Source organism: Achromobacter sp. HZ01, from assembly GCF_003267925.1.
Lineage (GTDB): Bacteria > Pseudomonadota > Gammaproteobacteria > Burkholderiales > Burkholderiaceae_B > Achromobacter > Achromobacter pulmonis_A.
In genome coordinates, this window is sequence record NZ_LWKV01000003.1 from 226,204 (window position 1) to 279,215 (window position 53,012).

Consider the following 53,012-nt stretch of genomic DNA (forward strand, 5'->3'; position numbering starts at 1 on the left):
CGCACGCCGCGCGGACGCACGGCCACGCTGACGACCTGGCGCCACCTGGGGCTGACCCCGCCGGCCGGCAGCGCCAGCGGATCGGGCGACCTGTTCGGCAAATAGGCCCGCCCGCGCCCGAGGGGCGGCGGCGGGTTTATCATCCTGGGGTTCCGTTTCCCTTCAAGGACCGATTCCCCATGCAGCCCGAATTGCCCTCTTACGACGACGTCGCGCGCGCCAGCGAGCGCCTGGCCGGCAACGCGCACCGCACGCCGGTGCTGACCTCGGCCACCGCCGACGCGATCAGCGGCGCCTCGCTGTTCTTCAAGTGCGAGAACTTCCAGCGCATGGGCGCCTTCAAGTTCCGCGGCGGCTACAACGCGATCGCGCGCCTGACGCCCGAACAGCGGGCCGCGGGCGTGGTCACGTTCTCGTCGGGCAACCATGCCCAGGCCATCGCGCTGGCCTCCAGGCTGCAGGGCGTGCAGGCCACCATCATCATGCCGCTGGACGCGCCGGCGGCCAAGCGCGCCGCCACCGAGGGCTACGGCGGCAAGATCGTCACCTATGACCGCTACACCGAGGACCGCGAGGCCATCGCGCGCCGCATCCAGGCCGAGACCGGCGCCACGCTGATCCCGCCCTACGACCACGCCGACGTCATCGCCGGCCAGGGCACCGCGGCCAAGGAGCTGTTCGAGGACGTGGGCGAGCTGGACTATCTGTTCGTCTGCCTGGGCGGCGGCGGGCTGCTGGCCGGCTCGGCCTTGTCCGCCTACGCGCTGAGCCCGCGCTGCCTGGTCTACGGGGTCGAGCCCGAGGCCGGCAACGACGGCCAGCAGTCCCTGCGCAAGGGTGAAGTCGTCCGCATTCCGGCGCCCAAGACCCTGGCCGACGGCGCCGCCACCACGCACCTGGGCAATCTGACCTTCCCGCTGATCCAGAAGCACGTGCGCGACATCGTCACGGTGACCGACGAGCAGCTGGTCGCCACCATGAAATTCTTCGCGGAACGCATGAAGATGGTGGTCGAGCCCACCGGCTGCCTGGGCGCGTCCGCGGTGATGCAGAACGTGGTGCCGGTGCGCGGCGCCCGGGTCGGGGTGATCATCAGCGGCGGCAACGTCGATCTCCCGGCCTACGCCAGACTGCTGGCGGGCTGACGCACGCCGGCGGCGGCCGGCGCGGCCGGCCGCCGATGCGCGCTTGCGGTTGTCGCCCGTGCAGGGCAGAATCGGGGCTGAATCCTGACGAACAGGGGCTGCGCATGCGTATTCTTGTCATTGGCGGCACCGGTTTCATCGGTCGCCACCTGATCGCGCGGCTCAGCGCGCAGCCGCAACAAATCATCGTGCCCACCCGCCGTTTCAGCCGTGGGCGCGATCTGCAGATCTTCCCCACCGTCACCCTGCTCGAACGCGACGTCCACGACGACGCCACGCTGGACGCGCTGGCGCGCGGCTGCGACGCGGTCGTCAACCTGGTGGGCATCCTGCACGGCAATTCAGGCCGGCCCTACGGTTCGGACTTCGCGCGGGCGCACGTGCTGCTGCCGCAGCGCATCGCGCAGGCCTGCCGCCGCCAGGGCGTGCCGCGCCTGCTGCACGTCAGCGCGCTGGGCGCCGACCCGCAGGGCGACAGCATGTACCAGCGCTCCAAGGGCGATGGCGAGGCCGCCATCAAGCAGGAATTCGCCGGCTGGCGCGAAGGCGGCTGGACCATCTTCCGTCCCTCCGTCGTGTTCGGTCCCGACGACCAGTTCACCAATATGTTCGCCCGGCTGGCGCGCTGGCTGCCGGTGCTGCCGCTGGCCGGCGCCCACGTGCGCATGCAGCCGGTGTACGTGGGCGACGTGGTGGCCGCGCTGATGGCGGCGCTGCGCGACCCCGGCGCCCGCGGCAAGACCTATGAACTGGGCGGCCCGCAGGTCTATACGCTGGGCGAGATCGCGCGCCTGTGCGCCGCCTGGAGCGGCCATCCGCGGCCGGTGCTCAACATGCCGATGGGCGTGGGCCGCATGCAGGCCATGCTGTTCGAATGCCTGCCCGGCACGCCGCTGATGTCGCGCGACAACCTGGACTCCCTGCGCCGCGACAACGTTTGCGGCGGGCCGATAGCGCCCGAGCTGCACGTGGTGCCGACCGGCCTGGAAGCCGTCGCGCCGCGGTATCTGTGACGGGCGGCGCAAACCGCGGTCTTTCGCGGCGGGCCCCGCTCAGCGCACCAATGCCTTGAGCGCCTGCTTGATCCCGTCGGACACGCCCACGCCTTCTGGCAGGGTCTTCAGCGCCGACAGCGATTCCTTCTCGGAGTAGCCCAGCGCCAGCAGCGCGTTCAGGATGTCCGACTGGCTGTCGGGCGCGGCGTGCGGGGTCGCGCCGATGTCGGCGCCGAGCTTGCCGCGCATTTCCAGCAGCAGGCGTTCGGCGGTTTTCTTGCCGATGCCGGGCACGCGGGTCAGGCGTCCGGATTCCTGCAGGGTGATGGCCTGGGCCAGGTCGGCCACCGACAGCCCCGACAGGACCGCCAGCGCGGTGCGCGCGCCGATGCCGCTGACCTTGATGAGTTCGCGGAACGCGCTGCGTTCGCCGGCGGTGGCGAAGCCGTACAGGATGTGGGCGTCCTCGCGCACGGTCAGGTGGGTGTAGAGCGTGACGCGCGCGCCGTCGTCCGGCAGGGCGTACAGCGTGCTCATGGGCACGTCGATGTCATAGCCCAGACCGCCCACGTCCACGCAGATGGTGGGCGGAAGTTTTTCGATCAGGGTTCCGGTGATGCGTCCGATCATGGTGATGGCAGGCCTGGCAAGAGTGGAACCGCGCGCGATGCGCGGCGAATGCGGGGATTCTATACGCTGGGCGCTAGGGCCTGTTCACACTAAAAGGAGCCACGCACAGGCCCTAGCCCAGCAGGCGGCCGTTGCGGATGCGGGTCTTGCCGCCCATGTGCAGGGCGCCGCCCAGGCGGTCGAGCTTGTCCTGGAGGGGGCCGACGTGGGCGTGGCAGATCGCGCAGGCCAGCGCGTCGGCCGAGTCGGGCGAGGGCGCGCCGTCCAGCGCCAGCAGGTGCTGCACCATCATCTGCACCTGCTCCTTGGCGGCGCGGCCGGTGCCGACCACGGCTTTCTTGATCTGCAGCGCGGTGTATTCGTGCACCGCCAGCGAGCTGTCGGCCAGCGCGCACAGGGCCGCGCCGCGCGCCTGGCCCAGCAGCAGGGTGGAGGCCGGGTTGGTGTTGAGGAAGATGATTTCCAGCGCGGCCACGTCGGGCCGCGTGTCGCGCGCGACCTCGCGCAGATTGTCCAGGATGACCTTGAGACGTTCGGGCAGGGACAGCGCCGGCGGGACCACGATGGTCCCGCTGGCGACGTAGCGCAGCCGCGGGCCGTCGGCATCGATCACACCGAAGCCGGTGCGGCGCAGGCCGGGATCGATGCCGAGGACGCGCATCAGTGGCGGAAGTGGCGGGTGCCGGTCAGCACCATGGCGATGCCGTGCTCGTCGGCCGCCGCGATCACTTCGTCGTCGCGCACGCTGCCGCCGGGCTGGATCACGCAGGTCGCGCCCGCCGCCACCACCACGTCCAGGCCGTCGCGGAACGGGAAGAAGGCGTCCGAGGCCACGGCCGAGCCCTTCAGGGTCAGGCCGGCGTTTTCCGCCTTGATCGAGGCGATGCGGGCCGAGTCGATGCGGCTCATCTGGCCGGCGCCCACGCCCAGCGTCATGCCGCCGCCCACGAACACGATGGCGTTGGACTTGACGTACTTGGCGACCTTCCAGGCGAAGGCCAGGTCGTTCATTTCCTGCTCGGTGGGCTGGCGCTTGGTGACCACCTTGAGCGCGTCGCGCGGCACGTTGTAGGCGTCCGGGCTCTGCACCAGCCAGCCGCCGCCCACGCGCTTGACGTCGAAGGCGTTCTGGCCCGTGCCCATCGGCACTTCCAGCACGCGCACGTTCTTCTTGGCCGCCAGGATGGCCAGCGCGGCGCCGTCATAGGCCGGCGCCAGCAGCACTTCCAGGAACTGCGAGCTGACGGCTTCGGCGGTGGCCGCGTCGACCGGGCGGTTGAAGGCGATGATGCCGCCGAAGGCCGAGGTCGGGTCGGTCTTGAAGGCCTGCTGGTACGCGCCCAGCGTGTCGGCCGCGACCGCCACGCCGCAGGGGTTGGCGTGCTTGACGATGACGCAGGCCGGGGCCTCGAAGCTGCGCGAGCATTCCCAGGCGGCGTCGGCGTCGGCGATGTTGTTGTACGAGAGTTCCTTGCCCTGGAGCTGGCGGTAGTTGCCCAGCAGGCCGGCCGGACGCTGCGCGTCGACGTAGAAGGCGGCGGTCTGGTGGGGGTTCTCGCCGTAGCGCAGCGCCTGCTCCTGCTTGACCTGCAGCGTCAGCGTGCCCGGCCATTCATTGCGCGCCGGCACGGCGTCCTGCTTGGGTTCGGCGTCGGCCAGGCTGCTGAGGTAGGCGGCGATGGCGCCGTCGTAGGCGGCGGTGTGGGCGTAGACCTTGGCGGCCAGCGCCAGGCGCAGGCCGTAGGAGGTGGCGCCGCCCTGGTCCATTTCGGCCAGCACGCGCGAGTAGTCGACCGGGTCGATCACCACCGTCACGCCGCCGGCTTCGGTGCCGTGGTTCTTGGCCGCCGCGCGCAGCATGGCCGGGCCGCCGATGTCGATGTTCTCGACCGCGTCGGCGAAGGTGCAGTCCGGCTTGGCCACGGTTTCGCGGAACGGATACAGGTTGACCACCAGCATGTCGATGCGATCGATGCCCGCCGCCTTGATGGTGTCCATGTGCTCGGCGCTGTCGCGGCGCGCCAGCAGGCCGCCGTGGATCTTGGGATGCAGCGTCTTGACGCGGCCGTCCAGGATCTCGGGCGAGCCGGTGTGGGCGGCCACTTCGGTGACGGTCAGGCCGGAGTCGGCCAGCAGCTTGGCGGTGCCGCCGGTCGACAGCAGGCGCACGCCGCGCGCGGCCAGCGCGCGGGCAAATTCAACGATGCCGGTCTTGTCGGACACCGAAAGCAGGGCGGTTTCGATTTTCATGGTGAGGGACGGGAGTGGGGCGGGACGCCTTTCTCGTTCTGGTCAGATGGGAAATCTTGAAGGAGCGGGCGGCGCGCCGCGGCGCCTCTCCCGCGCGGGAAAGCTATACCTGGATATTGTGCGCCAGCAGCTTCTTGCGCAGCGTGTTGCGGGTGATGCCCAGCATTTCGGATGCGCGCGACTGGTTGCCGCCCGAGCGCTCCAGCGCCACTTCGAGCACCGGGCGTTCGACGCAACGCATCACCATGTCCCACATGTCGTGGGGCTCGGATTCGCCCAAGTCTTCGAAATAGCGCTCCAGGCTGGCGCGCACGCATTCTTCCAGGACATCTTTCTTGCTCATTTGAGTACAGATATTTTTATGTTGGTGGTGTTGAGGCGGTTATGCCGCCAGCAGGGCTTCTGCGATCGGCGCCGGATGAGGCCCGCCGTCGCGCGAGATGAGGTCGAACCAGTCCGACACCGCCCGCCACTGGTCTCGGGTATTGTCGATCAGATTCATGCGGGCGCAGAACGAATCCGCTCCCGGCAGGCCGTCCAGATACCAGCCGATGTGCTTGCGCGCCGTGCGTACGCCGGTGTGCTCGCCATAGAACCGGTAGTGGTCGTCGAGATGTTCGAGCAACAGCTCGCGCATTTCCCCGTATGAGGGAGGGGCCAGTGTTTCGCCCGTGCGCAGGTAGTGGTCGATTTCGCGGAAAATCCACGGACGGCCCTGGGCCGCCCGGCCGATCATGACCGCATCGGCGCCAGTGTAATCCAGGACGCGCCTGGCTTTTTCAGGAGTATCGATATCCCCGTTGGCGACCACGGGGATGTCCAGTTCCGCCTTGACGGCCCGGATGGTGTCATATTCCGCCTCGCCCGTATAGAGGTCGGCGCGCGTGCGGCCGTGCAGGGTGAGGGCGGCGATGCCGGCCTCCTGCGCCATTTTCGCGATGCGCAAGGCGTTGCGGTTCTCCCGGTCCCAGCCGGTGCGGGTCTTGAGCGTGACCGGCACGCCCAGCGGCGCGCAGGCTGACACCACGGCATCGAGAATGCGGGCCACCAGGTCTTCGTGGCGCAGCAGCGCCGACCCGGAGGCGACGTTGCAGACCTTCTTGACCGGGCAGCCCATGTTGATGTCGATGATCCGGGCCCCTTTATTCGCGTTGAACACCGCCGCCTCCGCCATCATGGCGGGATCGGCGCCGGCGATCTGCACCGAGACCGGGGCGATTTCGCCGTCGTGGTTCAGGCGGCGCGAGGTCTTGACGCTATCCCACAGCTTCGGGTTGCTGGCGGCCATTTCCGAGACGGCGTAGCCGGCCCCCAGCTTCTTGCAGAGCTGGCGGAAAGGACGGTCCGTCACGCCCGCCATGGGCGCGACCAGAACGTTGTTGGGAAGGGACCATTGGCCTATGCGCATGCTCACATTTTAACCGGCTCGATCGCGCCCTCATTTTTCCGGCCGGCAAACGGCTGGTAACGATGGACGACCAAAGCAAACCGAGCCGCCCCGACGGGGGACGGGTTGAGAGGACTCAGGCGCGGAACCCCTGCAGCAGATGCTGGGCCAGCGGCGCGCGCAGCGGCGAGGCCAGGTCCAGCGCCAGCAGGGCCAGGCCGCAGGCGTGCTCGACCGGCGCCAGGCCGGTGGCGAAGACCCGCGGCATCAGGTCGGTCAGGCCGGCGGTGAGGGCGCGGTCCACGTGGCGGGCGCGGGCGAACTCGGTCAGGGCCGCGGCCGGGCTGCCCTGGGGATGGGCCAGCCAGCCGCCCAGCGTCTGGGCCAGGCGGGCGGCGTCGCGCAGCCCCAGGTTCAGGCCCTGGCCGGCGACCGGGTGCAGGGTCTGGGCGGCGTTGCCGATGGCCGCCACGCGGCCGTGGACCTGCGCGCGGCGCGCGCTCAGCGCCAGCGGGAAGACGTGGCGCGGCGCCTGGCTCGACAGGCGGCCGAGGCGGTCGCCGAAGGCCGCGGACAGGGCTTGCGAAAACGCGGCGTTGTCCAGCGCAGCGAGTTCGGCGGCGCGTTCCGGCGCGCAGCACCAGACCACCGAATAGGCGTCCGGCGTCTGCGGATGGGGCAGCAGGGCCAGCGGACCCTCCGCGGTGAAGCGTTCCCAGGCCCAGCCGCGGCGCGGCAGCGTGGCCTGCGCGCTGGTCAGCACGGCGTGCTGGCCGTAGTCGCGGCGCAGGTCGGAAGCGCCCGCGCCGTCGGATTGCACGGCGACCTGGCACAGCAGTTCGGTCTCGCCCTGCCGGATGCGCACGCCGTCGCCGTCCTGGCGGTCGATCCGGGCGGGCGGCCCGGACAGCACGGTCACGCCGCTGTCGGCCACGCGCTCGTCCAGTTTCGCGTACAGCCCGGCGTAAGCGACCACGCTGCCCAGCTGGGGCACGCCGAAATCGGTGTTCTGGATCAGGGTGCGGCCCAGCCGCCCGCGCTGCGACACATGGATGTTGCGGATGTCGGCCGAGCGCTCGGGCCAGGCCTGCAGCGATTCCAGCAGCACGCGGCTGCCGTGGTTCATGGCCAGCACCCGCGGGTCCGCGGCCGGCGCAGCGGCCGCCGCGGCCGGGGCGGGCGCGTTGCCCGCGAGCAGGGCGATGCGGGCCGGGTCCGGCGCCACGCGCGCCAACATCAGGGCCAGCACCCGGCCCACCGGGCCGGCGCCGAGTATCGCAATGTCGAAGGCGGATGAGGTCATCCGCGGATTTTAACCGTCCACTACAATCGCACGCAGAGCCGGCGCGCCCAGGCGCCGGCGTTCCCCTTACCGGTTGATCGACATGACGCAGGCCCAGGCGCAATCCTCCCCGTTGTCTACAGCATCCGCCCGCCGTCCCCGCGGCAAGGTCGCCGTGGGCCTGCTGGCCTGTTTCTTCGGCTGGATGGGCGCGCACTGGTGGTATCTGGGCCGGCGCCACGCCTGGGTGGTGACCGCGCTGGCGCTGGTCAGCGGCTTTTGCGCGCTGCGTTTCTATCCGGTCTGGTACGACAACCCCGCCTTCTTCCTGCTGTTCATTCCGATGATCGACGGGTTCATCGAAAGCGCGGTGTTCTCGCTGATGCCGGACGAGAAATTCGACCGCCTCTACAACCCCGGCCTGGGCCGGCCCAGCAACACGGCCTGGGGGCCGGTGCTGGTGGCCCTGCTGGCCTGCCTGGTCGGCGCGATCGCGTCGATGGGCGCGATCGCGATGGTGGTGGTCTATACCTGGGTGGCGATGGGCTGGCTGGACGGCTACGTGTTCTAGCGCCCGCTATTCCCGCATCAGCGCCTCGATCTCGCCGGCCTGCACCGGCACGCCCCGCGTGATGATCTCGCAGCCCTCGTCGGTGACCAGCGCGTCGTCCTCGGTGCGGATGCCGATGTTCCAGTAGGCCTCGGGCACGTCGCCGGCCGGCCGCACGTAGATGCCGGGTTCTATGGTCAGCATCATCCCGGCCTCCAGCCTGCGCCATGGACGCTCGGCGCCCTGGGCGGGGCCGGGCTGGCGGTAGTCGCCCACGTCGTGCACGTCCAGGCCCAGCCAGTGGCCGGTGCGGTGCATGTAGAACCGGCTGTAGTCGCCGGATTCCAGCACGCCGTCGAGCGAGCCTTTCAGCAGTTTCAGGTCCAGCATGCCCTGCGCCAGCACGCGCAGCGCCGCCTGGTGGGCGTCGTTGAAGCCGCGCCCGGGCGCGGTGGCCTGGGCGGCGGCCTCCTGGGCCGCCACCGTCAGGTCGTACAGCGCGCGCTGCGGGCCGCTGTAGTGGCCGTTGACCGGAAACGTGCGGGTGATGTCGCTGGCGTAGCTGTCCACCTCGCAGCCGGCGTCGATCAGGACCAGGTCGCCGTCGCGCAGCACGGCCTCGCCGGCCGGATAGTGCAGCACGCAGGCGTTGGCGCCGGCGGCCACGATGCTGTTGTAGGCCACCGACTGCGCGCCGTGGCGGCGGAATTCGTAGAGCAGTTCGGCTTCGAGTTCGTACTCGTGCATGCCGGGGCGGCACACGCGCATGGCGCGCGCGTGGGCGCCGGCCGAGATCTTGGCCGCGCGGCGCATCGCCGCGATCTCCGAGGCGTCCTTGACCAGCCGCATCTCGGCCAGCACCGGCCGGATGTCCTGCTGGCGCGCGGGCGGCGCGTGGCCGCCGCGGCCGGCCTCGCGCGCCGCCGCCAGCCAGCGGTGCAGCCGCCCGTCGGTGCGCTTGTCGCCCGCCAGCGGGGCGTACAGGGTGGGATGGTCGAGCAGCAGCGTGGGCATCAGCTCGTCCAGCGCGTCGACGGGATGGGCGTCGTCGAAGCCGAAATGCGCCGCGGCGGCCTCGGGGCCGAAGCGCTTGCCTTCCCAGATTTCGTGTTCGGCGTTGCGTGGCCGGCAGAACAGCAGGGCGCGGTCGGACGCGCCGGCGATCAGGACCAGCCACGCGTCCGGCTCGGTGAAGCCGGTGAGGTAGAAGAAATCGCTGTCGTGCCGGTACGGATATTCGGCGTCGCGGTTGCGCACGGCCTCGGGCGCGGTCGCCAGGACGGCGATACCGCCTCCCGCGGCGCGCATCTGTTCCATCAGGCGCTGGCGGCGGGCGGCGAAGGGGGCGATATCGTCGGGAGGCAGGCTCATGGCGGGCGGGGGCGCAAGCCCCGGCAAGGGTTGGGGATGGCGTTTACTTTACCTGCCATACCGCAAACACGACACCCCGCGCGGTCATGCCGAAATGACTGGACGGATCGGCACGGGCTGCTACAATCGCCGCTCTGTCATTGGGGAGTAGCCATCCTTTGCCCCCTCAAAGGAGCTAGCGTCAACAGACTTGGTGGTTCAGCGCTGCGGAGCAGCCGCTAGAACTCCATGGCGTTAGCGGTTTCCATGCTCGGCGGCGCGCCCGCCGCATGGATCAGCCAGGCGAGACCTTTGGCCGCATTGCGTTCACCCCTGGCCGGGCGAGCCGCGATGTCGTGCCAATGGTTTCTGCTCGTCCGGCTGCGTCTATATGTTCCTCACCCTGTTCCTGTTCTTCCTGTCTGCGGCAGTGATCTACTTCGCCTGCGAATTCTTCGTCAACGGCGTCGAGTGGGTCGGCCACCGCTTCCAGCTCGGCGCCACCGCCACGGGCACCGTGCTCGCGGCGTTCGGCACGGCCTTGCCCGAGAGCGCGGTCACCTTCATGGCCGTGGTCTTCGGCGACACCCCCGAGCAAAAGGACATCGGCGTCGGCGCCGCCATGGGCGGGCCGCTGGTGCTGGCCACGCTGGCCTATGCCGTGGTCGGCCTGGCGCTGTGGCGCGCGCGCCGCGGCCGCGTGAGCCAGGCTGACTGTATCAATGCGGACCAGCGCAGGCTGGCCCGCGACCAGGCCTGGTTCATGGGGATCTTCGTGTTCAAGGTCGGCCTGGGCCTGCTGGCGTTCGCGTGGAAGCCGTGGCTGGGCATCCTGTTCCTGGCCACCTACGCCCTCTACGTCAAGCGCGAACTCAGCAACGACGAGGAAAGCCTGGACAGCGAAGACCTGGAGCCGCTCAAGCTGCGCCCGCGCGACGAGGACCCGTCGCTGTCCTGGGCGATCGTGCAGACGGTGCTGGCGCTGGTGGTGATCGCGGGCGCCTCGCACGTGTTCGTGAACCAGATCGAGGCGCTGGGCGTGGCGATGGGCGCCTCGCCCCACGTCGCGGCCCTGCTGTTGGCGCCGGTGGCGACCGAACTGCCCGAAATCATGAATGCGCTCATCTGGGTGCGGCAGGGCAAGGAGCGCCTGGCGCTGGCCAACATCTCGGGCGCCATGATGATCCAGGCCACCATACCCAGCGCGCTGGGCATCTTCATGACGCCCTGGCTGCTGGATGCGCCGCTGCTGGTGGCCGGCCTGTTCACCATGCTGTCGATCGGCCTGCTGTGGCTGCGCTTCCAGCGCGCGGCCATGAGCGTGCCGGCGCTGTCGGCGGTGGGCGGCCTGTACCTGGCCTTCGCGGCCTACCTGGGCTGGCATTTCTACGCCTGATGGCGGGCGGCGCGCAAACCGTCCGCGCCGCCCCTTTTTCAAGCCGTGAATGGCCGCTGGCCCAGGGTCTCCATGACATAGTCCACGAAGCAGGTGATGCGCGCCGCCAGCGCGGTATTGCGGTAGTAGACCGCGTTGATGGATTGGCGCACGTCCAGTGTCTCGGCGGCAAACAACTGCACCAGCTTGCCGCTCTTGCGGTCTTCGCGCGTCATGAAGTCCGACAGGCAGACGATGCCCAGGCCTGCCAGGGCCATGTGGCGCAGGGTTTCGCCGCTGGAGGAGGCTATCGTCGGCTGGATGCGCAGGGTGTCGCCGGCCGGGCCGCGCAGCGGCCAGTCATTGAGCGATTCGGGCTGGGTGAAGCCCAGCAGCGAATGCCTGGCCAGCTGTTCCGTGCCGGTGGGCGTGCCGTGGCGCTTGAGGTAGGCCGGACTGGCCAGAACGCGCACCTGACTGCTGCCGACGGGGCGGGCGTGCAGCGTGGAGTCCTTGAGGACGCCGATGCGAAAGGCCACGTCGGTGCGTTTTTCGATCAGGTCGATGATGCCTTCGTTGGAGTTCATTTCCAGTTCCACCTGCGGATAGCGCTCGCGAAAACCGGCTATCAGCGGCACCAGCACATGCAGCATGAAAGGAGTGGCCGCATCGACGCGCAGCCGCCCGGCCGGGCGCATGCGGCGCGCGGCCATCTGTTCCTCGGCTTCGTCGACCGAGGCGATGATGGCGCGGGCGCTCTGCAAAAAGCTGGCGCCTTCCTCGGTCAGTTCCAGACGACGCGTGGTGCGGCGTAGCAGCGTGGTCTGAAGCTTTTCTTCCAGCCTGGCCAGCGTGCGGCTGGTGGCCGAGATCGTAAGGCCCAGCAGCTCCGAGGCGGCGGTGATGGAGCCCGTGTCCACGACCGCCACAAAAGCCTGCAACTCATCGAGGGTGGTCTTCATTATTGAATTTAATTCAAAAGAATTTGTTTGATATTGGGCTTAATCTGCAAATATAAACCGAGGACACTGCAAGCCATTGAAAAATATCACTGGATCGCAGCCATGCCTCTCGCCCTGCTTGCCCTCACCCTGGCGGCCTTTGCCATCGGGACCACCGAATTCGTCATCGTCGGATTGATTCCGACCATCGCCTCCGATCTGAGCGTTTCCCTGCCTTCGGCCGGTCTGCTGGTCAGCCTGTATGCGCTGGGCGTGGCCATCGGCGCGCCCGTTCTGACGGCGCTGACCGGCCGCGTGCCGCGCAAGCTGTTGCTGGTCGGCCTCATGGCCTTGTTCACCGCGGGGAATCTGGTGGCCTGGCTGGCGCCCGGCTACGAAACGCTGATCGTGGCCCGCCTGCTCACCGGCCTGGCCCACGGCGTGTTCTTCTCGGTGGGCACCATCGTCGCCACCAGCCTGGTGCCGCGCGAGAAGGGCGCCAGCGCGATCGCGACCATGTTCGGCGGCATGACCGTGGCATTTGTCACCGGGATTCCGCTGGGTACGTTCATCGGCCAGCATTTCGGCTGGCGCACTACCTTCCTGGTCGTCGCGGCCTTTGGCTTGGTGGCGATGATCGGCGCATGGGCCCTGGTGCCGCGCAATATCGCGCATGCCCAACCGGCGCCGCTCAGCCGCCAACTGCGCGTGCTGCTGCAGCCGCGCCTGCTGCTGGTCTATGCCATGACGGCCGTGGGCTACGGCGGTTCGCTGATCGCCTTCACCTTCCTGGCGCCGATTCTGGAAAACATCACTGGCTTCAGTCCCAACATGGTGAGCCTGGTGTTGCTGGCCTACGGCGTTTCGGTGGCCGTCGGCAATTTCTGGGGCGGCCGCCTGGCCGACCGCAAGGGTCCGGTGGTGGCGCTCAAGCTCATCTTTGCGCTGCTGGCCGCCGTGCTGCTGGTGTTGACCTTCACCGCGCCCAGCAAGCCGCTGATGCTGCTGACCGTGCTGGCCTGGGGAGCCGTGGCCTTCGGCAACGTGCCCGGCCTGCAGGTCTATGTGGTGCGCCTGGCGGAAGAAGTGGCGCCCGAGGCCACCGACGTGGCCACCGGCTTCAATATCTCCGCCTTCAATCTCGGCGTGGCCGGCGGTTCCTGGGCCGGCGCCCAGGTCGTCAGCCACCTGGGCCTGGCCCATACCCCCTGGGTTGCAGCGCTGGTGACGCTGGGCGCCCTGGGCCTGACCGTGCTGTCGGGGCGGCTGGACCGCCGCGCCGCCTCCCGGCAGCTGGCCAGCGCCTGAAAGTTCATGGCGGGCGCCGGCGCCGCGAGCCTGAGGCCAGTCGTTCGACTGGCTTTTTTTGCTCCAATATTTGACTTTATTTCAAAAGAATTTGTTCGATAAGGGGCTTAATTGGCAAATATGAAAAGCGCAAACTTCAGCCTATCGGGAAACCACCCCGCCTTTCACATCATCCCAGGAGTCCTTCCATGAGCAATATTCCTTCCTTCGGCGTCGGCACCTTCCGCCTGAACGGCCAAGTCGTGATCGACTCGGTCCGCAACGCCCTGGACGTGGGTTACCGCGCCGTCGATACGGCGCAGATCTACGGCAACGAGGCTGAAGTCGGCCAGGCCATCGCCGAAAGCGGCGTGCAGCGCACGGACCTCTTCGTGACCACCAAGATCTGGGTCGAGAACTACAGCAAGGCCAGGCTGGTCCCCAGCCTGCAGGACAGCCTCAAGAAGCTGCGCACCGACTATGTGGACCTGACCCTGATCCACTGGCCCGCGCCCGGCAATGGCGTGGAGTTGTCCGAGTACATGGAAGCCCTAGCCGATGCCAAGGCCCGGGGCCTGACCCGCCAGATCGGCATCTCCAACTTCAATATCGAGCTGACCCGCCAGGCCATCGCCGCCGTGGGCGAGGGCGAGATCGCGACCAACCAGATCGAGCTCAGCCCCTACCTGCAAGGCCGCAAGCTGACGGCTTTCCTGAAGGAGCAAGGCATCCAGGTCACCTCCTACATGACCCTGGCCTACGGCAAGGTGCTCAAAGACCCGGTGCTGGCCGGCATCGCCGCCAAGCACAACGCCACGGTGGCGCAGGTGGCGCTGGCCTGGGCGCTGCAACTGGGCTATGCCGTGATTCCGTCCTCGACCAAGCGCGAGAACCTGGCCAGCAACCTGCTGGCGCGCGACTTCAAGCTGGACGCCGAAGACATGGCCCTGATCGCCTCGCTGGAGCGCAACGGCCGCGAAGTCAGCCCCGAGGGCCTGGCGCCGGTGTGGGACTAAGGAGCGCTTGAAATGGCGACTCTGGCTCGACGAGACCTTTCATGAGATCGCCGAGCACGTGCTGCCTGTTTTTCATCGTTCAGCGGCCAAGGTGACTGCGCCGGCCGAGGAGATTTGCAATGCCTGATATCCAAGATCCCCTGTTCAAACCGTTTTCGATGGGCGGCATCGACCTGCCCAACCGCATCGTCATGCCGCCGATGACGCGTTCGCGCGCCAGCCAGCCCGGCGACGTGCCCAACGCCCTGATGGCCGAGTACTACGCCCAGCGCGCCAGCGCCGGCCTCATCGTCAGCGAAGGCACCTGGATCTCGCCGCTGGGCAAGGGCTATGCCTGGACGCCCGGCATCCATACGCCGGAGCAGATAGCAGGCTGGCGCCTGGTGACCGAAGCCGTGCACGCCGCCGGCGGCCGCATCTTTGCTCAGCTCTGGCACGTGGGCCGCTTGAGCCACAGCAGCCTGTTGAATGGCCAGTCGCCCGTGTCTTCCTCGGCCATCCAGGCCCAGGGCGTGAATGTGTTCGTGGCCGAGGCCGACGGCAAGCCCGGCTTCGCCCAGGCGTCCATGCCGCGCGCGCTCAGCGTCGACGAGATCCACGCCATCGTGGCCGACTACCGCCAGGCCGCGCGCAACGCCATGGAAGCCGGTTTCGACGGCGTGGAGCTGCATGCGGCCAACGGCTACCTGGTCAACCAGTTCATCGACTCCAACGCCAACGACCGCACCGACGAGTATGGCGGCGCGCTGGAAAACCGCCTGCGCTTCCTGGGCGAAGTGACCCAGGCGCTGATCGAGGGCACGGGCGGCGCCGGCCGCGTCGGCATTCGCCTGGCGCCGCTGACCACGCTCAATGGCTGTGTGGACGCCGACCCTGAGACCACTTACCTGGGAGCGGCCCGGCTGCTGGCCGGCATGGGCGTGGGCTATATCCACATTGCCGAGGCCGACTGGGAAGACGCACCGCTCATGCCGGTGGACTTCAAGCAGCGCCTGCGTCAGGCCTTCCCCGGCGCCATGATCTATGCCGGCGGCTACACGGCCGAGCGCGCCCGCCAGGCCCTGGAGCAGGGCTGGGCCGACCTGATCGGCTTTGGCCGGCCTTTTGTCGCCAACCCCGACCTGCCCGAGCGCCTGCGCACCGGCGCGCCGCTGAACATGCATGACCGCGAAACACTGTTCGGCGGCGGCGAGTGCGGCCTGACCGACTACCCCGCACTGGAAACCGAAGCGGCCTGAGCGTATTGCCAAGAACCTGGTGTCGGCCCACGCGCCTCTGCCTCTCTGATCGAAGCCATGAGCACCACTACCCCCTCCCGTCCGTTGTTCGCCGGACGCAGCTTTCGTGTCGACTACGACGGTCTGTCGGCGCACAACATCTATTCGGAAGACGGCAAGACGATCCGCTACGCCATCGTCTCGGGCGCCTACGCCGGCGCCAGCGGCGAGGCGCAATGCCAGTGGCAGGAGGTCAGCGATGGCGTTTACGCGATCTCCTGGCAGGAAGCGGATGGCGCCACCGTCGTGCATATCGACGATTTCATCCGCGGCCGTTCGCAGGCCTGCTTTACCGCCGCCGATCTGAGCTTTTACCGCATGCAGGGGCCGCTGACCGAGCTCCGCTGAAAAAGGAAGCAAGCATGGATGCCGGGCATTTTTTCTGTGGATAACCCTTGTCCATAAGTGGAAACCCGGCTAAAATCTTGGGCGTTATCCATCCCAGGAGCAATCTTCGTGAATACCGATTCCGGCGAAAGTTGTCGATCTTGCATCGACGCCGCTGTCTGACAGGTCCACGCAGAACTCCGTCTGCCGCAGCCTGTTGAACAGGTTGCGGTCTTCCCGGTCGCATCAGGCTTACCGGGAACCTCCCCAACGTATACACCGGCGTACCAACCGCCAGAACCGCCGCTAGCCGCAGCGCCCGCGTACGCGCACGCCTGTTTCGTGCCGTGCTTCCAGCGCCGCGCAGGCCTGCGCGCGTATTCGCGATCACGCTCCCCGTTCCTGCAATGGAGGTCGTTATGCGTTTCTTCGACTTGTTCCTGCGCCGCGCCGGCGTGGACCGTGCCGCCGCCCTGAGCCGCCGCCGCGGCACTTCGCGCCTGACCGTCATTTGTCCGCGCGGCGAACTGGGCGCCCTGCGCAAGCAGATCTATCTGGACTTCAGCGCCGCCGGCCTGGCCGTCTCGCAAGTCCAGATCGAACCGGGCCACGACCCCGATACGGCATCGGCCTGCATCACGGTCAATTGCCCCCCCGAGCTGCGCGGCGAGCTGATGTCGCAGGCCCGCCGCCTGAGCGCCAACCCCGCCGTGCGCCGCGTGCATTTCGGCGCGCAGGCCGCGATGGCCTGAGCCGTCCGGCCCAAACCAGGAGAGATCCATGCCCAGTGCCTTAGACCCTGAATCTCGATTGCGCCGTGCAGTGCGCGGCACCGGCATGCCTGTCTGACCCGTCTTCTCGCTGCGAGCCGACGATCGGACAGCCGTTCCGGTCCGTACGGAGCCCGCAGCCCAGGATCCCCGGCCTGGCCCACGCCACGTGAGCCGCTGGCGCCGCCCCGGATTCCTTCGCCAGCCTTTCTTCCGTTTTCCGCACCCGGCGCATCTACGACGCGATCCGGACACCGGCAACATCGCCCCGGCGTCTGCGCACGCCCGTAAGCGGAACGACGACCTGCCCCCCGCAGGCCGTGGCACGCGGCCGGCCGCGCGCAGCCGCGGGCGGAAGCGTCAGTGTCTCCGACAACACCAGAAAAACCGGAGCACTCCAATGTTCAAGTTCCTCCATTCCTTCTTTTCGTCGGCGGCCGGGCTGCGCCATGTCGCGCGCCATTTCCGCCGCACGCCCATGCCGTTGCGGGCCGGCGACGCCGCCGCGTCGGTCGAAGCCGGCCGCCGCGCCAACCGCCAGATGCTGGCGCTGGCGCGGCTGGACGACGACGCCCTGTTCGCCCGCTACGGCAGCAGCCGGGCGGGGCTGAGCGAAGACCAGGCCCGCGCCGCGCGCGAGCGCCACGGCGCCAACGAGGTCGACCACGAAAAGCCGCTGTCCTGGCATGCCCATCTGTGGCTGTCCTACCGCAATCCGTTCAACCTGCTGCTGACGGCGCTGGCCGTGCTGTCGTGGCTGACCGACGTGCGCATGGCCGCGCCGGCCGAACAATCGTGGACCGCGGCCCTCATCATCGGCTCCATGGTGCTGATCTCCACCGTGCTGCGCTTCGTGCAGGAGCGGCGCTCCAACCGCGCGGCCGAGGCGCTCAAGGCCATGGTGCAGAACACCGCCACGGTGCTGCGCAGCGATGCCGGCCCGGCGCCGCGCCAGTTCGGCGGCGCGCAGGCCGGCGGGCCGCGCCAGGCGGAAGTGCCCCTGGCCGACCTGGCGCCGGGCGACGTGGTGCTGCTGTCGGCCGGTGACATGATTCCGGCCGACTGCCGCATCCTGGCGGCCAAGGACCTGTTCGTGGCCCAGGCGGCGCTGACGGGCGAATCCCTGCCGGTCGAGAAGCACGCATGCCAGCGCACCCCGGCCGCCGCCGCGCTGGAGCTGGAAAACATGGCGTTCATGGGCACCAACGTGGTCAGCGGCTCCGGCATGGCCCTGGTGGTGGCCACCGGCGCGCGCACCTATTTCGGCCAGCTCGCCGGACGTGTGACGCAGGCCAGCCGCGAGCCCACCCAGTTCCAGCAAGGCATCAACCGGGTGAGCTGGGTGCTGATCCGCTTCATGCTGGTGATGGCGCCCATCGTCATGCTGATCAACGGCTTCACCAAGGGCGACTGGCTGGAGGCGCTGCTGTTCGCGCTGGCCATCGCCGTGGGGCTGACCCCCGAAATGCTGCCCATGATCGTCACGGCCACGCTGGCCAAGGGCGCGCTGCGCATGTCGCGGCGCAAAGTGGTGGTCAAGCGCCTGGACGCCATTCAGAACCTGGGCGCGATGAACGTGCTGTGCACCGACAAGACCGGCACTCTGACCCAGGACCGCATCGTGCTGGAGCGGCACATCGACGTCTACGGCGCGAGCTGCGACGAGGTGCTGGCCTACGCCTATCTCAACAGCTACTACCAGACCGGGCTGAAGAACCTGCTGGACGTGGCCGTGCTGCAGCACGCCGAAGTCGAGCGCAGCCTGGAGCTGGCCGCGAAGTACCGCAAGGTCGACGAGATCCCCTTCGACTTCGCGCGCCGCCGCATGTCGGTCGTGGTCAACGAAACCGAGAACGGCCGCGACCACCACGAGCTGATCTGCAAGGGCGCGCTGGAGGAAGTGCTGGCCGCCTGCACCCGCCTGCGCGTGGGCGGCGAGACGCATCCGCTGACCGAGGCGCGCCGGCAGGACATCCGCCGCGTGACGGCGGCGCTGAACCGCGACGGCCTGCGCGTCATCGCCGTGGGCGTGAAGGAAATGCCGCCGGCCGGCCGCGCCTACGGCGTGGCCGACGAGTCCGACCTGGTGCTGGTGGGCTACATCGCGTTCCTGGACCCGCCCAAGGAGTCCACCGCGCCCGCGCTGGCGGCGCTGCGCGAGTCCGGCGTCGAAGTGAAGGTGCTGACCGGCGACGTGGAGCTGGTCACGCAGAAGGTCTGCCGGGAGGTCGATTTCGCGGTGCGCAAGGTCTACCTGGGCGCCGAGATCGAAGAGATGGACGAGCGCCAGCTGGCCGCCGCCGTGCGCGAGGCCAACGTGTTCGCCCGCCTGACGCCGGCGCACAAGGAAAGAATCGTGCGCAGCCTGCGGGCGCAGGGCTGCACCGTGGGCTTCATGGGCGACGGCATCAACGACGCGCCGGCGCTGCGCGCGGCCGACGTGGGGATCTCGGTGGACTCGGCGGTCGACATTTCGAAAGAGGCCGCCGACATCATCCTGCTGGAGAAAAGCCTGATGGTGCTGGAGGACGGCATCATCGAAGGCCGCAAGACCTTCTGCAACATGCTCAAGTACCTGAAGATGACGGCCAGCTCGAATTTCGGCAACGTGTTTTCGGTATTGGTGGCCAGCGCCTTCCTGCCGTTTTTGCCCATGCTGCCCATCCACCTGCTGCTGCAGAACCTGATCTACGACATCTCCCAGGCCGCGATCCCGTTCGACAACGTGGACGCGGAACTGCTGCGGCGGCCCCAGCAATGGGACCCCGACGGCCTGGGGCGGTTCATGGTGTTCTTCGGCCCGATCAGCTCCATTTTCGACATCGCCACCTACGCCCTCATGTGGTACGTGTTCCAGGCCAACGCCCCCGAGCACCAGACGCTGTTCCAGTCGGGCTGGTTCGTCGAAGGCCTGCTGTCGCAGACGCTGGTGGTGCACATGATCCGCACGCGCAAGATTCCGTTCCTGCAAAGCCGTCCCGCCTGGCCGCTGGCGGCGATGACGCTGGCGGTCGTGGGCGTGGGGCTGCTGCTGCCGTTCTCGCCGCTGGCCGGGTATTTCCAGCTGCAGGCGCTGCCCTGGCGCTATTTCCCCTGGCTCGCCGGTATCCTGCTCAGCTACTGCGTCCTGACGCAGCTGCTGAAAACGATCTGGGTGCGCCGTCATGGCTGGCAATAGCCGCGGGCGTCCGTGGCCGTATCGGGAGACCGGCATGAAAAACTTCTGCATGGGCGCGCTGGCCCTGGCCGGCGCGGTTCTGGCGCCCTGGGCGCAGGCCGCGGACGCGGGGAGCGGCGTGCTCCTGTACGGGGTGGTCGACGCCGGCGTGGCCGTCACCAGCACCTCGGGCAAGGGCAGCCGCGCCGGCCTGCTCGACGGCGGGCTCACCGACTCCCTGTGGGGGCTGATGGGCGCCGAAGAGCTGGGCGGCGGCTGGCGGTCGCGCTTCCAGCTGGAAAGCGGCTTCGACCCGTCCTCGGGCCGGCGGGCCGACGGCGACGGCAAATTGTTCGACTACGCCGCCTGGGTCGGGCTGGCCAGCGACGACTATGGCGAGCTGCGGCTGGGCCGCCAGCACCCGGTGGGCCAGCTGTACGGCAGCGCGCTGGAAATCGCTTCCTGGAAGGAAATGGGCATGGGCGCCACCTTCAAGGCTTCGGACAACTACCAGCTCGACAATATGGTGAATTATCTTTCGCCGACGTGGAGCGGTTTCCAGGCCGGCCTCGGCTATTCCTTCGACGCCGATGGTCAGGATCGCTTCCGCACCGCGGCGAACAACCGGGCCGTCAGCGCCGGCCTGAAGTACGAGCAGGGGCCGCTGCTGGCGGTCGCCACCTGGGACCAGCTGCGGCTGGCCGACGGCCCCGAGGCCGGCGGCCGTCCGCAGGCCGTGCAGCTCGGCGCGGCTTACGACTTCGAGGTGCTGAGGCTGTCCGTGGCCTGGTCTCGCCAGCGCAACGGCTATGCCGGGCTGGACGGGGGCGGCCCGGACGGCCTGGGGCCGCCGGCGTTCGCGCGCGGCGGCACGGTCGACGCCTGGCTGATCGGCGCCAGCGTGCCGGCCGGGCCGGGCACGCTGCTGCTGCAATGGTCGCTGGCGCATCCGGACTGGCGCTGGGACGACGGCGCCCGGGCGCGCAACGCGCAGGTGGCCACGCTGGGCTATACCTACGGCCTGTCGCGGCGGACCACGCTTTATGCGTTTGCGGGCTATGCCTCGAACTACACCCTGGAAGAACAGTTCGATCCGGCCCATTCCCACACCATCCGGTGCGGCGCCGGCATCTCCCACCGTTTCTGAGCTCCGCAGCTACAATCGACGGGATGCGGCGCCTGGCGCCGGTCCTCGTCATCCCCGCAGTTTTCCGGACGGTTTGCATGGATAGTCTCGAATGGCTCGTACCCTGGGAGTTCTCTCCCACGCTGGTGGCTTCCTTTGCGGTCGCCATCGCGCTGTTCGTGCGCGGCCAGCGCGTCCATCGCGTGACCGGCGCGCGCAAGATCCTGTTCTGGGCGGGCCTGGTGCTGCTGTACCTGTCCATGCATACCCGGCTGGACTACTACGCCGAGCGCATGTTCTTCATCCACCGCATCCAGCACCTGGTGCTGCACCATCTGGGGCCGCTGCTGGTGATGGCGGCTTTCCCGGGGCAGGTCATGCGGGCGGGCCTGCCCATGGCCTGGCGGCTGCGGCTGCGGGACTTCCTGCGCACCGGCGCGGGCCGCGCCACGGTGGCGGTGCTGACCAACAAGATCTTCGTGCCGTCGCTGTTCGTGTTCCTGGTGCTGGTCTGGCTGATCCCGTCGGTGCAGTTCTATTCCATGCTGGACTGGCGCCTGTACCGCCTGATGAACTGGTCGGTGGTGATCAGCGGCTTCATGTACTGGAACCTGATCCTCGACCGCCGGCCCGCGCCGCCGGCGGCCATGACGCCCGGCGGCCGGGTCATTTCGCCGGTGCTGACGATGCTGCCGCAGATGGTGGCGGGCGCGGTCATCGCCTTCACGGAAAGCGATATCTACCCTTTGTTCGAGCTGTGCGGCCGCGCCATCGCGATGTCGGCCCAGACCGACCAGACCATCGGCGGGCTGACGATGTGGATTCCCGCCGCGCTGGTCGAGGTGATCGGCCTGATGGTGGCCCTGGGAACCTTGATGCGGCTGTCGGCCAAGGGGCGCCTGCGCAAGGCCGACCGCGACGCCCAGGCCCGCGCGCGGGCCAAGAGCCGCGCGCTGTCGGCCTAGCCGCCTAGCGCGGGTTCATTCCGGTTCGAGGCCGTGGTACTTCTTGCCCAGCGCCACGGTGGCCTGGAACATGCCGGCCTTGCTGCCGCAGTCGTAGCGCACGCCGTCGTAGCGGTGCGCGTACACGGCGCGTTCGCGCATCATCGAGGCGATGCCGTCGGTGAGCTGGATTTCGTTGCCGGCGCCCATCTTGGTGGAGCGCAGATGATCGAAGATGGCGGCTTCCAGCACGTAGCGGCCCACCACCGCCAGCGTGGACGGGGCGACTTCGGGATCGGGCTTTTCAACGATGTGCGTGACGCGCTCGGTGCGGCCGTCGGCGCGGGACTCGCCCTCGCGGGTGGCCACGATGCCGTACTTGCGGGTGTCGGCGCGGGGCACGTCCTGCACGCCCAGCACGCTGGCGTTCTGCGCCACGGCCACGTCCACCAGCTGCTTCAGGGCCGGCGTGTCGGAGTCGATCAGGTCGTCGGCCAGCAGCACGGCGAAGGGCTCGTCGCCCACGGCCGGGGCGGCCGACAGCACGGCGTGGCCCAGCCCGAGCGGGGCCGACTGGCGGATGTACAGACAGTTGACGTGCGCGGGTAGAATGCCGCGCACCATGGCCAGGAGCTCGTGCTTGCCCTTGCTTTCCAGGTCGGATTCAAGCTCGGGGGCGGAATCGAAGTGGTCTTCGATTGCGCGCTTGTTGCGTCCTGTCACGAAAATCAGGTCGGTGATGCCGGCGGCGACGGCCTCTTCGACGGCATATTGGATGAGCGGCTTGTCGACCACGGGCAGCATTTCCTTGGGCATCGCCTTGGTGGCGGGCAGGAAGCGCGTGCCCATGCCAGCGACGGGGAAAACGGCTTTACGGACAGGACGCATTGAGACCTCGTTGGGGAGTCGATGAAACATTTTAATCTCATCGCTATCATAGGCTTATGAACCGCAGGAAAATGCCATCCATTTGCTCGATTGCGAAACGAGGCGCAATTTTCGGCCTCTGTGCGGCGCTGGCCGTGCCGGGGTTGCCGGCAACCGCCTGGGCGCAGCCGATGGGGCTGCCCTCGATGGGCGCGGCCTCGGCGGCCGAACTCTCGCCCATGCTGGAGCGCAGCCTGGGCCAGGCCATCATGGCCCAGGGGCGGCGCGACCCCACCTATATCGACGACCCCGAACTCAGCCAGTACCTCACCACCATGGGGCGCAAGCTCGCGTCCTACGCGTCGGGCGCCGTGCCCGAGGTGGAAATGTTCGGCGTGCGCGACCCCGAGATCAACGCCTTCGCCATGCCCGGCGGGTACATCGGCGTCAATACCGGCCTGATCGTGTCCTCGGCCAGCGAATCCGAACTGGCGGCGGTGCTGGCGCACGAAATCGGCCACGTCGTGCAGCGCCACATCGCGCGCGGCATGACGCAGCAGAACCAGAACGGCATGGTGATGCTGGCCAGCCTGGCCGGGGCGCTGCTGGCCGCCCTGGCCGGCGGCGGCGGCAACCTGGCGGTGGGCGTGGCCGCGTTCGGCCAGGCCGCGGCCATCAACCGCCAGCTGGGCTTCTCGCGCGACGCCGAGCGCGAGGCCGACCGCGCCGGGGTCCAGATGCTGACCAAGGCCGGTTACGACGCCAGCGGCATGTCGCAGATGTTCGCGCGCCTGATGAACGCCTCGCGCCTGAACGAAGGCGCCGGCGGCGGCTCCTGGGCCAGCACCCACCCGCTGTCCATCGAGCGCATGTCGGACATCCAGAACCGCGTGCGCGGCATGCCGGCCTCGCGCCATATCGACAGCGACGATTTCTGGTACTTGCGCGCCAAGATGCGGGTGGTGCAGGGGCGCGACGCCGTCAGCCTGCGTTCGGCCGCCCAGCAGCTCCAGGACGAGGCGCAGGCGCTGTCCGGCGTGCGCCGCTCGGCCGCCTACTACGGCCTGGCGCTGCAGGCCTTCCAGCGCAACAACCTGGCCGAAGCCGAACGCAACCTGGAACTGGCCGCCGCGGACGGACGCAACTCGCCCCAGCTGGCCAAGCTCGGCATCGACGTGGCGCTGGCGCGCAAGACCTACCCCAAGGCGCTGGAACTGGCCCAGGCCGCCACCAAGCGCTGGCCCGACCAGCGCGCGCTCGGCATCGCCTACGCCCAGGCGCTGCAAAGCGTGGGCCGCCACGCCGAGGCGCAGGACTACCTGCGGGCCAAGATCAAGGTCTGGGGCGACGACGAGCCCAGCCTCTACCAGATGCTGGCGCAAAGCGAGGAGCGCAACGGCAAGCCCGTGCAGGCGCGCCGCGACCTGGCGCGCTTCTATGTCATGACCGGCGCGTTCGCCGCCGCCGAATCGCAGCTGCAGCAGGCGCGCGGCATGTCCAACGATTTCTATGAGCAGTCGCAGATCGACGTGCAGATCAAGGAAGTCAAGGACAAGCTGGCCGAGGAACGCCAGCTGCTGGAGCGCTTCAAGTCGGGCTGAACCCTACAGCCCGGTTTCGAAAAAGCGCCCCAGCCGCTGCGGCAGCCAGTTCAGGTGGGCCGGGAAGCTGCCCGTGGGAAAGCCCGCGTGCCCGCCGTCCGTAGGTTGGTGCAGCAGGATGGAAGGCGAGCAGTCCTGCGGCGTGGGCAGCGAGGCGGCCGGGATGAAGGGGTCGTTGCGCGCATTGAGCACCAGCGTGGGCACGGCGATCTTTGGCAGCCAGGGCTTGCTGGAGGCGCGCGTCCAGTAATCGAGCGCGTTGCGAAAACCGTGCATGGGCGCCGTGTAGGTGTCGTCGAATTCGCGCAGGTCGTGCGCGTGCGCGATGCGCATGACGTCGACGGCGCCCGGAAAGCGGTGCGCCTTCTCCAGCACCTTGTGCTTGAGCGTCTTCAGGAAATGCGCGGTATAGACGCGGCGGTTGAAGACGCCCGTGGACAGGGTCTTGCCGCAGGCCACCAGGTCCAGCGGCGCCGAGACGCCCGCGCAGGCGTTCAGCCAGCGGGTTTCCTCGTGGTGCTCCCCCAGGTACTTCAGCAGCGCGTTGCCGCCCAGCGAGACGCCCACGGCATGCCAGCGCGCGTGCGGGATGCGCTGGCGCACGGTCTCCAGCATGAAGCCCACCTCGGCCGAATCGCCCGAGTAATAGGCCCGCGCCAGGCGGTTCGGCACGCCCGAGCAGCCGCGGAAGTGCGCGATCACAACGATCCAGCCGCGCGCGCGGAAATGGTGCGCGATGGACTGCGCGTAGCGGCTGCTGCTGCCGCCTTCCAGGCCGTGGAACAGGATCAGGGCGGGGGTGTCGGGGTTGTGCGGCAGGGATTGCCAGTCGGCTTCGGTCATCCACCTGGCCGCGGCGGTCTTGCCGTTGGCCACCGGACGCTGGCCGCTGACCGGCGCGCCGTCGGCGGCCTTGTGCGGAAACAGCCCCGGGCCGGTCCAGTCGAAATCGACGAAGTCGGTGTCGGGCGTATCGACCCGCTCGCGCACGAAGGCGATGCGGTGGTACTGCGCGAACAGGGCGGCATAGACCGTCTGGCTATCGCCTCCGGGCAGCCAGGAAGGAACGGGGCAGGGTGTTGTATCCAGGCGAGCAGCGGCCAACGAGAAATCCACCCCGGTCAATGCAGCATGTCGGGTACGTCGTGCAGGTCGAGCACCCCGGCTTCCGTGGGCGCCGGCGAAGCGTGGTGCATGACCATGCGCCACCCCGTGGGGCCCTTGTGGTAGATGTTGGTGGCGTAGCAATTGGCGAATTGCGTGCCTTCCCGGGTGCGCATCGCCACCTGTTCGACCAGCACGTGCACCGCGCACATCATGCTTTGCATGACCAGCGGTCGCAGCGGGCGGATGTGCAGGGGGCCGTTGGCCAGCACCTGCTGCCACGACTCCTGCACCGCCGAGTGCCCGACGATGCGCAGGCCTCCCGGATGGATGCAGACGACCTCTTCGTCGTCGGCCCAGATCTGCATCAGGCGAACGCTGTCCGCCTGTTCCAGGGCTTCGTAGAACGCGTGTTCTGCTTCTTCGGGCGTGGCGAACATGGTGACGGAAACGGGTATGCGTTGTAAGGCCGGCTCAGTGCCCGTGGCCGTGCAGCACGGTGCCGGGCTTCAGGCGGTACTGGGCGCCGCAATAGGCGCAGCTGGCCGAACCGGTGCGGGCCACGTCCAGGAAGACGCGCGGGTGCATGCTCCAGAGCGGCGCCTTGGGGCCGGGGCAGAAAACGGGCAGGTCTTCGGCGCCGACTTCGATGACTTCGTGGGAGTGGGGGACGGCGGCCGGGGCAGCAGCGGTCATGGATATTCCTGAATAAAAAAACCGGTAAACGGCAGGTTGTGGCGATGGCGCGGCCCGATCGCGGGCCGGGCCGCTGGGATCAGACTTTGCTCAGCCAGTGATGGTACTTCGGGTTGCGTCCATTCACCATGTCAAAAAACGCTTTCTGCAGCTGTTCGGTGATGGGGCCGCGCCGGCCGGAGCCGATCTGGCGGTTGTCCACCTCGCGGATGGGCGTGACTTCGGCGGCGGTGCCGGTGAAAAAGGCCTCGTCGGCAATGTAGACGTCGTCGCGGGTCAGGCGCTTGGTGACCACGCGCAGGCCGAAGTCGGCCGCCAGCGCGTGGATGGTGCTGCGGGTGATGCCGGTCAGGGCGGAGGCGATCTCGGGCTCGCAGAGCACGCCGTCCTTGACGATGAAAAGATTCTCGCCCGAACCCTCGGCCACGAAACCCTCGGTATCCAGCAGCAGGGCTTCGTCGTAGCCGTCCTGCAGGGCCTCGGTGTTGGCGAGGATGGAATTGGCGTAGGTGGTGGCCACCTTGGCGCGCGGCATGGTGACGTTCACGTGCTGGCGCGCATAGGACGACACCTTGACCCGGATGCCCTGCGACAGGGCTTCTTCGCCCAGGTAGGCGCCCCAGGGCCAGGCGGCGATGGCCACGTGCACGCGCGCGCCCTTGGGGGACACGCCCATTTTTTCCGGACCGTAGAACACCAGGGGGCGCAGATAGCCGGATTCGAGCTGGTTTTCGCGCACCACCGTCCGCTGGGCCTCATTGATCGTGTCGCGATCGAAAGGCATGGGGATCTGGTAGATGTGCGCCGAGTTGAACAGACGGTTGGTGTGGTCTTCGAGGCGGAAGATGGCGGTGCCGATCTCGGAGCGGTAGGCGCGCACGCCTTCGAATACCGACAGGCCGTAGTGCAGGGAATGGGTCAGGACGTGCGTGGTTGCGTCCCGCCACGGGACGAGTTTGCCGTCATACCAGATGAATCCGTCGCGGTCTGCCATCGACATGGTCTTCTCCCCGGGTCTGCTTCCCGTCTGCTCCTCTATAGAGGCGCATATTGTATCAAGCAGCGAGGGTACAATACGCGCCTATTCCGCGCCCTGGCGCGGCGCCGCCAGCGCATTGTGCCGCCGGCGGGCGAACGGGTTGTCGTGCGTTCCTTTCCTTAGAGTTTCCATGTCGTCCTGTCCGAATCGCCAGGGGGCTGCCGTTGTCCTCTGAATCTGCGCTTTCCGAAACCGAAGACCCGGCCGTGCACCGGCGGGAACGCGTCACCGCCTTCCGTGCCGGCGTCCACGCCATCGTGCCGGCCCTGATCGCCACGGCCACCTGGGGGCTGGTCACCGGCGTGGCGATGGTCAAATCGGGCCTGACCGAATCCATGGCGCTGGCCATGACGCTGCTGCTGTACGCGGGCTCGGCCCAGCTGACCTCGCTGCCGCTGATCGCCACCGGCGCGCCGCTGTGGCTGATCTTCGCCGCCGGCTGCGTGGTCAACCTGCGGTTCCTGATCTTCGGCGCGGCCCTGCAGCCTTATTTCCGCCATCTTTCCTGGCCCAAGCGGCTGGGCCTGGGCTATTTCACCACCGACATGGGCTTCGTGCTGTTCATGCCGCGCTATGGCGACGCCGCCGAGCGCGGCACGCGCGAGCAGCTCTGGTACTTCATCGGCGTCATCACGCCGGGCTGGTTCGTGTGGCAGGGGTCTTCCATCATCGGCATCTACCTGGGCACGATGGTGCCCGCCGCCTGGTCGCTGGACTTCGCGGCGGTGCTGGCGCTGCTGGCGATCACGGTGCCGCTGGCCAACTCGCGTCCCATGCTGGTCTCCATGCTGGCCGCCGGCGTGGTCGCCTGGGTCGGCCAGGCGCTGCCGCTGCGCCTGGGCCTGGCGGCCGCCGTCGTGGCCGGCGTGGTCGCCGGCATCTGGGCGGAACGCTTCTTCAAGGGCCGCGCATGACCCTCTGGCCTTCCGAGATCTACGTCTATTCCGCCATCCTGCTGCTGGCGCTGTGCAGCGTGCTGACCCGCGCCGGCTTCATGCTGTTCGGCGACTACATCCCGCTGCCCGAAGGCGTGCGGCGGGCGCTGCGCTACGCGCCCGCGGCCGCCCTGACCGCCATCATCGTGCCCGATCTGCTGCCCTGGAAGGCCGGGCTGGGCCCGGTGTTCGACTACAAACTGGTGGCCGGCGTGCTGGCGGTGCTGGTGTTCCTGCGCACCCGCAGCGCGGTGCTGGTCATCATCGTTGGCATGCTGGCCCTGTGGGGCCTGCGCTGGCTGGCGGGTTGACGGCCGTTCCGTTCCGGGCGTCCATCAGGTGGACGCTTCCGGCCTGCCTGCCGGACGCTTGCATCCGGCCGCGCAGGGGCTTTGTAACGGCTTTCGAAAGCCAGTTTGACAGCGGCGTAATCCGGCTGCGCTAAAATCAGCCGATACACAGCAATCCGGGCCTGGTACTGCCCTCATAGGTATCGAATCCAGAACGCGCCGCCTGGCCTGCAAGGGCAGGACTCACATGGCGCGTGTTCAGGCTGTCCCGATGCATATGCAGGGCAGTGCGTGCAGCACTCTCGTTTTGTTCTTTTTCATTGGTCCCGGTATCTGCCTAACCCTGATGACTGAATCCACTCAACCCGTAGCACCCGCCTCCGAAGCGCCCGCGCCGACGTTCGCCGACTTCGGGCTGCATCCCCTGCTGTTGCAGTCCATCGCCGAAACCGGCTACACGACTCCCACGCCCATCCAGGCCCAGGCCATCCCCGTAGTGGTGGAAGGGCGCGACGTCATGGGCGCGGCGCAGACCGGCACAGGCAAGACGGCGGCCTTCACGCTGCCCATCCTGCACCGCCTCATGCCGCTGGCCAACACCAGCGCATCGCCCGCGCGCCATCCGGTGCGCGCGCTGATCCTCACGCCCACGCGCGAACTCGCGGACCAGGTGTACGAAAGCGTCAAGCGCTACAGCAAGCAGACGCCGCTGCGCAGCGCGGTGGTGTTCGGCGGCGTGGACATCGGGCCGCAGAAAGAAGCCCTGCGCCGCGGCTGCGAAGTGCTGGTGGCCACGCCGGGCCGCCTGCTCGACCACGTCGAGCAGAAGAACGTGAATCTCAGCCAGGTCGGCATCCTGGTGCTGGACGAAGCCGACCGCATGCTGGACATGGGCTTTCTGCCCGACCTCGAACGCATCATCCGGCTGCTGCCCGCGCAGCGCCAGGGCCTACTGTTCTCCGCCACGTTCAGCAACGAGATCCGCAAGCTCGGCCGTTCCTACCTGAACCATCCGGTCGAAATCGAAGTCGCCGCGCGCAACGCCACCGCCGCGACGATCACGCAGATCGCCTACAAGATGCCCAGCGACGCCAAGCGCGCCGCCGTCGTGCATCTGGTGAAGTCGCGCGGACTGAAGCAGGTCATCGTGTTCTCGAACACCAAGATCGGCACCGCGCGCCTGGCGCGCGAACTGGAGCGCGACGGCGTCAAGGCCGAATCGATCCACGGCGACAAGACCCAGGCCGACCGCATGAAGGCGCTGGAAGCCTTCAAGGCCGGCGAGCTGGAAGTGCTGGTGGCCACCGACGTGGCCGCGCGCGGCCTGGACGTGGCCGGCGTGCCCTGCGTCATCAACTACGACCTGCCGTACAACGCCGAAGACTACGTGCACCGCATCGGCCGCACCGGCCGCGCCGGCGCCTCGGGCGAGGCCATCGCGCTGTTCACGCCCGACGAAGAACGCTTCCTGCTCGACATCGAAAAGCTGATCAAGCGCGAAGTGCCGCGCGGCACGCTCGACGTGCCGGCCGACCTGGTGGCGCGCAGCCACCGCCGCAGCGACGACCGCCGCGGCGGCTCGTCCTCGCGCGAAGGCCGCGGCGAACGCGGCCGTTCGGGCGATCGCCGCTCCAGCTACGCTGGCGCGCCGCGCCAGCCGGTGGACGATTTCTTCCTCAAGCCCTACGAGCCCTCGGCGCCGTCGGCGCCGGCCGAAGCGCCCGCCGCGCCCAAGAGCAACCCGTCGGCGCCCAAGCGGCAGCTCGCCGTGCTGCTGGGCGGCAGCCGCAAGCCCTGAGTCCTCCCATGAAAAAACCGCAAGCCCTCGATGCGAGGCCTTGCGGTTTTTTATGGACGGGCGCTTCAGGCGGCCAGCAGCCGCGGCAGGTCGGGCAGCGCCGTCTGCACCGTCGCGCTGTTTTCGTCCAGGCTTTCGAGCAGGCGCTCGAGGTGGCCGATGTGCGGCAGCATGGGTCCGTAGAACACCACACGCGGGCCGATCTGCACCAGCAGCGTGGGGAAGTTCTCCACGTCTTCCTCGCCCAGCAGCTCCGCGTGGTCTTCGATGTCTATCCATGCGAAGACGTGTTGCGGCATGGCCTGGGCCAGCGCCTGCAGCTTGGGCTTGTACTGTTCGCAGGTATCGCACCAGGCCGCGCAGAAACAGGCGACCAGCCAGGTGTCGGGCGACGAGGCCAGGCGCGCCCGCAGCGCGGCCTGATCGGTATCGGGTACGAGTAGAGACATGTGGGCAGATCGAGGCGTGTTTGACTATCATACCCGGGATGTCCACCGCCTCTTTGTCCACGCCATGACCGTTATGCGCACCGATTCCCCCACGCCCGAGCAGGACCGTCTTTCCAGCGCCGGCGCGGGCGCGGCCAACGTGGGCCAGGCGTTCAAGCGCGCGCTGGTGTCGCAATGCCACCCGACGATGCTGTTCGCGGTCCTGCTGCCTTTCCTGATCGCGCTGGTGGGCGCCTTCCTGCTGCTGTGGCTGTTCTGGACGCCGCTGACCGATTGGCTGCGCGCCGAGGTCTCGCACTGGGACGTGGTCAACCGGGTCGACGAATGGCTGGTCGCCGTCGGCCTGTTCTCGCTCAAGATCTATCTGATCCCGGTCATCGCCGCGGCCATCCTGCTGCCGGTCTCGGGCATCCTGGGGCTGGCCATCGCCGCCGTCTTCGTCATGCCGCTGGTGCTGCGCCACGTGGGCCAGCGCGAGTACGCGTCGGTCAGCCGGCAGGGCAAGTTTTCCACCGCGGTCAGCGTCTGGAACGCGGTGTGGGTGTCGGTCGCCTTCGCCGTGGGCTGGACGCTGACCTTGCCGCTGTGGCTGGTGCCGCCGATGGCGGTGGTGCTGTCCATCTTCTGGTGGGCCTTCGCGTTTTCGCGCATGATGCGCGTGGACGCCATCGTCGAACATGCCAGCCCGGCCGAGCGCAAGCTCATCCTGGAACGCAACAACGGCGGCTTCTGGACCATCGGGCTGATCTGCTCGCTGCTGAACCTGTTGCCGCCGGCGTGGATCATCCTGCCGGTGTTCTCGGCCCTGGTCTACGCGCACTACGGACTGGAGGCGCTCAAGCGCCTGCGCCAGGACCGCGTCATCGACGCCTGAGGCGTCATTCTTCTCACCACTCTGGAACCGTACATGGCCGCAGAACCCGCCGCCCGCCGCATCGGCCTCATCATCGTGGGGGATGAAATCCTCTCGGGCCGCCGTCAGGACAAGCATTTTTCCAAAGTCGTCGAGCTGCTGGGCGCGCGCGGCATGCAGCTGGGCTGGACCGAGATCCTGCCCGACGACCGCGACACGCTGACGGCGGCGTACCGCCGCAGCTTCGCCTCGGGCGACGTGGTGTTCTCCTGCGGCGGCATCGGCGGCACGCCGGACGACCACACCCGGCAGGCAGCGGCCGCCGCGCTGGACCTGCCGCTGGCGCTGCATCCCGAGGCCGAGCAGGCCATCGCCCAGCGCACCGCCGAGCTGGCCGCCAAAGGGCAGGGCACGGCCGACATGAGCGCGCCCGAGAACCAGCAGCGCCTGCAGATGGGCGTGTTCCCGCAGGGCTGCGAGATCGTGCCCAACCCCTACAACCGGATTCCGGGCTTCTTCATCCGCGACCATACCTTCGTGCCCGGCTTTCCCGTCATGGCCTGGCCGATGCTGGAATGGACGCTGGACACCCGTTATCGTGCGCTGCAGCATGTGCGCGTCCACGCCGAGCATTCCTTCCTGGTGTTCGGCATGCCGGAGTCGCGCATCACGCCGGCCATGGTCAGCGTGGAAACGCGCTGGCCGGGCGTGCGCGCCTTCAGCCTGCCCAGCGTCGGCGAGACCGGCGGCGCCCCGCATATCGAGCTGGGCGTGAAGGGCGAGCCCGAGGGCGCGGCCGAGGCCCTGGCCTTCCTGCGGGCCGAGGTCCTGCGCCTGGGCGGCAAGCTGGAAGCGCCGGCCGGCGTCTGACGGCCGGCAGGCGGATAAGGTGTGGCCCCGTTTTATTTACGAAAAATCCATTGCCAAACAGGCTGGTAAATTTCACAATACGGGATAGAAATGTTTGTTGCGTCGCCGCAAGCAGTTCGCCTGCGGCGCAGACCCACATCATCCCATGGCCCGTCTTTCGCCCTCCCGCAATCCCCTGGACGCCGAAACCGAAGGCGCTTCCGCCCATCCCATCGCCATCCAGGTGATCGAGCGCGCCATGCGCCTGCTCGACGCCCTGGCCGCGCAGCCGGACCCCGTGACGCTCAAGGAATTGTCCGCCACCACGGGCCTGCACGCGTCCACCGCGCACCGCATCCTCAACGATCTGGTGGTCGGCCGGTACGTCGAGCGGGTCGACAACGGCCTGTACCAGCTGGGCATGCGCCTGCTGGAGCTGGGCTCGCTGGTCAAGGGGCGCCTGAACGTGCGCGAGGCGGCCATCTCCGCCATGCGTTCGCTGCACAAGCTGACCGGGCAGACCATCAACCTGTCGGTGCAGCAGGGCGACGAGATCGTGTACATCGACCGCGCCTGGAGCGAGCGCTCGGGCATGCAGGTGGTGCGCGCCATCGGCGGACGCGCGCCGCTGCACCTGACCTCCACCGGCAAGCTGTTCCTGTCCACCGGCGATGCGCGCCTGGTGCGCGCCTACGCGCTGCGCACCGGGCTGGCCGGCCACACGCGCAACAGCATCACCGACCTGGACCGCCTGGAGCGCGAGCTGGCGCTGGTGCGCCGCCACGGCTATGCGCGCGACAACGAAGAGCTCGAACTGGGCGTGCGCTGCATCGCCGCGGGCATATTCGACGATACCGGCAAGCTGGTGGCCGGGCTGTCGATCTCGGCGCCGGCCGAACGCCTGCAGGACGAATGGATCAAGGCGCTGGTGGACACCGCCGCCAGCATCTCCGAGGCGCTGGGCTACGAGCCGTCGGTGTCCGCCAGCTTCAACGGGCTGGGCATGGCGGCCGAGGCGCTCAGGGGCTGACCGTCCCGCGCCCAAAAAGAAAAGCCCCGCGGGGCTTTTCTTTTTTGCATCCGCCTGAGCGGGCGAGGCGGCCTTATTGCGCTTCGACGCCGGCCTTCTTGAACAGCTCGGCCCATTGCGGGACCTGCTGCTTGACCTTGGCTTCCAGCGCCTGCGGGTTGGCTTCGGCCGTCAGGACCGTGGCGCCCAGCTGCTTCATGCGTTCCTGGAACTTGGGGTCGGCCAGGCCGGCCTGCAGGCTCTTGACCAGCTTGTCCACGACCGGCTTGGGCGTGCCCTTCGGCACCCACATGCCATGCCAGATGCCGACTTCGAAGCCCTTGTAGCCGGACTCGTCCATGGTCGGCAGCTTGGGCAGCGTGGGCACGCGCTTCAGGCTGGTGACGGCGTAGGCCTTGACCTTGCCGCTGTCGATCTGCTGCGTGGTGTTGGTGGTCTGGTCGCAGAGCAGGTCCACCTGCTTGCCCAGCAGGTCGTTCATGGCCGGCGCGGTGCCCTTGTACGGGATGGTCAGCAGCTGCACGCCCAGCGCTTCGACCAGCATGGTGCCGCACAGGTGGCTGGCGGCGCCGATACCGGCGTTGGCCAGCGAGACCTTGTCCTTGTTCTTTTTGACGTAGTCGGCCAGTTCCTGGATGTTGTTGGGCGGGAAGTCCGAGCGCGCGATGATGGTCATCGGCACGTCGACCACCAGGCCGATGGGCTCGAAGCTCTTGTAGGGGTCATACCCGGGGTTCTTGTACAGCGACGGCGCCGTCGAAAAACCGGCGTGCATCAGCAGGACGGAATAGCCGTCGGGCTGCGCGCGCGCCACCTGGGTGGTGCCGATCGTGCCGCCGGCGCCGCCCTTGTTTTCGACCACGACTGTCTGGCCCAGCGCGGTCCGCATGGCCTCGGCCAGCGAGCGCGCGACGTTGTCCGTCGGGCCGCCTGCGGCGAAAGGCACCACCATATTGACGGGGCGATCCGGGTATTCCGCCTGGGCTGCGCCGGCAGCGAGCATGGCGCTTGCGGCGAGCAGGGCCGACAGCGTGCGGGGAATGAGGGTCATGGAGTCTCCAGTTGCAGGGTTTTGCTTGCTGCGATTTAGTTATTGCCGGCTGACTTGTCGATTATGTTTTTTTCAGCGGCGTGAAAGCAGTGTAGAAAAGAATTGATACGCCGTCACGTCCGGTTTTTCCCCAAGCGGGGGGCTGTTTGTCTTGGATCAAACGCCGGTCCGCGGGGGCTCGCCGGGAAAGTGCAATCATTTATTGCACCGCACAAAAACTCCTTGACAAGTTTTTTTCCCAGCCTAGAATGGCAATTGTGCAGTGCATCAAACGAGCCGGCGGTAGCTTGTAGTACCAGTTTCCGCGCACGTTTACCCCTTCGTCGCAGACAACCAATCCTTATTTGCCGGATCGCCCCCCGGCTACCTCCCAAGGAGCATTCTATGAGCGCCATTCCGCAACAAGTCCTGGACCGTCAAAAGGCCAACATCAACACCCTCGTGGCCGCTCAATCGGCTGTGTTCGCCGGTTTCGAAAAGCTGGTCGAGCTGAACCTGAAGGTCGTCAAGGCCACCCTGGACGAAGTCGCCCAGAAGTCGCAGCAAGCCGCCGAACTGAAGGACCCGCAGGAAGCCGCCGCTTTCGCCTCGGGCCTGCTGCAGCCGGGCGCCGAAAAGGCCATGGCCTACACCAAGCACGTGTACGACATCGTCGCCGGCGTGCAAGGCAGCCTGGTCAAGCTGACCGAAGAACAGATCGCCGAAAGCCAGCAACAGCTGAGCGAAGTGGTCGACCAGTTCTCCAAGAACGCCCCGACCGGCTCCGAAAGCGCCGTCGCCCTGATCAAGTCCTCGCTGGCCACCGCGACCAGCGCCTACGATTCGATGAGCAAGGCCGCCAAGCAGGCCGCCGAAGTCGCCGAGTCGAACCTGAACGCCGCCGCCAACGCCACGTTCAAGGCCGCCACCGACGCTGCCGAGGCCGCCAACAAGGTCGCCAGCCGCAGCCGCCGCAGCGCCGCCTGAGCCTTTGGCGCGCGCACCGGCGCGCAAACCGCTAGTGCGCAAACCGCAGTAATGTAGTACTGTTGAGTGACAGAGCAGAGCTGGAATTAGGGCCACCCGATGGGTGGCCCCTTTTTTTTCCCGGTCAGCGGGCCACGGCCCGCACGCATTCGCCCACCAGGGCCGGGCCGCGGTAGATCAGGCCGGTATAGAGCTGCACCGCGTCGGCGCCGGCTTCCAGCTTCTCGCGGGCCTGGCGGCCCGACATCACCCCGCCCACCCCGATGATGGCCAGGCTGCTTCCCAATTGCTGCTTGAGCCGGCGGATGACCGCCAGCGACAGCTCGTGCACCGGCGCGCCCGACAGGCCGCCGGCTTCTTCGGCATGCGGCTGGCCGGCGACCGCGTCGCGCGAGAGCGTGGTGTTGGTGGCGATGACGCCGTCGATGCCGTGGCGCGGCAGGGCGTCGGCGATGGCGTCGATCTGTTCCTGCGTGAGGTCCGGGGCGATCTTCACCGCCATCGGCACGCGGCGCTGGTGCCGGTCTTCCAGCGCCTTGCGCTTGTCGGCCAGCTGCGCCAGCAGCGCCGACAGTTCGTCGCCGCCCTGCAGCGCGCGCAGGTTCTTGGTGTTGGGCGACGAGATATTGACCGTCACGTAGTCCGCGTGCGGATACACGCCTTCCAGGCCGATCAGGTAGTCGTCGGCCGCGCGTTCTATCGGGGTGTCGGCATTCTTGCCGATGTTCAGGCCCAGGATGCCGCCCTGGGTGCGCCAGGTGCTGCGCTGCACGTTGGCCAGGAAGGCCGGCAGGCCCTGGTTGTTGAAGCCCAGCCGGTTGATGAGCGCGTTGGCGCGCGGCAGCCGGAACATGCGCGGCTTGGGATTGCCGGGCTGGGCGCGCGGCGTGACCGTGCCCACTTCGATGAAGCCGAATCCCAGATTCCCGAGCGCGTCGATATAGGCGCCGTTCTTGTCCAGCCCCGCGGCCAGCCCGATCGGGTTGGCCAGCTGCATCCCCATCAGCGTGCACGGCGCCTTGGGCTGCGCGTGCAGCAGCTTGCGCGTGGCGCCGCAGTCATAGGCGCGCTGCAGGCCCGACAAAGTGACTTCGTGGGCGGTTTCCGCGTCCATGGCGAACAGCGCCGGGCGGGCCAGGGGATAGGCGTGGAAGAGAATAGACATGGGGCGGAATTGTAGAGCGAATTCGGCCGGCCCTGCGCCCGCCGCCGGGATCAGGCGGCCGGCGGTTCGGGCTGGTCGCGCCAGGCGCCGTCGACCAGGAACTGCGCGGGATGGAAATTCGACTTGTAGGACATCTTGCGGCTGGCGGCGATCCAGTAGCCCAGGTAGAGCCAGGGCAGGTTCAGGATGCGGCATTGCTCGACCTGCCACAGGATGCTGTAGGTGCCGAGGCTGCCGGGGTGGTCCGGGTCGTAGAACGTGTAGACCGAGGACAGGCCGTCGTCCAGCACGTCGATGATGGACACCATGACCAGCTCGCCCTCGGGGCTGCGGAATTCCACCAGCCGGGTATTGACGCGGCTGGTGAGCAGGAATTGCGCATACTGGGTGCGGCTGTCCTCGTCCATGCCGCCGCCGGGATGGCGGCCTTGCTGGTAGCGCGTATAGAGCCGGTAGTGCTCGGGCGACCAGGCCAGTTCGGCGACGAAGGACTGCAGGTCCTGGTGCGCGCGCCAGGCGCGGCGCTGGCTGCGGTTGGGCGCGAAGCCGGCCGCGTCCACCCGCACCGGAATGCAGGCCTGACAGTTGTCGCAATGGGGGCGGTAGGTGAACAGCCCGCTGCGGCGAAAGCCCTGTTCCACCAGCTGCGAGTACGTGCCCGCGTTGATCAGGTGACCGGGCGCGGCGACCTGCGAGCGGGCCTGGCGGCCAGGCAGATAGCTGCAGGGGTAGGGAGCGGTTGCGTAGAACTGCAGGGTCGAGAAGGGAAGTTCTTTAAGCTGGCTCATGGCGATCCCGGAAGACGGCGGCGAGTCCGCGACGGGACGGCTACATAGTAACGCCGTTCCCCGGTCCGCAGGCGCCGTCCGGATGCAGGCGTCCGGCGCTGTCGAGCGTGCCGCGCGTCCACGGCGGCCCGGGCTGCGCGGTGGCGCCGCGCACATGCTGCAGGAACGCGACGCGCGAGATCGGGCGCGCGCCCAGGCTCGCCAGGTGGCGGGTCTGCTGCTGGCAGTCGATGCGCTGCACGCCGTGCGCGGCCAGGTAGCGCACCAGGTAGGCCAGCGCCACCTTGGAGGCGTCGGGGCGGCGGGCGAACATGGATTCGCCGAAGAACATGCGGCCCAGGCTGATGCCATACAGGCCGCCGGCCAGTTCGCCATCGATCCAGGTTTCGATGCTGTGCACGTAGCCGGCCTCGTGCCAGGCGCGGTAGGCCTGCTGCATCGCGCCGGTGATCCAGGTGCCGGGCTGGCCGTCGCGCGGCGCGGCGCAGGCGGCCATGACCCGCTCGAACGCGGTGTCCACGCGCACCTGCACGCGGGCCTGGCCCGCGGCCTCCTCGCGCGCGAGCCTGCGCAGCAGCTTGCGCAGCGAGTGCGAGGGCGCGAAATCCCTGACCGCCAGCACCATGCGCGGATCGGGGCTCCACCACAGAATGGGCTCGCCTTCCGAATACCACGGGAAGATGCCGTTGGAGTAAGCCTGGATCAGCCGCGGGATGGACAGGTCAGCGCCCGCGGCCAGCAGGCCGTCGGGGTCCGTCAGCGCGAACTCGGCAGGCGGGAACGGCGTATCGACGGCGAGCCAGGGCAGTTTCAACGGTGCGATTCTAGGGTGTAGTGGTGAGGCGAGAACACGCCGGACTTGCGGTCCTCGAAATAGTGGCGCAGCGTGGTGGCCACGGTGCGGAACGCCAGGTCGTCCCAGGGGATTTCGGATTCTTCGTAGTAGCGCGCTTCCAGGCTCTCGGGGCCGGGGTCCAGGTCGGGCGACAGGGCCTGGGCCAGGTAGAACACGTGCACCTGGTCGATCTGCGGCAGGTCGATGACGGTGTAGAGCTCGCCCAGCTGGATGCGGGCGCCGGCTTCTTCCAGCGTTTCGCGCGCGGCGCCCTGCGCCGTGCTTTCGCCCAGTTCCATGAAGCCGGCGGGCAGCGTCCAGGTGTTGTAGCGCGGCTCGATCGCGCGCCGGCACAGCAGCACGCGGTTTTCCCAGACCGGCACGGTGCCGACCACGAGGCGGGGGTTCTGGTAGTGGATGGCCCCGCAGTGGTCGCAGATGTCGCGTTCGCGGTTGTCGCCCTCCGGCACCCGGCGATTGACGGGCGAGCCGCATTGGCTGCAGAAATGCGAACGGCGCGGCGCGGGGAAGTATTCGATGGGCGATTTGGCGGTCATGGGTAGGATTCTACCGGCTGCGGCGGGGACTGGCGCGCCGGCCCGGCGCGGGCGGGGGCGCCGCCCCGTAGCGCGCTTCCAGGTGTTCGACGAAGGACCGCACCTTGGGCGACAGAAAGCGCCGGTGCGGGTAGAGCGCGTACATGGAGATCGGGGTGTGCGCGTAGTCGGTCAGCAGCGCCACCAGCCGTCCGGCGCGCACGTCTTCGCCCACCAGGAAGTCGGGCTGCAGGATGATGCCGTGCCCGGCCAGCGCCGCGGTGCGCAGCACGTCGCCGTTATTGGCGCGCAGCGCGGCGTTCACGCGCACCAAGTGGGTCACGCCGTCCTTCTCGAAATGCCATTCGTTGCCGGTGCTGGCGTAGGCGTAGTGCAGGCAGCGATGCTGCCTGAGTTCTTCCGGGCTTTGCGGCGTGCCGTGGCGCGCCAGATAGGACGGGGCCGCGCACACCAGCAGCTGCTGCGGCGCCAGCGGACGCGCCACCAGCGAAGAGTCCAGCAGCGGGCCGATGCGCACCGCCACGTCGAAGCCGTCTTCCACCAGGTCGACAACGCGGTCGTTCAGGTCCAGGTCGATGACCACGTCGGGATAGCGCTGCAGGTATTCGGCGATGGCCGGGCCCAGGTGCAGGATGCCGAAAGACACCGGCGCGCTGACGCGCAGCCGGCCGCTGGGACGCTGGCCCTCGGCCTGCAGCGACTGCTCCAGGTCCGCCACTTCTGCCAGGATGGGGCGCACGCGCTCGTAGAACGCGCGGCCGGCGTCGGTCATGCTGAGCTTGCGGGTCGTGCGGTTCAGCAGCCGCACGCCGTAGCGCTGCTCCAGGTAGGCGATCTGGCGCGTGACGACGGAACGGGCCTGGCCCAGCTTGTCGGCCGCCGCCGCGAACGAGCCCAGTTCCACCACCTTGGCGTAGGTCTGCATGGCGGTATGCGTGTCCAAGATTGTTTCCTATCGAGGAACAATAATTTGCGATTCTCCATCTTTATCATTGTTTTTGGAATCGCAAGAATAGCGCTCCCGAATGATCGCTCCAGGAGAGTGCAATGGTTGATACCCGTACCGCGCCTTATGCCGCGCTGCTGCTGCGCTTGGCGCTAGGCGCCATGTTTCTGGCCCATGGCCTGACCAAGCTGCTGGTGTTCACGCTGCCCGGCACGGCCCAGTTCTTCGCCAAGATCGGCTTCGCCGGCTGGCTGGCCTATCCGGTGACCTTCTTCGAGATCGGCGCCGGCGTGCTGCTGATCCTGGGCGTGGTGCCGCGCTGGATCGCCGCCATCGCCGCGGTGCAGCTATTGGTGGCCTCGACCGTGCATTTCGGCAACGGCTGGAGCTCCGGCAATCCGGGCGGCGGCTGGGAATACCCGGTCTTCCTGACCGTGGCGGCCGCCGCGCTGGCGCTGCTGGGCGACGGCAAATTCGCGCTGTACGGCAGCCGCCGCGGCTGAGCGCCGCGCGCGGCCCATAGAATGGAACGGTCGTCCCCAAACACCGGAGTTGCCATGTCCTTGCCCCTGTCGTTTCTCAAGCGCGCCGCGGCCGCGTCGCTGCTGGCCGCCGCGCTGTCGCCATTGGCCGCCCATGCGTCGGCCGAACAGGAAGCCGCCAACAAGGCGGCGGTGCTGGCCTTCTACGAGAAGGGCCTGAACCAGAAGGATGCCGAGGCGGCGCTGAAGTATGTGGGCGACCGCTATGTGCAGCACAACCCGAACGCGGAAGACGGGCCGGACGGCTTTCGCAAGTTCATCGCCTTTCTGCGCGACAAGTATCCGCAGTCCCGGAGCGAGATCAAGCGCGCCTTCACCGACGGGGACTACGTGATCCTGCATGTGCACGCGGTGCGCGAACCCGGCACGCGCGGCAGCGCCATCATCGATATCTTCCGCCTGGAACAGGGCAAGATCGTCGAGCACTGGGATGCGGTCCAGCCCATCCCCGAGCGGTCCGCCAACGCCAACGGCATGTTCTGAGCCGGCGCTCAGGCCGCGGGCGGCCGGGGATCGGGATCGAACCCCAGCTCCCGCGCGACGTCGGCCTGCGCGACCGGCGCCAGCGGCGCGGCCGGATAGGCGCCGGGCCATGCGACCTGGATCGCGCCGCCGGGCGCCAGCTCGTCCAGCGCTTCCAGCAGCGGCGCGCCGTCGCCGGTGACCAGCTTTTCCAGCAGCGCCGGCAGGTCGCGGTCCAGCACGACGCCCGCGCCCAGCGGCGTCATGGCGTAAAGCCGGCCGGCATCGTCCAGCCGCCAGCCGGTCACCGCCTCGACCGCGGCGTCCGTGTGGGTGAGCAGGGCGCCGGCCTCATCGTCGAGCCGCAACACGTAGGGCGCGGCATCCAGGCGCAGGTACACGCGCTGCGGGCCGTTCTGGAAATACCAGCGGCCGGCCTCGTCATGTTCGTAATTGCGGTTGATGAACGCCAGGATCTGGCTGTTGGTAATGGATTCGCCCGGCCCGCCCTGCGCGGACAGGCCCTGCGGATGCAGCCGCCAGCGGCCCCTGGCGTCCAGCGACAGCCAGCCGTACACCGCCGGCACGTCGGGCCAGCGGGCGAGAGCGTCTTTTACTGATTGGTCCATATTCCCCGTGCCGCAATGGCGTGCGTCGCGCAGCCGATGGTCAGCAGGCAAGAATAGCGGAAAAGGGGGGAGACTGGAGAAGCTGCTGGAGGCGCAAGCCGGAATCGAACCGACGTACACGGATTTGCAATCCGCTGCATAACCACTCTGCCATTGCGCCAGCATTTCAAGAAAAAAGGAAGCTCGGTATAGGCCGTTGCTTCCTTTTTATAATTTGGAGCGGGAGACGAGTCTCGAACTCGCGACCTCAACCTTGGCAAGGTTGCGCTCTACCAACTGAGCTACTCCCGCATATGCATTGCATTCGATGCCCTGCATGTGTTTTTGGTGCGTTTTTCTTTTTCAAGAAAAAGGCCGTGTTCACCAAAGACAGCGATTATACACAGAATTTCGGACTTGTGCCAATAACGGGATTCAGTGCGTTTCCGCCGCGGGCGCAGCTTCAGCCTCGGCCTGCGGCGCGGCGTCGGCGGCCGCATCGGGCTTCGGCGCGGGCGCGGCCTTGGCGCGCGGCTTGCCGGCGGGGCGGCGGCTGGCCTGGCGGCGCGCGTAGGCGGCCTGCTGTGCGGTCACCTTGCCCACGGGCTGGCCTTGCAGGTCGATGCGCGGCGCGTCTTCGGTCAGGCAGGCCCAGTAGCGGCTGCCCTTGCACCATTCGGCGATGGCCAGCTTGAGCTGTTCCTGCGTCATGGACAGCGCTTCGAGGTGTTGGGCGGCATCGGCCAGGATGCCCTCCTTGAGCGGCACCTTGGGCGCGGGATTCTTGGGGAAGGCCAGCGGGAACTGCTTCTGCAGGCGCCAGATCGCCTCGATCGTGGGATCGACCGGCTCGCGCTTCCTGGCCTCCTGCTTGCGGGCGGGATTGCGTTGCTGCTTGGCGGCATCGCGCTTTTTCGACTGGCCTGCGGCTTTCGGTTGGGCTGGCGCCGCTTGCTGGGCTTGCGCCCGGAGCTGCTCTCGCAGGTCGGCAAGTTTTTCAAAACCCATTGTTCTTTCCAACACCTCTGACTTGTGCAACCAGAAGGTTACCCCATGTCCGTGACCGGGGCACTGCGAGTGGTTGCGGATGGGCCGGGCGATAAAAAAAGGGCCCGAGGGCCCTTTTCACCGGGATTTCCCAAAAACCGCGCATGCGTTTTCGGAAATCGAAATCTGGAGCGGGAGACGAGTCTCGAACTCGCGACCTCAACCTTGGCAAGGTTGCGCTCTACCAACTGAGCTACTCCCGCATCGTTGCCTGGACCGTCTGCGATCACGGAGACCGGCGGCGGCTTGTGGCAAGCGAGGCGGAAGTATACCCAATTTTTCCGGAAACGCCAGCCGCGCAGGCGACGGCCCATTCAGCTTGATCCATATCAAGATTCTGCGCATGTGTTGATGGACAGGGCCGGGCGGCTGGTCCCATACTCTGCTTCGAATTAAGTGATACAGAAAAATGTAGATAACAAAAAATTCAGTATCACTTAATCGGGTCGCGACACTTCGCGATCGCACGACGCCCATCCGATCAAGGAGGAGAGGAAAGCCATGGAAAAGCAACGTTATGCCGCCACGCAGGAACTGCCGCCGCCGATAGAGCAGCCCAACGTCTATCCGCTGTCGTGGGTCTGCAAGACCCGCAAACTTCAGGAGGTCTGGGAAGCATCCCTGCGAGAGAACTGGGACCCGGAGAAATTGCCCTGGGACACCCTGGACCTGGAAAGCTACAGCTGGGAAGAACGCGAGGCGATTGCCTATTGGTGGACGCTGTTGTCGGTGTTCGACGCGTCGGCGCCGCCGGTATTCGCCGAGGCCCTGGTCAAGACCTACGAGGTCCATGAAGAGGACGTCGTGCGCAAATGTTTTTTCTCGGTCACGCGCGACGAACAGAACCACGAGATCATGTGCGGCCTGGCCATCACGCGGCTGCTGGAGCATCCCGACCCGCTCACCTACACGCCCAAGACCGAACTCGGCAAGCGGCTGCAGAAGAACGCGCAGTGGCTGTACTTCAACGGTTCGCGCTACTGGACGGGCTACAAGAAGGCGGTGCCGAAATACGATCTCGCGGTGCTGTTCAGTTCGTTCCTGATGGGCGAGATCGCGGCCGCCACGATCTTCAAGCAGATGTACGAAAACTCGCGCGAAGCCGTGTTCAAGGAAGGTTTCAAGAACATCGGCCGCGACGAGGGCCGCCACATGGCCATCTGTATGGCCGTGATGGAGCGCGACTATCCCGGGCTGAAGGACGACGTCAAGGCGGTGGTGACCAAGCAGATCCGCGCCGGCTATCTGTTCCTGTCGGCCGTGCTGTTCGAGCCGCCGATGGAGTTCTGGGACCTGCCGGCCGACTTCATCGCCAACCAGCGCGAGGCCGAGGAAGTGGCGCGCGAGGCCGGCTTCGGCATTCCCACCCATGAGGCCAAGCTGGAGAACTGGCGCAACGCCATGCTCAACCTGAAAGGCGTGCTGGACCGCTACAACATTCCGTTCCCCGCCATCCCCGAAGTCGGCATCACCGGCCAGGAAGTGTCGGACGTGGACCTGGAAGACATCATCCCGGTGTTCTGACCTCATGACATGACTACCATCACCATACAACCCTCCGGCCGGACGGTGGAGTGCGTGCCCGGCGACACCGTGCTGACGGCGCTGGAGCGGGCGGGCTACGCCTTGCCCAACAACTGCCGCGCCGGCGCCTGCGGCGAATGCAAGGTCAAGGTGCTCGCCGGCGCGTTCGATCAGGGCACCGTGCTGGACATGGCCTTGACCCCGCAGGAGCGCGCCCAGGGCTACGGCCTCATGTGCATGGCCAAGCCGCTGGACGACGCGCTGGAGATCGAATGGGGCACGGCCGACGCGCGGCCCAAGCTGTTTCCGCCGCGCGAAAACCAGCCGTTCGTGGTCACCGACAAACGGCCGCTGGCCCCGCGCGTCATGGAGCTGCGCCTGCGGCCGCTGGGCAAGCCCATGCGCTACTGGCCCGGCCAGTACGTGATGCTGGGCGACCCCGGCGCGGGCGTCGCGCCGCGCGCGTACTCGATCTCCAACGCCCCGCGGCCCGACGGCGAACTGGTGCTGCAGATCGCGCGCCAGGACGGCGGCGCCACCAGCGTGTGGGCGCACGATACGCTGATGCCGGGCGACAACATCAAGCTGGCCGGTCCCTACGGCACTTTCATCGGCGATCCCGCCGTGGACGCGCCGATACTGTGCCTGGCCGCCGGCACCGGGCTGGCGCCCATCCTGGCGCTGACCGAAGCGGCCATGCGCCGCGGCTTTCGCCAGCGCGTCATGCTGGTGGTGTCGGCGCGCACCCATGCCGACGTATACGGGCTGGGCATGCTGGCGTGGTGGCGCGCCCGTCACCGCAAGTTCGATTACCGCATCGCGCTGACCCGCGAGCAGCGCGACGGCTGCCTCGCGGGCCACGTCCAGGACGTGCTGGCGGAGGTGGCGGCGGACCTGTCGCGGCACACGGTGTTCGCCGCCGGCAGTCCCGGCTTCGTCGCCTCGGCCGTGGCCGCGGCCACGCGCCTGGGCGCGCAACCGGACGCGATCCACACCGAAGGTTTCCACGCCCAGCAGCGGCCCACGGTGGCCGACGACGCCCATTTGCTGTCGGGCGCCGCGGCCTGACGGGGCGCTATCGGCGCGGCGCCGGCCTGAAAGCCGGCGCGGCCAGCAGCAGAAAGCCGCCCGCGATCGCCAGGTTCTTCAGGAAGCTGTTCAGCTGGCCGGAGAACTGCGCCGGTTCCGCGGCCCAGAACGGATGGCCGATGAAGGCCGTGAGCACCGTGAACGCGCCCATCGCCAGCGCCACGTCGCGCAGCCGCCAGCCCAGCGCCACGGCGACGGCCCCGCCGATTTCCACCAGGATCACCATGATCGCCAGAAGCTCGGGCGCCGGCAGGCCGAGCTTGGCGAAATAGCCCGCCGTGCCGCCGAAGGCGAGGGCCTTCCTGATGCCCGCGACCAGGAAAAGCAAGGCCAGCAGCAGGCGTGCGGCGAGTTGAAGGCGGTTTTGGTCCATGTCACTTTGCTCCTTGTGGTGATGTGATGGTTGCGTGGTGGACGTTCTGCGCGGCGAGCAGGTCGGCGTACAACTGCTGTGTCTGTGCGACGAAACCCTGCACGCCGAATTCGGCCACGCTCTTGGCGCGGGCCTCCTGGCTCATGGCGTCGAGCCGCGGCCGCTGCGCAAGAATGCGGGTCAGGCATTGCGCGATGTCCTGCGGCGAGGACGGCTTCACTAACCAGCCGTTCACGCCGTCGTCGATGTTCTCGGGCAGGCCCGCGTAGCGGCTCACCATGACCGGCTTGCCCATGGCCATCATTTCGCGGCAGGCGAACGAGATGGTCTCGATGCGGCTGGACAGCACGAAGCCCAGGTCGAACTCCGCCACGAAAGGCCGCACGTCGGTGAGTAGCCCCGCGTAGTACACCTGGCCCATCATGTCCAGTTCCTGGATGCGCGCGAGCTGCGCGGCGCTGGGCGGCTGGCCGGCGACCGCCACCAGCGCCTGTTCGCGCAGGTGCCGTGGCAGCAGCGCCACCGCCTCCACCATGTGCAGCCAGTTCTTGTAGTCCGCCGTGCCGGCGTTGCTGCCGATCACCAGGCGGCCCCGGATCGGAATGGGCCATACCGGGGAGTCCGAGGGCGGGCGCGGCCGGTAGTATTCCGTGTCCACGCCGTTCTTGATGGTGCTTATGGGGCAGCGCGCATAGGGCGAGGCGCGCAGCCTGCGCGCCGTGTCGTCGCATACCGCGATGACCTGGTCGGTGCCCAGGCCGGCGCGCAGCCGCGCGCCCAGCCCGGAAATTTCATGGTTGTCGTGCTTGGTGTAGACGATGCGGGGGCGCGGCCCGCGCATGCGCATGCGCGCCAGCATCACGCAGCGGTGGTCCAGCGGGCCGTTGACGTGCACGATGTGAAAGCGCTCCGCCTCCATGAGCGCCTTCAGCCGGGCGACCAGCGCGGGCGTGCGCCAGATGCGGCTGGAGTATTCCACCGCCACCTTGCGGCTCATGCCGGCCAGGCTGGAATCGCGGTAAAGCCGGCTCGACGCGGGCACGGCAAGCGTCAGGTTGTGCAGCCCGCCCAGCTGCCGGATGAGGGTGGACAGGTAAGTGGTGTGGCCGCCGCCGTCGCCTTTGTGGTAGTTGGTGTACAGAATCTTCATGGATCTCGGGCCCGCATTTCCCGCCGGATGTGCATGTTTCCGCACTCTATGCAAGGGCCGCTGACCCCAGCGTGACCCAGGCCTGACACGAACATGACGGCAGGCTGACCGGCCCGTTTCCTGACAATTGCGTCAGGTTCGAGTCATGCTGCTGACGGCGCCGGCGGTATAAATTCAGGAGGCGCCCCGTGACGGCGGCCGGCGCATCGAAAGCAAATCTCGAAGGAAACCCATGCGCCTGCTGGTAGTGGAAGACGAGCCCAAGACGGCTTCGTACATCAAGCGTGGGCTGACCGGCCTGGGCTACACCGTGGACGTCTCCGGCGACGGCGTCGACGGCCTGTTCCTGGCCCTGGAACACGAATACGACGGCATCGTCCTGGACGTCATGCTGCCAGGCCAGGATGGCTATGCCTTCCTGGAGCGCCTGCGCGCGCGCAAGCAGACGCCGGTGCTGATGCTGTCGGCCCGCGGCTCGGTGGACGAGCGCGTCAAGGGCCTGCGCAAGGGCGCCGACGACTACCTGCCCAAGCCGTTCTCGTTCACCGAGCTGGTGGCGCGCATCCAGGCGCTGCTGCGCCGCCGCGGCGGAAACGGCGTCGACATGACGCTGCTGCAGGTCGACGACCTGCAGGTCGACATGATGGCGCGCCGCGCCACCCGCGCCGGCCAGCGGCTGGATCTCACGGCCAAGGAGTTCGCGCTGCTCAGTCTGCTGGCGCGCCATCAGGGCGAAATCCTGTCCAAACTGATGATCGCCGAACAGGTCTGGGACATGAATTTCGACAGCGACGCCAACGTGGTCGAAGTGGCGATGCGGCGGTTGCGCGTCAAGGTCGACGCGCCCTACGAAAAGAAGCTGCTGCACACCGTCAGGGGCATGGGCTACCTGCTGGAAAGCCGCGACGAAACTGCGTCCGACGCCTCATGAGCCCCTCGATTTCGTCGCGCCTGGCGCTGATGTTCGCCTTGTCGGTGGCCTTGATCGTTTCCGTCTGCGCGGTGCTGCTGCAGGGCTCGCTCAAGATGTCGCTGCAACAGCAGATGGAAAACGAGCTGGAGCTGCGCCACGCCTTCCTGGACCCGCTGGTGATGTCGCGCGAGTCGCCCGCGATGTGGCCCAAGCTGGTCTCCCGGCTCGGCGCCATGACGCCGGACGACGGGCTGGACGCGCAGCACTGGATCATCAGCGACGATCCGCGCTACCGCTACGGCGGCCCGGCGCCCGAGGGCGTGGAGTGGAGCCGCGTGCCCGACGGCTTTTCGGTCCTGCCCGGCAACAAGGGCTGCTGTCCGCTGAACGTCCTCATCACCACCATCGGGCCGGCCGGCGACCGCCCCTCGGTGCGCCTGGTCGTCGCGCTGGATTCCACGCCGTACATGAAGACGCTGGGCGATTTCACCAGCGTGCTGATCGCCATCTCCATCGCCGGCGTGCTGCTGGTGGCCTTGCTGGGCTACGGCATCGCGCGGCTGGGGCTGGCGCCGGTGCGGTTGTTGAGCGGCCAGGCGCACGGGCTGGCGCCCGGCAACAACGGGCAGCGCCTGGACATCCGCCGCCTGCCGGCCGAGATCAAAGACCTGGCGGTGTCCTTCAATGGCGTGCTGGAGCGGCAGGAGGTGGCCTGGCGCCAGCTGGAGAGCTTCAACGCCGATGTGGCGCACGAACTGCGCACGCCGCTGACCAACCTGATCGGGCAGACGCAGCTCGGGCTGGCGGTGGGCAAGGACCGGCAGGAATTCAAGGAACTGCTGCAGTCCAACATGGAGGAGCTGGAGCGCATGACCTCCATCGTCAACGACATGCTGTTCCTGTCGCACGCGCAGGTCGGCAGGATGGCGATGGACCTGGGCGAAGTCTCGCTGCGCGAAGAAGCCGCCAAGACCGCGGAGTACGTCGAGCCGCTGTTCGTCGAGAAGGAACTGACGGTCCTTATGCAGGGCGACGCTCGCGCCTGCGTGGACCGCAGGCTGTTTCACCGGGCGCTGGCCAACCTGCTGGAGAACGCGGCCTGCTATGCCGATCCCGGCACCGAAATCGGCGTGACGATGCGCGAGCGGCAGGGCTACGCTTACGTCGAAGTCTCCAACCGCGGCGCGCCGATAGATCCCCAGATCCTGCCGCGCCTGTTCGAACGCTTCTTCCGCGCCGAGTCGGCGCGCAGCCAGAGCGGCAAGCACCACGGTCTGGGTCTGGCGATCGTCAAGGCGATTGCCTCGATCCACCGCGGCGACGTGTTCGTGCGCAGCGAGGGCGGAGTCAATACGTTTGGGTTTTCAATGGCGAGCGGGGAGGCGAGGGCGGGCGGGGAGTGAGGCTGGACCGCGCGTTCACAGGCCGAAATCTTCCCGAAGGCGGTCGATCCGGTGCATCCGTTCGTGGAGTGTCGTCACGATGCCGATATCGTTGTTGGAGAGCCGGCGCCAGTAGGCGAAGTGTTGCTCGTAGCGAAAAAAATAACCGTCTATGCCGAATTCGGCCGGTACGGGACCCGATGGCGTCTTGCGGGTTTCGATTCCGTCGAAAGCCTTGAACAGGCCGGTAATATAGCGGTCGGCCTGCTGAGTGCCCCAACGGTTCCGCGTATATCGATAGATCTCGTCGAGCCGGTAGGCCGCGGCCTCTTGGACTCGTATCCTTGTCTGCGCCACGCTGTCAGGCCCGGTTGCGCGCGATCACCTCGGCCGCTGACAGCGGCAGGTACGAAGATTCGGGAGCGGCGTAAGCAAGGGCCAGTTCCGCTTTCAAGCGGTCGGATGCCTCCTGTTCCACGCGCTCCTTGTCTCGTCGGATCAGATCGCGCACGTATTCGCTGACGTTCTCATAAGCGCCATGCTCGCCGACGTTGGCGGCGACGAAATCGCTAAGCGGGCCGCTAAGGCGGACCGTCATGGTCGTAGTGGTCTTGGGCATGATTGATTCCCATGAGGGATTTGTATTCAATATTATTAAATTTGAATACAACAACAAATCCTGGGACGACGCTTTGCCGGGCGGGGCGGAAAAGCAAAAAGGCCCAAACCGAAGTCTGGGCCTTTTCTGGAATCTGGAGCGGGAGACGAGTCTCGAACTCGCGACCTCAACCTTGGCAAGGTTGCGCTCTACCAACTGAGCTACTCCCGCGTGGGTTTCGTGCCATCACACTCTGCAATGCCGAAACCGGTTTCTTATTCACTCCGATCAACTTGGTTATCGATCGGAAGGCGCGCATTCTACATGATTTTTTTGAGCTTGTCATTTGATCTGTGCCGTCCAGTCTTGTTCACTGCACGGGGTGCGGATAAGACAAGGCAGGCAAAAGCCAGATCAAACACTCAATCAAGTAATATGAGCGAAGACAGAAACTATAGCATACACAGTCGTGCCCATGTCAAATTCCTTCGCTGACGCCGTCGCGCCGATTTCCATGTCTCCGGTCAGCCAGGATCTCACCCGGCTCAATACGCTGGGCCTGGCGTCGCGGGCCGAGGCCTTCGTCACGCTGGACGATCCGGCCCAGCTGCCGGCGCTGTCGCGCCTGGCGCGGCAGGCGTCGTCGCTGCTGGTGCTGGGCGGCGGCAGCAACCTGGTGCTGCCCGAGCGGGTGTCGGGGCTGGTGGCGCGGGTCGGGTTCAAGGGCGTGCGTCTGCTGCAGGCGGGGCCGGATGCCTGGCTGGTCGAGGCGGCGGGCGGTGAAAACTGGCATGGCTTCGTGCAGACCTGCATCGAACAGGGCTGGGACGGGCTGGAGAATCTGGCGCTGATACCCGGCACCGTGGGGGCGGCGCCGGTGCAGAACATCGGCGCCTACGGCGTCGAGCTGCAGGAGCGTTTCCACGGGCTGACCGCGTGGGACGTGCGCGAGGCGCGCTACGTCGACATGGACGCGGCGGCTTGCCGGTTTTCGTACCGCGACAGCGTGTTCAAGCATGACGAGCCGGGGCGCTGGATCATCGTGAGCGTGCGTTTCGCCTTGCCGCGGCCCTGGCGTCCGGTGCTGAACTACCCCGACCTGCAGCGCCATGCGCGGCTGGCGGCGCAGGCGCCGACGGCGCGCGCGATTTTCGACGCGGTGTGCGAAATCCGCCGCGCCAAGCTGCCCGATCCGGCGGTCACCGGCAACGCCGGCAGCTTTTTCAAGAATCCCATCGTGCCGGCCGACGTGCGCGACGCGCTGGCCGAACGCCACGCGGGCCTGGTGTCCTACGCGCAGCCGGACGGCCGCTACAAGCTGGCTGCGGGCTGGCTGATCGACCAATGCGGGTGGAAGGGGCGGGCGCTGGGCGCCGCCGGCGTGCACGACCGCCAGGCCCTGGTGCTGGTCAACCGGGGAGGCGCCGGCGCGGCCGACATCATGGCCCTGGCGCGCGCGATCCAGGAGTCGGTGTTCGGGCGCTACGGCGTGCGGCTGGAGCCCGAGCCGGTCGTCGTGTGATCCGGCTGGTTCCGGGCAGAAAAAAAGGACCTTTGCAGGTCCTTTTTTTTGTCGGGGCGCGGACTCAGAGGCCGAGCACCGATTGCATGTCGTACAGGCCGTTGTGCTTGTCTTCGAGGAAGCGCGCCGCGCGCAGCGCGCCCTGGGCGTAGGTGGCGCGGCTGGAAGAACGGTGCGTGATCTCGATGCGTTCGCCGACGCCGCAGAAGGACACGGTGTGATCGCCCACGATGTCGCCGCCGCGCAGCACGGAAAAGCCGATGGTGCCGGGCTTGCGCACGCCGGTGTCGCCGTGGCGGCTCCAGGTGGCGACGTCGGGCAGCGCGACGTCCCAGGCCGAGGCGATGGTCTCGCCCATCTTGAGGGCGGTGCCGGAGGGCGCGTCGACCTTGTTGCGGTGGTGGGCTTCGAAGACTTCGACGTCGTAGCCGGCGTTCAGGATGCGGGCGGCCATGTCGAGCAGCTTGAGCGTGGCGTTGACGCCGACGCTCATGTTGGGCGCGAACACGATGCCGGTCTTCTGCGCGGCGACTTCGATCGCGGCGCGGCCATTGTCGTCGAAGCCGGTGGTGCCGATGACGGCCTTGACGCCGTGCTTGACGCAGGCCTGCAGGTGTTCGAGCGTGCCTTCCGGACGGGTGAAGTCGATCAGGCAGTCGGCCTGGGCCAGCGCGTCGAGGTCGTCGGTGATGGCCACGCCCGTCTGCTTGCCCAGCGTGGCGCCGGCGTCCTGGCCCAGCGCGGTCGAGCCGGCGCGGTCGAGCGCGACCGTGAGCTCCAGGTCGGGGGCGTTCAGGACGGCGTCGATCAGCATCTGGCCCATACGGCCGCTGGCGCCGGCAATTGCAATACGCATGGCGGGGTCCTTGGAATTAGTTGAGCGGCTGGGGCGCGTTGCCCGGCTGGCCGGGGTATTGGTTCAGCGGGCTGACGGGCGCATCGGCCTCGCGCCGGCTCTCGGCTTCGTCCTGTTTCTGGCGGGCCTCGTCCTCGCTCAGGCGCTTTTCCGCCTTCTCGTCGGCGGCGGCGTCGGGCGTGTTGATCTGGTAGGGCTGCAGGTCGGGCTGCTTGTCGCCTTCCCAGCGGACCAGGCGGTCGTTTTCGAACCAGACGGTGAACTTGCGCTCCTGGGCGTCGCCGTAGCCGGGCTTGAAGTAGTAGGGGTAGTCCCAGCGATTGGCGTGCAGCACGCTGGTCAGCGTCGGGCTGCCCAGCGCGAAGCGCACCTGTTCCCGCGTCATGCCCGGCTGCAGCAGGGCGACCTGTTCCTGGGTGATCCAGTTTCCTTGCTGGACGGGGGCCTTGTAGGGGAAGCCCCACTTGTCGCCCGAGCATCCGGCCAGGGCGACGGCCAGGGCGGCGACGGCCAGGCCGGTCTTCAGCGAACGGGAGGGAATTCGTGCAATCATGGACACTACGCGCCCCTATTATTTGGAAGCAGACAAAACCGTTATCATAAAGGTTTCATAAGGATAGTTCCGCGTGGCGGCATGAATTCGGTGAGCCGGCTCGCGGTGAACCCATCCTTGCCCATGCCAACGCGGACGGAGAGCGATTACACCATGAGCGACCAAAGCGAATTGAAGAACATGGGTTTGAAGGCGACTTTCCCGCGCCTGAAAATTCTTGATATTTTCCGCAAATCAGACCAACGGCACCTCAGCGCCGAAGACGTCTATCGCGCCCTGATCGGCGAAAACGTCGAAATCGGCCTGGCCACCGTGTACCGCGTGCTGACGCAGTTCGAGCAGGCCGGCATTCTTGCCCGCAGCCAGTTCGACAGCGGCAAGGCAGTGTTCGAACTCAACGACGGCGATCACCACGATCACCTGATCTGCACGAATTGCGGCAAGGTGGTGGAGTTCTCGGATCCGGAAATCGAAAAGCGCCAGCAGAAGATTGCCAAGGACAACGCCTTTGCCCTGGAAAGCCACGCCATGGTGCTTTACGGCATCTGCGGCAGCTGCCTGAAAGGACGCTGATCCGATCCTCCGGCCCGTGGCTGCGCTCGCGGCGGGCCAGTGAGTTCCAAAACCCCTTCAAATTGAAGGGGTTTTTTTATTGCAGGCGGTATTGCCGATGGGTCAGGCCGGCGCCTGCCCGAAGCCCTGGAGCATCTCGCGCGCATGTTCGCGCGTGGTGGCGGTGAGCTTGATGCCGCCCAGCATCCGGGC

58 protein-coding genes, 4 tRNA genes and 1 riboswitch (2 of these 63 only partly in view) are annotated in these 53,012 nt (G+C 67.6%); of the genes, 29 read left to right on the forward strand and 33 right to left on the reverse strand.

The features are described 5' to 3' along the window. From ruvB to A6B37_RS17055, 3 genes are all read left to right on the forward strand, one after another. Nucleotides 1–105, forward strand: partial view of a Holliday junction branch migration DNA helicase RuvB gene (gene ruvB / locus A6B37_RS17045; protein ID WP_102775567.1) — the end only. Its footprint begins 969 nt before the window's first position; only the last 105 of its 1,074 coding nucleotides appear in the window; the start codon falls outside the window, past its left edge; its stop codon occupies nt 103–105. Nucleotides 106–179: 74 nt separating this feature from the next. Next, nucleotides 180–1,145, forward strand: coding sequence for a threo-3-hydroxy-L-aspartate ammonia-lyase (locus A6B37_RS17050; protein WP_102775568.1), 966 nt, complete (start codon nt 180–182; stop codon nt 1,143–1,145). 104 nt (nt 1,146–1,249) lie between these two features. Then, nucleotides 1,250–2,158, forward strand: coding sequence for a complex I NDUFA9 subunit family protein (locus A6B37_RS17055; RefSeq protein ID WP_102775569.1), 909 nt, complete (start codon nt 1,250–1,252; stop codon nt 2,156–2,158). A 39-nt stretch (nt 2,159–2,197) separates the two neighbouring features. Here the strand turns inward: A6B37_RS17055 and ruvA are convergent, their stop codons facing one another. The 6 genes from ruvA to A6B37_RS17085 form a co-directional block, all read right to left on the reverse strand. Further along, on the reverse strand, nt 2,198–2,770 hold the full coding sequence (gene ruvA / locus A6B37_RS17060; protein WP_111826444.1) for a Holliday junction branch migration protein RuvA: 573 nt from the start codon (nt 2,768–2,770) through the stop codon (nt 2,198–2,200). 112 nt (nt 2,771–2,882) lie between these two features. Then, a complete protein-coding gene (ruvC, locus tag A6B37_RS17065) occupies nt 2,883–3,431 on the reverse strand; it encodes a crossover junction endodeoxyribonuclease RuvC (protein WP_102775571.1) in 549 nt (182 codons plus the stop codon). Further along, on the reverse strand, nt 3,431–5,020 hold the full coding sequence (gene purH, locus A6B37_RS17070; RefSeq protein WP_102775572.1) for a bifunctional phosphoribosylaminoimidazolecarboxamide formyltransferase/IMP cyclohydrolase: 1,590 nt from the start codon (nt 5,018–5,020) through the stop codon (nt 3,431–3,433). Before purH ends, ruvC begins: the two co-directional genes overlap by 1 nt. A 103-nt stretch (nt 5,021–5,123) precedes the next feature. Then, the gene (locus tag A6B37_RS17075; protein WP_006217670.1) at nt 5,124–5,363 is read right to left on the reverse strand and encodes a helix-turn-helix domain-containing protein; all 240 of its coding nucleotides are present in this window, start codon (nt 5,361–5,363) and stop codon (nt 5,124–5,126) included. Nucleotides 5,364–5,402: 39 nt separating this feature from the next. Then, nucleotides 5,403–6,428, reverse strand: a complete 1,026-nt coding sequence (dusB, locus tag A6B37_RS17080; RefSeq protein WP_168202257.1) for a tRNA dihydrouridine synthase DusB — start codon at nt 6,426–6,428, stop codon at nt 5,403–5,405. 115 nt (nt 6,429–6,543) lie between these two features. Continuing rightward, on the reverse strand, nt 6,544–7,710 hold the full coding sequence (locus A6B37_RS17085) for a UbiH/UbiF/VisC/COQ6 family ubiquinone biosynthesis hydroxylase (protein WP_111826445.1): 1,167 nt from the start codon (nt 7,708–7,710) through the stop codon (nt 6,544–6,546). 82 nt (nt 7,711–7,792) lie between these two features. Here A6B37_RS17085 and A6B37_RS17090 point away from each other — a divergent pair, with 82 nt between their 5' ends. Further along, nucleotides 7,793–8,260, forward strand: coding sequence for an NINE protein (locus A6B37_RS17090; protein WP_102775656.1), 468 nt, complete (start codon nt 7,793–7,795; stop codon nt 8,258–8,260). A 6-nt stretch (nt 8,261–8,266) separates the two neighbouring features. Here A6B37_RS17090 and A6B37_RS17095 read toward each other — a convergent pair whose 3' ends face one another. Next, nucleotides 8,267–9,610: an aminopeptidase P N-terminal domain-containing protein gene (locus tag A6B37_RS17095; RefSeq protein WP_111826446.1), complete on the reverse strand. Its 1,344-nt coding sequence runs from the start codon at nt 9,608–9,610 to the stop codon at nt 8,267–8,269. Between the two features lie 130 nt (nt 9,611–9,740). Next, a riboswitch (yybP-ykoY riboswitch) is annotated at nt 9,741–9,937 on the forward strand. Between the two features lie 43 nt (nt 9,938–9,980). On the opposite strand from A6B37_RS17095, the gene A6B37_RS17100 reads away from it, so the two are divergent. Further along, nucleotides 9,981–10,985, forward strand: a complete 1,005-nt coding sequence (locus A6B37_RS17100) for a sodium:calcium antiporter (RefSeq protein WP_102775576.1) — start codon at nt 9,981–9,983, stop codon at nt 10,983–10,985. A gap of 38 nt (nt 10,986–11,023) precedes the next feature. Here the strand turns inward: A6B37_RS17100 and A6B37_RS17105 are convergent, their stop codons facing one another. After that, nucleotides 11,024–11,926, reverse strand: a complete 903-nt coding sequence (locus A6B37_RS17105) for a LysR family transcriptional regulator (RefSeq protein WP_102775577.1) — start codon at nt 11,924–11,926, stop codon at nt 11,024–11,026. A 102-nt stretch (nt 11,927–12,028) separates the two neighbouring features. Between A6B37_RS17105 and A6B37_RS17110 the strand changes: the two genes are divergently transcribed. From A6B37_RS17110 to A6B37_RS17150, 8 genes are all read left to right on the forward strand, one after another. Further along, nucleotides 12,029–13,213, forward strand: coding sequence for an MFS transporter (locus A6B37_RS17110; protein WP_111826447.1), 1,185 nt, complete (start codon nt 12,029–12,031; stop codon nt 13,211–13,213). A gap of 188 nt (nt 13,214–13,401) precedes the next feature. Further along, nucleotides 13,402–14,208, forward strand: a complete 807-nt coding sequence (dkgB, locus tag A6B37_RS17115) for a 2,5-didehydrogluconate reductase DkgB (RefSeq protein WP_111826448.1) — start codon at nt 13,402–13,404, stop codon at nt 14,206–14,208. Nucleotides 14,209–14,327: 119 nt separating this feature from the next. Next, nucleotides 14,328–15,446, forward strand: coding sequence for an alkene reductase (locus A6B37_RS17125; RefSeq protein ID WP_111826449.1), 1,119 nt, complete (start codon nt 14,328–14,330; stop codon nt 15,444–15,446). A gap of 57 nt (nt 15,447–15,503) precedes the next feature. Next, entirely contained in the window at nt 15,504–15,833 is a 330-nt protein-coding gene (locus A6B37_RS17130) for a phenolic acid decarboxylase (protein ID WP_111826450.1), read from the forward strand. Nucleotides 15,834–16,231: 398 nt separating this feature from the next. Further along, nucleotides 16,232–16,564: a hypothetical protein gene (locus tag A6B37_RS17135; RefSeq protein WP_102775585.1), complete on the forward strand. Its 333-nt coding sequence runs from the start codon at nt 16,232–16,234 to the stop codon at nt 16,562–16,564. A 418-nt stretch (nt 16,565–16,982) separates the two neighbouring features. Continuing rightward, nucleotides 16,983–19,760, forward strand: coding sequence for a magnesium-translocating P-type ATPase (gene mgtA / locus A6B37_RS17140; protein ID WP_111826451.1), 2,778 nt, complete (start codon nt 16,983–16,985; stop codon nt 19,758–19,760). 34 nt (nt 19,761–19,794) lie between these two features. Next, on the forward strand, nt 19,795–20,886 hold the full coding sequence (locus A6B37_RS17145; protein ID WP_111826452.1) for a porin: 1,092 nt from the start codon (nt 19,795–19,797) through the stop codon (nt 20,884–20,886). Between the two features lie 77 nt (nt 20,887–20,963). Then, a complete protein-coding gene (locus tag A6B37_RS17150) occupies nt 20,964–21,830 on the forward strand; it encodes a cytochrome c oxidase assembly protein (protein WP_102775588.1) in 867 nt (288 codons plus the stop codon). A gap of 15 nt (nt 21,831–21,845) precedes the next feature. Here the strand turns inward: A6B37_RS17150 and galU are convergent, their stop codons facing one another. Beyond that, nucleotides 21,846–22,697, reverse strand: a complete 852-nt coding sequence (gene galU / locus A6B37_RS17155; RefSeq protein ID WP_102775589.1) for a UTP--glucose-1-phosphate uridylyltransferase GalU — start codon at nt 22,695–22,697, stop codon at nt 21,846–21,848. 56 nt (nt 22,698–22,753) lie between these two features. Here galU and A6B37_RS17160 point away from each other — a divergent pair, with 56 nt between their 5' ends. Next, nucleotides 22,754–24,277, forward strand: coding sequence for a M48 family metalloprotease (locus A6B37_RS17160; protein WP_247747897.1), 1,524 nt, complete (start codon nt 22,754–22,756; stop codon nt 24,275–24,277). Nucleotides 24,278–24,280: 3 nt separating this feature from the next. Here the strand turns inward: A6B37_RS17160 and A6B37_RS17165 are convergent, their stop codons facing one another. From A6B37_RS17165 to A6B37_RS17180, 4 genes are all read right to left on the reverse strand, one after another. Next, nucleotides 24,281–25,381 carry an alpha/beta fold hydrolase gene (locus A6B37_RS17165; protein WP_111826453.1) on the reverse strand — a complete coding sequence of 367 codons (1,101 nt, stop codon included), beginning with the start codon at nt 25,379–25,381 and terminating at the stop codon, nt 24,281–24,283. A gap of 17 nt (nt 25,382–25,398) precedes the next feature. Next, nucleotides 25,399–25,821 carry a nuclear transport factor 2 family protein gene (locus tag A6B37_RS17170; RefSeq protein ID WP_102775591.1) on the reverse strand — a complete coding sequence of 141 codons (423 nt, stop codon included), beginning with the start codon at nt 25,819–25,821 and terminating at the stop codon, nt 25,399–25,401. Between the two features lie 34 nt (nt 25,822–25,855). Then, nucleotides 25,856–26,077 (reverse strand): zinc-finger domain-containing protein, encoded by a 222-nt coding sequence (locus A6B37_RS17175; protein WP_102775592.1) that lies wholly within the window; start codon nt 26,075–26,077, stop codon nt 25,856–25,858. Between the two features lie 79 nt (nt 26,078–26,156). Continuing rightward, complete coding sequence (locus A6B37_RS17180; RefSeq protein ID WP_102775593.1) at nt 26,157–27,077, reverse strand: branched-chain amino acid transaminase; 921 nt, start codon at nt 27,075–27,077, stop codon at nt 26,157–26,159. Between the two features lie 203 nt (nt 27,078–27,280). Here A6B37_RS17180 and A6B37_RS17185 point away from each other — a divergent pair, with 203 nt between their 5' ends. The 3 genes from A6B37_RS17185 to A6B37_RS17195 all read left to right on the forward strand — a co-directional run bounded on the left by A6B37_RS17185 (nt 27,281) and on the right by A6B37_RS17195 (nt 30,139). Then, nucleotides 27,281–28,030, forward strand: coding sequence for an AzlC family ABC transporter permease (locus A6B37_RS17185; protein WP_168202235.1), 750 nt, complete (start codon nt 27,281–27,283; stop codon nt 28,028–28,030). Next, nucleotides 28,027–28,362, forward strand: coding sequence for an AzlD domain-containing protein (locus tag A6B37_RS17190; RefSeq protein ID WP_102775595.1), 336 nt, complete (start codon nt 28,027–28,029; stop codon nt 28,360–28,362). Before A6B37_RS17185 ends, A6B37_RS17190 begins: the two co-directional genes overlap by 4 nt. 325 nt (nt 28,363–28,687) lie before the next feature. Continuing rightward, on the forward strand, nt 28,688–30,139 hold the full coding sequence (locus A6B37_RS17195; RefSeq protein WP_102775596.1) for a DEAD/DEAH box helicase: 1,452 nt from the start codon (nt 28,688–28,690) through the stop codon (nt 30,137–30,139). A 65-nt stretch (nt 30,140–30,204) separates the two neighbouring features. On the opposite strand, the gene A6B37_RS17200 is transcribed toward A6B37_RS17195, so the two are convergent. Next, nucleotides 30,205–30,588, reverse strand: coding sequence for a thioredoxin family protein (locus A6B37_RS17200; protein WP_102775597.1), 384 nt, complete (start codon nt 30,586–30,588; stop codon nt 30,205–30,207). 73 nt (nt 30,589–30,661) lie between these two features. Between A6B37_RS17200 and A6B37_RS17205 the strand changes: the two genes are divergently transcribed. The 3 genes from A6B37_RS17205 to A6B37_RS17215 all read left to right on the forward strand — a co-directional run bounded on the left by A6B37_RS17205 (nt 30,662) and on the right by A6B37_RS17215 (nt 33,320). Beyond that, entirely contained in the window at nt 30,662–31,462 is an 801-nt protein-coding gene (locus tag A6B37_RS17205; protein ID WP_181391070.1) for an EI24 domain-containing protein, read from the forward strand. Between the two features lie 33 nt (nt 31,463–31,495). Then, a complete protein-coding gene (locus A6B37_RS17210) occupies nt 31,496–32,311 on the forward strand; it encodes a molybdopterin-binding protein (RefSeq protein ID WP_102775599.1) in 816 nt (271 codons plus the stop codon). Between the two features lie 145 nt (nt 32,312–32,456). Further along, the gene (locus A6B37_RS17215) at nt 32,457–33,320 is read left to right on the forward strand and encodes an IclR family transcriptional regulator (RefSeq protein ID WP_102775600.1); all 864 of its coding nucleotides are present in this window, start codon (nt 32,457–32,459) and stop codon (nt 33,318–33,320) included. Between the two features lie 73 nt (nt 33,321–33,393). Here the strand turns inward: A6B37_RS17215 and A6B37_RS17220 are convergent, their stop codons facing one another. Next, nucleotides 33,394–34,371, reverse strand: coding sequence for a tripartite tricarboxylate transporter substrate binding protein BugD (locus tag A6B37_RS17220; protein ID WP_102775601.1), 978 nt, complete (start codon nt 34,369–34,371; stop codon nt 33,394–33,396). Nucleotides 34,372–34,755: 384 nt separating this feature from the next. On the opposite strand from A6B37_RS17220, the gene A6B37_RS17225 reads away from it, so the two are divergent. Then, a complete protein-coding gene (locus tag A6B37_RS17225) occupies nt 34,756–35,337 on the forward strand; it encodes a phasin family protein (protein WP_102775602.1) in 582 nt (193 codons plus the stop codon). 124 nt (nt 35,338–35,461) lie between these two features. On the opposite strand, the gene A6B37_RS17230 is transcribed toward A6B37_RS17225, so the two are convergent. From A6B37_RS17230 to A6B37_RS17250, 5 genes are read right to left on the reverse strand one after another with little or no spacing between them, the layout of a single operon-like run. Further along, nucleotides 35,462–36,502, reverse strand: a complete 1,041-nt coding sequence (locus tag A6B37_RS17230; protein WP_102775603.1) for a quinone-dependent dihydroorotate dehydrogenase — start codon at nt 36,500–36,502, stop codon at nt 35,462–35,464. A gap of 50 nt (nt 36,503–36,552) precedes the next feature. Beyond that, nucleotides 36,553–37,290 carry an arginyltransferase gene (locus A6B37_RS17235; RefSeq protein ID WP_102775604.1) on the reverse strand — a complete coding sequence of 246 codons (738 nt, stop codon included), beginning with the start codon at nt 37,288–37,290 and terminating at the stop codon, nt 36,553–36,555. Nucleotides 37,291–37,330: 40 nt separating this feature from the next. Then, nucleotides 37,331–38,104: a leucyl/phenylalanyl-tRNA--protein transferase gene (gene aat / locus A6B37_RS17240; RefSeq protein WP_102775605.1), complete on the reverse strand. Its 774-nt coding sequence runs from the start codon at nt 38,102–38,104 to the stop codon at nt 37,331–37,333. Then, nucleotides 38,101–38,682 (reverse strand): NUDIX hydrolase, encoded by a 582-nt coding sequence (locus A6B37_RS17245; RefSeq protein WP_102775606.1) that lies wholly within the window; start codon nt 38,680–38,682, stop codon nt 38,101–38,103. Before A6B37_RS17245 ends, aat begins: the two co-directional genes overlap by 4 nt. Nucleotides 38,683–38,692: 10 nt before the next feature. Further along, a complete protein-coding gene (locus A6B37_RS17250) occupies nt 38,693–39,625 on the reverse strand; it encodes a LysR family transcriptional regulator (protein ID WP_168202237.1) in 933 nt (310 codons plus the stop codon). 104 nt (nt 39,626–39,729) lie between these two features. Here A6B37_RS17250 and A6B37_RS17255 point away from each other — a divergent pair, with 104 nt between their 5' ends. Together A6B37_RS17255 and A6B37_RS17260 are read left to right on the forward strand one after the other, a co-directional pair. Continuing rightward, a complete protein-coding gene (locus tag A6B37_RS17255) occupies nt 39,730–40,131 on the forward strand; it encodes a DoxX family protein (protein WP_102775607.1) in 402 nt (133 codons plus the stop codon). Nucleotides 40,132–40,185: 54 nt separating this feature from the next. Next, a complete protein-coding gene (locus tag A6B37_RS17260) occupies nt 40,186–40,653 on the forward strand; it encodes a nuclear transport factor 2 family protein (RefSeq protein WP_111826454.1) in 468 nt (155 codons plus the stop codon). 8 nt (nt 40,654–40,661) lie between these two features. On the opposite strand, the gene A6B37_RS17265 is transcribed toward A6B37_RS17260, so the two are convergent. The 5 genes from A6B37_RS17265 to A6B37_RS17285 all read right to left on the reverse strand — a co-directional run bounded on the left by A6B37_RS17265 (nt 40,662) and on the right by A6B37_RS17285 (nt 42,490). Continuing rightward, nucleotides 40,662–41,261, reverse strand: a complete 600-nt coding sequence (locus A6B37_RS17265; protein WP_111826455.1) for a DUF2946 family protein — start codon at nt 41,259–41,261, stop codon at nt 40,662–40,664. A gap of 86 nt (nt 41,262–41,347) precedes the next feature. Next, nucleotides 41,348–41,421, reverse strand: a tRNA-Cys gene (locus A6B37_RS17270). A 55-nt stretch (nt 41,422–41,476) separates the two neighbouring features. Next, a tRNA-Gly gene (locus tag A6B37_RS17275) sits at nt 41,477–41,552 on the reverse strand. 123 nt (nt 41,553–41,675) lie between these two features. Then, the gene (locus A6B37_RS17280) at nt 41,676–42,248 is read right to left on the reverse strand and encodes a ProQ/FINO family protein (RefSeq protein ID WP_102775636.1); all 573 of its coding nucleotides are present in this window, start codon (nt 42,246–42,248) and stop codon (nt 41,676–41,678) included. 166 nt (nt 42,249–42,414) lie between these two features. Next, nucleotides 42,415–42,490: transfer RNA gene (locus A6B37_RS17285), tRNA-Gly, on the reverse strand. A 298-nt stretch (nt 42,491–42,788) separates the two neighbouring features. On the opposite strand from A6B37_RS17285, the gene A6B37_RS17290 reads away from it, so the two are divergent. Together A6B37_RS17290 and A6B37_RS17295 are read left to right on the forward strand one after the other, a co-directional pair. Beyond that, nucleotides 42,789–43,811 (forward strand): hypothetical protein, encoded by a 1,023-nt coding sequence (locus A6B37_RS17290; protein WP_111826456.1) that lies wholly within the window; start codon nt 42,789–42,791, stop codon nt 43,809–43,811. A 9-nt stretch (nt 43,812–43,820) separates the two neighbouring features. Further along, the gene (locus tag A6B37_RS17295) at nt 43,821–44,879 is read left to right on the forward strand and encodes a 2Fe-2S iron-sulfur cluster-binding protein (RefSeq protein WP_111826457.1); all 1,059 of its coding nucleotides are present in this window, start codon (nt 43,821–43,823) and stop codon (nt 44,877–44,879) included. Between the two features lie 7 nt (nt 44,880–44,886). On the opposite strand, the gene A6B37_RS17300 is transcribed toward A6B37_RS17295, so the two are convergent. Further along, nucleotides 44,887–45,273, reverse strand: coding sequence for a DoxX family protein (locus A6B37_RS17300; protein ID WP_111826458.1), 387 nt, complete (start codon nt 45,271–45,273; stop codon nt 44,887–44,889). Nucleotide 45,274: 1 nt separating this feature from the next. Next, the gene (locus A6B37_RS17305; protein ID WP_111826459.1) at nt 45,275–46,423 is read right to left on the reverse strand and encodes a glycosyltransferase family 4 protein; all 1,149 of its coding nucleotides are present in this window, start codon (nt 46,421–46,423) and stop codon (nt 45,275–45,277) included. Nucleotides 46,424–46,655: 232 nt separating this feature from the next. On the opposite strand from A6B37_RS17305, the gene A6B37_RS17310 reads away from it, so the two are divergent. Both A6B37_RS17310 and A6B37_RS17315 read left to right on the forward strand, forming a co-directional pair. After that, entirely contained in the window at nt 46,656–47,354 is a 699-nt protein-coding gene (locus tag A6B37_RS17310; RefSeq protein WP_111826460.1) for a heavy metal response regulator transcription factor, read from the forward strand. Next, a complete protein-coding gene (locus A6B37_RS17315; RefSeq protein ID WP_111826461.1) occupies nt 47,351–48,739 on the forward strand; it encodes a heavy metal sensor histidine kinase in 1,389 nt (462 codons plus the stop codon). The genes A6B37_RS17310 and A6B37_RS17315 overlap by 4 nt, the downstream gene beginning before the upstream one ends. Nucleotides 48,740–48,754: 15 nt before the next feature. On the opposite strand, the gene A6B37_RS17320 is transcribed toward A6B37_RS17315, so the two are convergent. The 3 genes from A6B37_RS17320 to A6B37_RS17330 form a co-directional block, all read right to left on the reverse strand. Then, nucleotides 48,755–49,075 carry a type II toxin-antitoxin system RelE/ParE family toxin gene (locus tag A6B37_RS17320; protein ID WP_111826462.1) on the reverse strand — a complete coding sequence of 107 codons (321 nt, stop codon included), beginning with the start codon at nt 49,073–49,075 and terminating at the stop codon, nt 48,755–48,757. 4 nt (nt 49,076–49,079) lie between these two features. Further along, nucleotides 49,080–49,337 (reverse strand): addiction module antitoxin, encoded by a 258-nt coding sequence (locus A6B37_RS17325; RefSeq protein WP_111826463.1) that lies wholly within the window; start codon nt 49,335–49,337, stop codon nt 49,080–49,082. 134 nt (nt 49,338–49,471) lie between these two features. Further along, nucleotides 49,472–49,547 (reverse strand) — tRNA-Gly (locus A6B37_RS17330). A gap of 244 nt (nt 49,548–49,791) precedes the next feature. Here A6B37_RS17330 and murB point away from each other — a divergent pair. Continuing rightward, nucleotides 49,792–50,838 carry a UDP-N-acetylmuramate dehydrogenase gene (gene murB / locus A6B37_RS17335; RefSeq protein ID WP_111826464.1) on the forward strand — a complete coding sequence of 349 codons (1,047 nt, stop codon included), beginning with the start codon at nt 49,792–49,794 and terminating at the stop codon, nt 50,836–50,838. A 64-nt stretch (nt 50,839–50,902) separates the two neighbouring features. Here murB and dapB read toward each other — a convergent pair whose 3' ends face one another. Further along, on the reverse strand, nt 50,903–51,694 hold the full coding sequence (dapB, locus tag A6B37_RS17340; protein WP_111826465.1) for a 4-hydroxy-tetrahydrodipicolinate reductase: 792 nt from the start codon (nt 51,692–51,694) through the stop codon (nt 50,903–50,905). Between the two features lie 16 nt (nt 51,695–51,710). Further along, the gene (locus A6B37_RS17345; RefSeq protein WP_102774195.1) at nt 51,711–52,247 is read right to left on the reverse strand and encodes an outer membrane protein assembly factor BamE; all 537 of its coding nucleotides are present in this window, start codon (nt 52,245–52,247) and stop codon (nt 51,711–51,713) included. A gap of 153 nt (nt 52,248–52,400) precedes the next feature. Between A6B37_RS17345 and fur the strand changes: the two genes are divergently transcribed. Continuing rightward, on the forward strand, nt 52,401–52,820 hold the full coding sequence (gene fur / locus A6B37_RS17350) for a ferric iron uptake transcriptional regulator (protein WP_062679813.1): 420 nt from the start codon (nt 52,401–52,403) through the stop codon (nt 52,818–52,820). 102 nt (nt 52,821–52,922) lie between these two features. Here fur and recN read toward each other — a convergent pair whose 3' ends face one another. Beyond that, nucleotides 52,923–53,012, reverse strand: the 3' end of a protein-coding gene (gene recN / locus A6B37_RS17355) for a DNA repair protein RecN (protein WP_111826466.1). It continues 1,572 nt past the right edge of the window; only the last 90 of its 1,662 coding nucleotides appear in the window; the start codon falls outside the window, past its right edge — the gene reads right to left on this strand; the stop codon is at nt 52,923–52,925.

What these genes read in the sequence shown, in the direction of transcription:
- A6B37_RS17050 (WP_102775568.1), top strand. Translation starts at nt 180, where the DNA reads ATGCAGCCCGAATTGCCCTCTTACGACGACGTCGCGCGCGCCAGCGAG.
- A6B37_RS17055 (WP_102775569.1), top strand. Translation starts at nt 1,250, where the DNA reads ATGCGTATTCTTGTCATTGGCGGCACCGGTTTCATCGGTCGCCACCTG.
- ruvA (WP_111826444.1), bottom strand. Translation starts at nt 2,770, where the DNA reads ATGATCGGACGCATCACCGGAACCCTGATCGAAAAACTTCCGCCCACC.
- ruvC (WP_102775571.1), bottom strand. Translation starts at nt 3,431, where the DNA reads ATGCGCGTCCTCGGCATCGATCCCGGCCTGCGCCGCACCGGCTTCGGT.
- purH (WP_102775572.1), bottom strand. Translation starts at nt 5,020, where the DNA reads ATGAAAATCGAAACCGCCCTGCTTTCGGTGTCCGACAAGACCGGCATC.
- A6B37_RS17075 (WP_006217670.1), bottom strand. Translation starts at nt 5,363, where the DNA reads ATGAGCAAGAAAGATGTCCTGGAAGAATGCGTGCGCGCCAGCCTGGAG.
- dusB (WP_168202257.1), bottom strand. Translation starts at nt 6,428, where the DNA reads ATGCGCATAGGCCAATGGTCCCTTCCCAACAACGTTCTGGTCGCGCCC.
- A6B37_RS17085 (WP_111826445.1), bottom strand. Translation starts at nt 7,710, where the DNA reads ATGACCTCATCCGCCTTCGACATTGCGATACTCGGCGCCGGCCCGGTG.
- A6B37_RS17090 (WP_102775656.1), top strand. Translation starts at nt 7,793, where the DNA reads ATGACGCAGGCCCAGGCGCAATCCTCCCCGTTGTCTACAGCATCCGCC.
- A6B37_RS17095 (WP_111826446.1), bottom strand. Translation starts at nt 9,610, where the DNA reads ATGAGCCTGCCTCCCGACGATATCGCCCCCTTCGCCGCCCGCCGCCAG.
- A6B37_RS17100 (WP_102775576.1), top strand. Translation starts at nt 9,981, where the DNA reads ATGTTCCTCACCCTGTTCCTGTTCTTCCTGTCTGCGGCAGTGATCTAC.
- A6B37_RS17105 (WP_102775577.1), bottom strand. Translation starts at nt 11,926, where the DNA reads ATGAAGACCACCCTCGATGAGTTGCAGGCTTTTGTGGCGGTCGTGGAC.
- A6B37_RS17110 (WP_111826447.1), top strand. Translation starts at nt 12,029, where the DNA reads ATGCCTCTCGCCCTGCTTGCCCTCACCCTGGCGGCCTTTGCCATCGGG.
- dkgB (WP_111826448.1), top strand. Translation starts at nt 13,402, where the DNA reads ATGAGCAATATTCCTTCCTTCGGCGTCGGCACCTTCCGCCTGAACGGC.
- A6B37_RS17125 (WP_111826449.1), top strand. Translation starts at nt 14,328, where the DNA reads ATGCCTGATATCCAAGATCCCCTGTTCAAACCGTTTTCGATGGGCGGC.
- A6B37_RS17130 (WP_111826450.1), top strand. Translation starts at nt 15,504, where the DNA reads ATGAGCACCACTACCCCCTCCCGTCCGTTGTTCGCCGGACGCAGCTTT.
- A6B37_RS17135 (WP_102775585.1), top strand. Translation starts at nt 16,232, where the DNA reads ATGCGTTTCTTCGACTTGTTCCTGCGCCGCGCCGGCGTGGACCGTGCC.
- mgtA (WP_111826451.1), top strand. Translation starts at nt 16,983, where the DNA reads ATGTTCAAGTTCCTCCATTCCTTCTTTTCGTCGGCGGCCGGGCTGCGC.
- A6B37_RS17145 (WP_111826452.1), top strand. Translation starts at nt 19,795, where the DNA reads ATGAAAAACTTCTGCATGGGCGCGCTGGCCCTGGCCGGCGCGGTTCTG.
- A6B37_RS17150 (WP_102775588.1), top strand. Translation starts at nt 20,964, where the DNA reads ATGGATAGTCTCGAATGGCTCGTACCCTGGGAGTTCTCTCCCACGCTG.
- galU (WP_102775589.1), bottom strand. Translation starts at nt 22,697, where the DNA reads ATGCGTCCTGTCCGTAAAGCCGTTTTCCCCGTCGCTGGCATGGGCACG.
- A6B37_RS17160 (WP_247747897.1), top strand. Translation starts at nt 22,754, where the DNA reads ATGAACCGCAGGAAAATGCCATCCATTTGCTCGATTGCGAAACGAGGC.
- A6B37_RS17170 (WP_102775591.1), bottom strand. Translation starts at nt 25,821, where the DNA reads ATGTTCGCCACGCCCGAAGAAGCAGAACACGCGTTCTACGAAGCCCTG.
- A6B37_RS17175 (WP_102775592.1), bottom strand. Translation starts at nt 26,077, where the DNA reads ATGACCGCTGCTGCCCCGGCCGCCGTCCCCCACTCCCACGAAGTCATC.
- A6B37_RS17180 (WP_102775593.1), bottom strand. Translation starts at nt 27,077, where the DNA reads ATGTCGATGGCAGACCGCGACGGATTCATCTGGTATGACGGCAAACTC.
- A6B37_RS17190 (WP_102775595.1), top strand. Translation starts at nt 28,027, where the DNA reads ATGACCCTCTGGCCTTCCGAGATCTACGTCTATTCCGCCATCCTGCTG.
- A6B37_RS17195 (WP_102775596.1), top strand. Translation starts at nt 28,688, where the DNA reads ATGACTGAATCCACTCAACCCGTAGCACCCGCCTCCGAAGCGCCCGCG.
- A6B37_RS17200 (WP_102775597.1), bottom strand. Translation starts at nt 30,588, where the DNA reads ATGTCTCTACTCGTACCCGATACCGATCAGGCCGCGCTGCGGGCGCGC.
- A6B37_RS17205 (WP_181391070.1), top strand. Translation starts at nt 30,662, where the DNA reads ATGCGCACCGATTCCCCCACGCCCGAGCAGGACCGTCTTTCCAGCGCC.
- A6B37_RS17210 (WP_102775599.1), top strand. Translation starts at nt 31,496, where the DNA reads ATGGCCGCAGAACCCGCCGCCCGCCGCATCGGCCTCATCATCGTGGGG.
- A6B37_RS17215 (WP_102775600.1), top strand. Translation starts at nt 32,457, where the DNA reads ATGGCCCGTCTTTCGCCCTCCCGCAATCCCCTGGACGCCGAAACCGAA.
- A6B37_RS17220 (WP_102775601.1), bottom strand. Translation starts at nt 34,371, where the DNA reads ATGACCCTCATTCCCCGCACGCTGTCGGCCCTGCTCGCCGCAAGCGCC.
- A6B37_RS17225 (WP_102775602.1), top strand. Translation starts at nt 34,756, where the DNA reads ATGAGCGCCATTCCGCAACAAGTCCTGGACCGTCAAAAGGCCAACATC.
- A6B37_RS17230 (WP_102775603.1), bottom strand. Translation starts at nt 36,502, where the DNA reads ATGTCTATTCTCTTCCACGCCTATCCCCTGGCCCGCCCGGCGCTGTTC.
- A6B37_RS17235 (WP_102775604.1), bottom strand. Translation starts at nt 37,290, where the DNA reads ATGAGCCAGCTTAAAGAACTTCCCTTCTCGACCCTGCAGTTCTACGCA.
- A6B37_RS17245 (WP_102775606.1), bottom strand. Translation starts at nt 38,682, where the DNA reads ATGACCGCCAAATCGCCCATCGAATACTTCCCCGCGCCGCGCCGTTCG.
- A6B37_RS17255 (WP_102775607.1), top strand. Translation starts at nt 39,730, where the DNA reads ATGGTTGATACCCGTACCGCGCCTTATGCCGCGCTGCTGCTGCGCTTG.
- A6B37_RS17260 (WP_111826454.1), top strand. Translation starts at nt 40,186, where the DNA reads ATGTCCTTGCCCCTGTCGTTTCTCAAGCGCGCCGCGGCCGCGTCGCTG.
- A6B37_RS17265 (WP_111826455.1), bottom strand. Translation starts at nt 41,261, where the DNA reads ATGGACCAATCAGTAAAAGACGCTCTCGCCCGCTGGCCCGACGTGCCG.
- A6B37_RS17280 (WP_102775636.1), bottom strand. Translation starts at nt 42,248, where the DNA reads ATGGGTTTTGAAAAACTTGCCGACCTGCGAGAGCAGCTCCGGGCGCAA.
- A6B37_RS17290 (WP_111826456.1), top strand. Translation starts at nt 42,789, where the DNA reads ATGGAAAAGCAACGTTATGCCGCCACGCAGGAACTGCCGCCGCCGATA.
- A6B37_RS17295 (WP_111826457.1), top strand. Translation starts at nt 43,821, where the DNA reads ATGACTACCATCACCATACAACCCTCCGGCCGGACGGTGGAGTGCGTG.
- A6B37_RS17300 (WP_111826458.1), bottom strand. Translation starts at nt 45,273, where the DNA reads ATGGACCAAAACCGCCTTCAACTCGCCGCACGCCTGCTGCTGGCCTTG.
- A6B37_RS17305 (WP_111826459.1), bottom strand. Translation starts at nt 46,423, where the DNA reads ATGAAGATTCTGTACACCAACTACCACAAAGGCGACGGCGGCGGCCAC.
- A6B37_RS17310 (WP_111826460.1), top strand. Translation starts at nt 46,656, where the DNA reads ATGCGCCTGCTGGTAGTGGAAGACGAGCCCAAGACGGCTTCGTACATC.
- A6B37_RS17315 (WP_111826461.1), top strand. Translation starts at nt 47,351, where the DNA reads ATGAGCCCCTCGATTTCGTCGCGCCTGGCGCTGATGTTCGCCTTGTCG.
- A6B37_RS17325 (WP_111826463.1), bottom strand. Translation starts at nt 49,337, where the DNA reads ATGCCCAAGACCACTACGACCATGACGGTCCGCCTTAGCGGCCCGCTT.
- murB (WP_111826464.1), top strand. Translation starts at nt 49,792, where the DNA reads ATGTCAAATTCCTTCGCTGACGCCGTCGCGCCGATTTCCATGTCTCCG.
- dapB (WP_111826465.1), bottom strand. Translation starts at nt 51,694, where the DNA reads ATGCGTATTGCAATTGCCGGCGCCAGCGGCCGTATGGGCCAGATGCTG.
- A6B37_RS17345 (WP_102774195.1), bottom strand. Translation starts at nt 52,247, where the DNA reads ATGATTGCACGAATTCCCTCCCGTTCGCTGAAGACCGGCCTGGCCGTC.
- fur (WP_062679813.1), top strand. Translation starts at nt 52,401, where the DNA reads ATGAGCGACCAAAGCGAATTGAAGAACATGGGTTTGAAGGCGACTTTC.